Origin of the sequence: Blautia hydrogenotrophica DSM 10507 (assembly GCF_034356035.1) — a bacterium.
GTDB lineage: Bacteria > Bacillota > Clostridia > Lachnospirales > Lachnospiraceae > Blautia_A > Blautia_A hydrogenotrophica.
Genome location: NZ_CP136423.1, coordinates 115,343 through 173,013, shown reverse-complemented (window position 1 = coordinate 173,013; position 57,671 = coordinate 115,343). Strand labels below are relative to the sequence as shown.

At 47.2% G+C, this 57,671-nt stretch carries 59 protein-coding genes and 1 other annotated feature (2 of these 60 running past the window's edge); of the genes, 7 read left to right on the top strand and 52 right to left on the bottom strand.

Annotated elements, in window-relative coordinates:
* The 4 genes from rpoB to BLHYD_RS00840 all read right to left on the bottom strand — a co-directional run.
* Positions 1-2,733 carry the 5' portion of a DNA-directed RNA polymerase subunit beta gene (gene rpoB, locus BLHYD_RS00855; protein ID WP_005947825.1) on the bottom strand. Its footprint begins 1,122 nt before the window's first position, so the window shows 2,733 of its 3,855 coding nt (coding positions 1-2,733); the start codon lies at positions 2,731-2,733; the stop codon falls past the left edge of the window.
* A 444-nt stretch (positions 2,734-3,177) separates the two neighbouring features.
* Positions 3,178-3,552 carry a 50S ribosomal protein L7/L12 gene (gene rplL / locus BLHYD_RS00850; RefSeq protein WP_005947822.1) on the bottom strand — a complete coding sequence of 125 codons (375 nt, stop codon included), beginning with the start codon at positions 3,550-3,552 and terminating at the stop codon, positions 3,178-3,180.
* Between the two features lie 66 nt (positions 3,553-3,618).
* The gene (gene rplJ / locus BLHYD_RS00845) at positions 3,619-4,143 is read right to left on the bottom strand and encodes a 50S ribosomal protein L10 (RefSeq protein WP_005947820.1); all 525 of its coding nucleotides are present in this window, start codon (positions 4,141-4,143) and stop codon (positions 3,619-3,621) included.
* Positions 4,144-4,183: 40 nt separating this feature from the next.
* Positions 4,184-4,319: a sequence feature (ribosomal protein L10 leader region), on the bottom strand.
* Between the two features lie 353 nt (positions 4,320-4,672).
* The gene (locus tag BLHYD_RS00840) at positions 4,673-5,134 is read right to left on the bottom strand and encodes a hypothetical protein (protein WP_005947816.1); all 462 of its coding nucleotides are present in this window, start codon (positions 5,132-5,134) and stop codon (positions 4,673-4,675) included.
* A 320-nt stretch (positions 5,135-5,454) separates the two neighbouring features.
* Between BLHYD_RS00840 and BLHYD_RS00835 the strand changes: the two genes are divergently transcribed.
* A complete protein-coding gene (locus BLHYD_RS00835) occupies positions 5,455-5,730 on the top strand; it encodes a metal-sensing transcriptional repressor (protein ID WP_005947814.1) in 276 nt (91 codons plus the stop codon).
* 114 nt (positions 5,731-5,844) lie between these two features.
* On the opposite strand, the gene rplA is transcribed toward BLHYD_RS00835, so the two are convergent.
* The 20 genes from rplA to BLHYD_RS00735 form a co-directional block, all read right to left on the bottom strand.
* Positions 5,845-6,537 (bottom strand): 50S ribosomal protein L1, encoded by a 693-nt coding sequence (rplA, locus tag BLHYD_RS00830; protein ID WP_021845435.1) that lies wholly within the window; start codon positions 6,535-6,537, stop codon positions 5,845-5,847.
* 106 nt (positions 6,538-6,643) lie between these two features.
* Positions 6,644-7,069, bottom strand: coding sequence for a 50S ribosomal protein L11 (gene rplK / locus BLHYD_RS00825; protein WP_005947810.1), 426 nt, complete (start codon positions 7,067-7,069; stop codon positions 6,644-6,646).
* A gap of 57 nt (positions 7,070-7,126) precedes the next feature.
* Positions 7,127-7,645, bottom strand: a complete 519-nt coding sequence (nusG, locus tag BLHYD_RS00820) for a transcription termination/antitermination protein NusG (protein WP_005947809.1) — start codon at positions 7,643-7,645, stop codon at positions 7,127-7,129.
* Between the two features lie 17 nt (positions 7,646-7,662).
* Positions 7,663-7,869 (bottom strand): preprotein translocase subunit SecE, encoded by a 207-nt coding sequence (gene secE, locus BLHYD_RS00815; protein ID WP_005947806.1) that lies wholly within the window; start codon positions 7,867-7,869, stop codon positions 7,663-7,665.
* Positions 7,870-7,897: 28 nt separating this feature from the next.
* A complete protein-coding gene (gene rpmG / locus BLHYD_RS00810) occupies positions 7,898-8,047 on the bottom strand; it encodes a 50S ribosomal protein L33 (protein WP_040350536.1) in 150 nt (49 codons plus the stop codon).
* A 315-nt stretch (positions 8,048-8,362) separates the two neighbouring features.
* Entirely contained in the window at positions 8,363-10,426 is a 2,064-nt protein-coding gene (locus tag BLHYD_RS00805; RefSeq protein WP_040350472.1) for a hypothetical protein, read from the bottom strand.
* A 93-nt stretch (positions 10,427-10,519) separates the two neighbouring features.
* The gene (locus BLHYD_RS00800) at positions 10,520-11,026 is read right to left on the bottom strand and encodes a KdsC family phosphatase (protein ID WP_242648387.1); all 507 of its coding nucleotides are present in this window, start codon (positions 11,024-11,026) and stop codon (positions 10,520-10,522) included.
* Between the two features lie 2 nt (positions 11,027-11,028).
* Positions 11,029-12,615, bottom strand: a complete 1,587-nt coding sequence (locus BLHYD_RS00795) for an aldolase catalytic domain-containing protein (protein ID WP_005947789.1) — start codon at positions 12,613-12,615, stop codon at positions 11,029-11,031.
* A gap of 19 nt (positions 12,616-12,634) precedes the next feature.
* Positions 12,635-13,366, bottom strand: a complete 732-nt coding sequence (locus BLHYD_RS00790) for a 3-deoxy-manno-octulosonate cytidylyltransferase (RefSeq protein WP_005947788.1) — start codon at positions 13,364-13,366, stop codon at positions 12,635-12,637.
* Positions 13,363-14,634 carry a CDP-glycerol glycerophosphotransferase family protein gene (locus tag BLHYD_RS00785; protein ID WP_005947786.1) on the bottom strand — a complete coding sequence of 424 codons (1,272 nt, stop codon included), beginning with the start codon at positions 14,632-14,634 and terminating at the stop codon, positions 13,363-13,365. The genes BLHYD_RS00790 and BLHYD_RS00785 overlap by 4 nt, the downstream gene beginning before the upstream one ends.
* A 12-nt stretch (positions 14,635-14,646) precedes the next feature.
* Positions 14,647-15,381, bottom strand: coding sequence for an ABC transporter ATP-binding protein (locus BLHYD_RS00780; protein ID WP_005947784.1), 735 nt, complete (start codon positions 15,379-15,381; stop codon positions 14,647-14,649).
* Position 15,382: 1 nt separating this feature from the next.
* A complete protein-coding gene (locus BLHYD_RS00775; RefSeq protein ID WP_005947782.1) occupies positions 15,383-16,162 on the bottom strand; it encodes an ABC transporter permease in 780 nt (259 codons plus the stop codon).
* 11 nt (positions 16,163-16,173) lie between these two features.
* Complete coding sequence (gene tagD / locus BLHYD_RS00770; RefSeq protein WP_005947780.1) at positions 16,174-16,563, bottom strand: glycerol-3-phosphate cytidylyltransferase; 390 nt, start codon at positions 16,561-16,563, stop codon at positions 16,174-16,176.
* 45 nt (positions 16,564-16,608) lie between these two features.
* Entirely contained in the window at positions 16,609-17,442 is an 834-nt protein-coding gene (locus BLHYD_RS00765) for a 6-hydroxymethylpterin diphosphokinase MptE-like protein (protein ID WP_005947778.1), read from the bottom strand.
* Positions 17,439-18,638, bottom strand: coding sequence for a CDP-glycerol glycerophosphotransferase family protein (locus tag BLHYD_RS00760; RefSeq protein WP_005947776.1), 1,200 nt, complete (start codon positions 18,636-18,638; stop codon positions 17,439-17,441). Before BLHYD_RS00760 ends, BLHYD_RS00765 begins: the two co-directional genes overlap by 4 nt.
* 16 nt (positions 18,639-18,654) lie before the next feature.
* Positions 18,655-19,479, bottom strand: a complete 825-nt coding sequence (locus BLHYD_RS00755; protein ID WP_148391206.1) for a glycosyltransferase — start codon at positions 19,477-19,479, stop codon at positions 18,655-18,657.
* 13 nt (positions 19,480-19,492) lie between these two features.
* Entirely contained in the window at positions 19,493-20,845 is a 1,353-nt protein-coding gene (locus tag BLHYD_RS00750; protein WP_005947772.1) for a sugar transferase, read from the bottom strand.
* Between the two features lie 165 nt (positions 20,846-21,010).
* A complete protein-coding gene (gene sdaAA, locus BLHYD_RS00745; protein ID WP_040350471.1) occupies positions 21,011-21,880 on the bottom strand; it encodes an L-serine ammonia-lyase, iron-sulfur-dependent, subunit alpha in 870 nt (289 codons plus the stop codon).
* Between the two features lies 1 nt (position 21,881).
* Positions 21,882-22,550, bottom strand: coding sequence for an L-serine ammonia-lyase, iron-sulfur-dependent subunit beta (gene sdaAB / locus BLHYD_RS00740; protein ID WP_005947768.1), 669 nt, complete (start codon positions 22,548-22,550; stop codon positions 21,882-21,884).
* A 204-nt stretch (positions 22,551-22,754) separates the two neighbouring features.
* Positions 22,755-23,948 carry an SAM-dependent methyltransferase gene (locus BLHYD_RS00735; RefSeq protein WP_005947766.1) on the bottom strand — a complete coding sequence of 398 codons (1,194 nt, stop codon included), beginning with the start codon at positions 23,946-23,948 and terminating at the stop codon, positions 22,755-22,757.
* 322 nt (positions 23,949-24,270) lie between these two features.
* Between BLHYD_RS00735 and BLHYD_RS00730 the strand changes: the two genes are divergently transcribed.
* On the top strand, positions 24,271-24,789 hold the full coding sequence (locus BLHYD_RS00730; protein ID WP_005947760.1) for a nitroreductase family protein: 519 nt from the start codon (positions 24,271-24,273) through the stop codon (positions 24,787-24,789).
* 569 nt (positions 24,790-25,358) lie between these two features.
* Here the strand turns inward: BLHYD_RS00730 and BLHYD_RS00720 are convergent.
* The 26 genes from BLHYD_RS00720 to BLHYD_RS00595 all read right to left on the bottom strand — a co-directional run bounded on the left by BLHYD_RS00720 (position 25,359) and on the right by BLHYD_RS00595 (position 50,727).
* Positions 25,359-27,089 (bottom strand): amino acid ABC transporter ATP-binding/permease protein, encoded by a 1,731-nt coding sequence (locus tag BLHYD_RS00720; RefSeq protein WP_005947758.1) that lies wholly within the window; start codon positions 27,087-27,089, stop codon positions 25,359-25,361.
* A complete protein-coding gene (locus BLHYD_RS00715) occupies positions 27,086-28,879 on the bottom strand; it encodes an ABC transporter ATP-binding protein/permease (protein WP_005947756.1) in 1,794 nt (597 codons plus the stop codon). The genes BLHYD_RS00720 and BLHYD_RS00715 overlap by 4 nt, the downstream gene beginning before the upstream one ends.
* Positions 28,872-29,222 (bottom strand): nitrous oxide-stimulated promoter family protein, encoded by a 351-nt coding sequence (locus tag BLHYD_RS00710; RefSeq protein ID WP_005947754.1) that lies wholly within the window; start codon positions 29,220-29,222, stop codon positions 28,872-28,874. Before BLHYD_RS00710 ends, BLHYD_RS00715 begins: the two co-directional genes overlap by 8 nt.
* Positions 29,219-29,665 carry a YbaN family protein gene (locus BLHYD_RS00705; protein WP_005947752.1) on the bottom strand — a complete coding sequence of 149 codons (447 nt, stop codon included), beginning with the start codon at positions 29,663-29,665 and terminating at the stop codon, positions 29,219-29,221. The genes BLHYD_RS00710 and BLHYD_RS00705 overlap by 4 nt, the downstream gene beginning before the upstream one ends.
* A 9-nt stretch (positions 29,666-29,674) precedes the next feature.
* Entirely contained in the window at positions 29,675-30,433 is a 759-nt protein-coding gene (locus tag BLHYD_RS00700) for an ABC transporter ATP-binding protein (RefSeq protein WP_040350531.1), read from the bottom strand.
* 73 nt (positions 30,434-30,506) lie between these two features.
* Positions 30,507-31,487, bottom strand: a complete 981-nt coding sequence (locus BLHYD_RS00695) for a FecCD family ABC transporter permease (RefSeq protein WP_040350530.1) — start codon at positions 31,485-31,487, stop codon at positions 30,507-30,509.
* A gap of 103 nt (positions 31,488-31,590) precedes the next feature.
* A complete protein-coding gene (gene isdE / locus BLHYD_RS00690; protein WP_005947746.1) occupies positions 31,591-32,724 on the bottom strand; it encodes a heme ABC transporter substrate-binding protein IsdE in 1,134 nt (377 codons plus the stop codon).
* Entirely contained in the window at positions 32,714-33,760 is a 1,047-nt protein-coding gene (locus BLHYD_RS00685) for a heme-binding Shp domain-containing protein (protein WP_005947744.1), read from the bottom strand. Before BLHYD_RS00685 ends, isdE begins: the two co-directional genes overlap by 11 nt.
* Before the next feature lie 387 nt (positions 33,761-34,147).
* On the bottom strand, positions 34,148-34,984 hold the full coding sequence (locus tag BLHYD_RS00680; RefSeq protein WP_005947742.1) for a hypothetical protein: 837 nt from the start codon (positions 34,982-34,984) through the stop codon (positions 34,148-34,150).
* Positions 34,985-34,996: 12 nt separating this feature from the next.
* Positions 34,997-35,839, bottom strand: coding sequence for a metal-dependent transcriptional regulator (locus BLHYD_RS00675; protein ID WP_005947740.1), 843 nt, complete (start codon positions 35,837-35,839; stop codon positions 34,997-34,999).
* A 328-nt stretch (positions 35,840-36,167) separates the two neighbouring features.
* Positions 36,168-36,545, bottom strand: coding sequence for a RidA family protein (locus BLHYD_RS00670; RefSeq protein WP_005947739.1), 378 nt, complete (start codon positions 36,543-36,545; stop codon positions 36,168-36,170).
* Between the two features lie 69 nt (positions 36,546-36,614).
* Positions 36,615-37,952 (bottom strand): D-serine ammonia-lyase, encoded by a 1,338-nt coding sequence (locus BLHYD_RS00665; RefSeq protein WP_005947737.1) that lies wholly within the window; start codon positions 37,950-37,952, stop codon positions 36,615-36,617.
* Between the two features lie 27 nt (positions 37,953-37,979).
* Positions 37,980-38,669 (bottom strand): response regulator transcription factor, encoded by a 690-nt coding sequence (locus BLHYD_RS00660; protein ID WP_005947734.1) that lies wholly within the window; start codon positions 38,667-38,669, stop codon positions 37,980-37,982.
* Positions 38,647-40,167, bottom strand: a complete 1,521-nt coding sequence (locus BLHYD_RS00655) for a histidine kinase (RefSeq protein ID WP_005947732.1) — start codon at positions 40,165-40,167, stop codon at positions 38,647-38,649. The genes BLHYD_RS00660 and BLHYD_RS00655 overlap by 23 nt, the downstream gene beginning before the upstream one ends.
* A gap of 209 nt (positions 40,168-40,376) precedes the next feature.
* On the bottom strand, positions 40,377-41,654 hold the full coding sequence (locus tag BLHYD_RS00650) for a tyrosine-type recombinase/integrase (protein ID WP_031472578.1): 1,278 nt from the start codon (positions 41,652-41,654) through the stop codon (positions 40,377-40,379).
* A gap of 79 nt (positions 41,655-41,733) precedes the next feature.
* Positions 41,734-41,937: an excisionase gene (locus tag BLHYD_RS00645; protein ID WP_009296579.1), complete on the bottom strand. Its 204-nt coding sequence runs from the start codon at positions 41,935-41,937 to the stop codon at positions 41,734-41,736.
* A gap of 433 nt (positions 41,938-42,370) precedes the next feature.
* The gene (locus BLHYD_RS00640) at positions 42,371-42,613 is read right to left on the bottom strand and encodes a helix-turn-helix domain-containing protein (protein ID WP_004611627.1); all 243 of its coding nucleotides are present in this window, start codon (positions 42,611-42,613) and stop codon (positions 42,371-42,373) included.
* Positions 42,614-42,619: 6 nt separating this feature from the next.
* Positions 42,620-43,051, bottom strand: a complete 432-nt coding sequence (locus BLHYD_RS00635) for a sigma-70 family RNA polymerase sigma factor (protein WP_005947719.1) — start codon at positions 43,049-43,051, stop codon at positions 42,620-42,622.
* A 513-nt stretch (positions 43,052-43,564) separates the two neighbouring features.
* Positions 43,565-44,335 carry a response regulator gene (locus tag BLHYD_RS00630; RefSeq protein WP_005947715.1) on the bottom strand — a complete coding sequence of 257 codons (771 nt, stop codon included), beginning with the start codon at positions 44,333-44,335 and terminating at the stop codon, positions 43,565-43,567.
* Positions 44,336-44,522: 187 nt separating this feature from the next.
* Positions 44,523-46,901: an ABC transporter permease gene (locus tag BLHYD_RS00625; protein WP_260784451.1), complete on the bottom strand. Its 2,379-nt coding sequence runs from the start codon at positions 46,899-46,901 to the stop codon at positions 44,523-44,525.
* 14 nt (positions 46,902-46,915) lie between these two features.
* Positions 46,916-47,581 carry an ABC transporter ATP-binding protein gene (locus BLHYD_RS00620; RefSeq protein WP_005947328.1) on the bottom strand — a complete coding sequence of 222 codons (666 nt, stop codon included), beginning with the start codon at positions 47,579-47,581 and terminating at the stop codon, positions 46,916-46,918.
* 5 nt (positions 47,582-47,586) lie between these two features.
* The gene (locus BLHYD_RS00615; RefSeq protein WP_005947326.1) at positions 47,587-47,847 is read right to left on the bottom strand and encodes a hypothetical protein; all 261 of its coding nucleotides are present in this window, start codon (positions 47,845-47,847) and stop codon (positions 47,587-47,589) included.
* A 45-nt stretch (positions 47,848-47,892) separates the two neighbouring features.
* Positions 47,893-48,564 (bottom strand): VanZ family protein, encoded by a 672-nt coding sequence (locus BLHYD_RS00610; RefSeq protein WP_005947324.1) that lies wholly within the window; start codon positions 48,562-48,564, stop codon positions 47,893-47,895.
* Positions 48,565-48,581: 17 nt separating this feature from the next.
* Complete coding sequence (locus BLHYD_RS00605) at positions 48,582-48,839, bottom strand: hypothetical protein (protein ID WP_005947323.1); 258 nt, start codon at positions 48,837-48,839, stop codon at positions 48,582-48,584.
* A gap of 167 nt (positions 48,840-49,006) precedes the next feature.
* Positions 49,007-50,038, bottom strand: coding sequence for a sensor histidine kinase (locus BLHYD_RS00600; protein ID WP_005947321.1), 1,032 nt, complete (start codon positions 50,036-50,038; stop codon positions 49,007-49,009).
* A complete protein-coding gene (locus tag BLHYD_RS00595) occupies positions 50,035-50,727 on the bottom strand; it encodes a response regulator transcription factor (protein WP_005947319.1) in 693 nt (230 codons plus the stop codon). Before BLHYD_RS00595 ends, BLHYD_RS00600 begins: the two co-directional genes overlap by 4 nt.
* Before the next feature lie 220 nt (positions 50,728-50,947).
* Between BLHYD_RS00595 and BLHYD_RS00590 the strand changes: the two genes are divergently transcribed.
* The 5 genes from BLHYD_RS00590 (at position 50,948) to BLHYD_RS00570 (ending at position 54,928) form a co-directional block, all read left to right on the top strand.
* Positions 50,948-51,316 carry a helix-turn-helix domain-containing protein gene (locus BLHYD_RS00590; protein WP_004070797.1) on the top strand — a complete coding sequence of 123 codons (369 nt, stop codon included), beginning with the start codon at positions 50,948-50,950 and terminating at the stop codon, positions 51,314-51,316.
* Positions 51,317-51,544: 228 nt separating this feature from the next.
* Complete coding sequence (locus BLHYD_RS00585) at positions 51,545-51,874, top strand: plasmid mobilization protein (protein ID WP_002566656.1); 330 nt, start codon at positions 51,545-51,547, stop codon at positions 51,872-51,874.
* Positions 51,835-53,169 carry a relaxase/mobilization nuclease domain-containing protein gene (locus BLHYD_RS00580; protein ID WP_005947312.1) on the top strand — a complete coding sequence of 445 codons (1,335 nt, stop codon included), beginning with the start codon at positions 51,835-51,837 and terminating at the stop codon, positions 53,167-53,169. Before BLHYD_RS00585 ends, BLHYD_RS00580 begins: the two co-directional genes overlap by 40 nt.
* Complete coding sequence (locus BLHYD_RS00575; RefSeq protein ID WP_008689659.1) at positions 53,166-53,537, top strand: cysteine-rich VLP domain-containing protein; 372 nt, start codon at positions 53,166-53,168, stop codon at positions 53,535-53,537. Before BLHYD_RS00580 ends, BLHYD_RS00575 begins: the two co-directional genes overlap by 4 nt.
* Before the next feature lie 224 nt (positions 53,538-53,761).
* Complete coding sequence (locus BLHYD_RS00570) at positions 53,762-54,928, top strand: protein kinase family protein (RefSeq protein WP_260784450.1); 1,167 nt, start codon at positions 53,762-53,764, stop codon at positions 54,926-54,928.
* A gap of 48 nt (positions 54,929-54,976) precedes the next feature.
* On the opposite strand, the gene BLHYD_RS00565 is transcribed toward BLHYD_RS00570, so the two are convergent.
* Entirely contained in the window at positions 54,977-55,177 is a 201-nt protein-coding gene (locus BLHYD_RS00565) for a transposon-transfer assisting family protein (RefSeq protein ID WP_005947013.1), read from the bottom strand.
* Positions 55,178-55,180: 3 nt separating this feature from the next.
* Positions 55,181-57,671, bottom strand: the 3' portion of a protein-coding gene (locus BLHYD_RS00560) for an LPD25 domain-containing protein (RefSeq protein ID WP_005947011.1). Its footprint extends 2,174 nt past the window's final position; only the last 2,491 of its 4,665 coding nucleotides appear in the window; its start codon lies beyond the right edge, outside the window — the gene reads right to left on this strand; the stop codon is at positions 55,181-55,183.

Here is a 57,671-nt window from a genome sequence, read left to right as displayed (position 1 = left end):
TACTTTCGCGTCCACGACGATTCCATACTCGCCGTGAGGCACTTTCAGGGAAGTATCTCTGACTTCACGGGCTTTCTCGCCAAAGATTGCTCTCAGCAAACGTTCCTCCGCAGTCAGCTCCGTCTCACCTTTCGGTGTGACTTTTCCCACCAGAATATCACCTGCACGCACTTCCGCACCGATACGGATGATTCCTCTCTCATCCAGATCTTTCAGCGCATCGTCTCCCACACCGGGCACGTCCCTGGTGATCTCCTCCGGTCCCAGCTTCGTATCACGGGCCTCAGCCTCATATTCCTCAATGTGAACAGAAGTGTAGACATCATCCTGTACCAAACGCTCACTCAGCAGTACCGCATCCTCGTAGTTATAGCCTTCCCAGGTCATAAATCCGATCAGCGGATTCTTACCCAGCGCCAACTCACCATTCGAGGTAGATGGACCGTCAGCAATTACCTGTCCAGCCTCCACGTGCTCACCTTGTACCACAATGGGCCTCTGATTATAACAGTTACTCTGGTTACTTCTCATAAATTTGGTCAGATGGTAGTCATCTCTGGTACCATCATCATTCTTAATACTGATATCTGTTGATGTGGCACGCTGAACTACACCGGCTTTCTTAGCCAGCACACACACGCCAGAGTCCACAGCCGCCTTCGTCTCCATTCCAGTTCCAACTACTGGGGCTTCCGTCGTCAACAGAGGCACAGCCTGACGCTGCATGTTGGAACCCATCAAAGCTCGGTTCGCGTCGTCGTTCTGCAAGAATGGAATCAGTGCAGTCGCCACAGAGAATACCATCTTCGGAGATACGTCCATGTAATCAAACATTTGACGCTCGTACTCCTGGGTTTCTTCTCTATAACGACCGGATACATTCTTACGAATAAAATACCCATTCTCATCCAACGGCTCGTTGGCCTGAGCAACGTGGTAGTTATCCTCCTCGTCGGCTGTCATATATATAACTTCCTCAGTAACCCTCGGGTTCTTTGGATCGGATTTATCAATTTTACGATACGGCGCCTCCACAAAACCATACTGGTTGATTCTCGCATAGGACGCCAGTGAGTTGATCAGACCGATGTTCGGACCCTCAGGGGTCTCAATGGGACACATTCTTCCGTAATGAGAATAGTGCACATCTCGAACCTCAAATCCTGCACGATCTCTGGACAAACCGCCAGGGCCCAGGGCAGACAGACGTCTCTTGTGAGTCAACTCACCCAGAGGATTGTTCTGGTCCATGAACTGTGACAGCTGGGAAGAACCGAAAAATTCCTTCACTGCTGCTGTCACCGGTTTGATATTAATCAATGACTGGGGTGAGATTCCCTCGATATCCTGAGTGGTCATTCTCTCGCGGACCACTCTCTCCAATCTGGACAGACCGATGCGGTACTGATTCTGGAGCAGCTCTCCCACCGCACGGATACGACGATTGCCCAGATGGTCGATATCATCATCATTGCCCAAGCCGTATTCCAGGTGCATATTGTAGTTAATGGAAGCTAAAATGTCCTCTTTTGTGATATGCTTCGGAATCAAGTCGTGGATATCTCTGTGTACTGCAGCCTTGATCTCTTCCAGATTGTCATTTTCTTCCAGAATTTTTTCGAGAACTGGGTAGTATACTAATTCTGTAACCCCCATCTCTTTTGGATCTGCGTCCACATACTTCCGAATATCTACCATCATGCTGGACAAAACTTTTACTTTGCGTTCTTCTGTTTGAATCCATACATACGGAACCGCGGCATTCTGAATATCATCAGCTAACTCCTTGCTCACAACGGTGCCAGCTTCTGCCAGAATTTCACCAGTAGTTCCGTCCACCACATCTTCAGCTAACGCCTGTCCCGCAATGCGGTTGCGCAACATCAATTTTTTATTGAATTTATAACGTCCCACCTTCGCCAGATCGTATCTTCTGGGGTCAAAAAACATACTCATAATCAAGCTTTCCGCGCTCTCCACGGCCAGCGGCTCACCGGGACGAATTTTTTTGTATAACTCTAAGAGACCCTCCTGATAGCTCTCAGCAGTGTCTTTCGTGAAACTTGCCAGAATCTTTGGTTCTTCACCAAACAGCTCAATAATCTCAGCGTTGGTTCCATACCCTAAAGCTCTGATCAAAACAGTAATTGGGACTTTTCTCGTACGGTCTACACGTACATAAAACACGTCATTGGAATCCGTCTCATATTCCAGCCATGCACCTCTATTTGGGATTACCGTACAGGAATACAGCTTTTTACCAACCTTATCGTGGGAGATTGCATAATAAATACCAGGAGAACGTACCAACTGGCTGACAATGACACGCTCCGCACCGTTGATTACAAAGGTGCCCGTCTCGGTCATCAGCGGAAGATCTCCCATAAAGATCTCATGCTCGTTAATCTCGTCATTTTCCTTGTTGATTAGTCTTACCCGAACTTTCAAAGGCGCGGCGTAGGTCACGTCTCGCTCTTTACACTGTTCTATGGTATATTTCGCATCGTCAACGCACAAAGTAAAGTCAATAAATTCTAGGCTGAGTTTTCCGCCATAATCTGCAATCGGAGAGATGTCATCGAAGACTTCTTTCAACCCTTCATCGAGAAACCACTGGTAGGAATCCTTCTGGACTTCGATCAGATTGGGCATCTCCAGGACTTCTTTTTGCCGCTGGTAACTCATTCGCATACTTTTTCCAGTTGTTACAGAACGAATTCTGTTTTTTTCCATTGACGTTTCACCCCTGTTTTTTTATTTATTACCGCATATCCTACTTGGTTTGTAGGCATATCTTGCCATAATAGTGCATTTTTTACTATAGCATAACGATTCTCAGCGTGTCAACACTTTTTTTCTAAAGATTCTATAAAATTAATAGCCATAAAATCGAGAGGAAAGAACTTTCCTATAAGTGAACAAAATGGGCAAGCTCACTTCAACTTCCCTGCCCCTCAACCTTGAGGGGCGCGTCCCACTTTGTGCGCCGCCGCAACACCGACCGCCTTGCCGTGCACTACCTTATCGCGGCGTGCGCATCCATAGCGGAGCGTTTATGTTATAGGAAAGGGCTTTCACGCTTCAATGTGACAAGCTCTTCCCTATAACATAACAAAGCGCTGCAAGACGACTCTCCGTCGTCCGCAACGCTTTTGTACACTTAAATATACCGTCTGATTATTTAAGAGTAACTTTCGCACCCTCAGCTTCCAGTTTCGTTTTAATATCTTCAGCCTCAGCTTTAGAAGCAGCCTCTTTCAGAACCTTAGGAGCTCCGTCAACAACAGCTTTTGCTTCTTTCAGACCTAAACCAGTTACTTCACGAACTACTTTGATAACTTTAACTTTGTTTGGTCCAACTTCCGTCAGCTCTACATCAAACTCATCTTTCTCTTCTGCTGCCTCAGCTGCTCCGCCTGCTGCTGCTACAACAACACCTGCTGCTGCGGATACACCAAACTCTTCTTCACATGCTTTTACTAAATCATTCAGCTCTAATACGGTTAATTCTTTGATCGCTTCGATAAATTCAGCGGTAGTTAATTTTGCCATTACTATTTACCTCCATTAATTTTTTAGGGTTATTTTCAATTTATCTCGAGAATAATCCAGTTCTGATTATTCTGCTGCTGGAGCTTCCTCTGCCGCCGGAGCAGCGTCTCCACCTTTTTCTGCAATCTGGCTAATAACACGTGCAAAGTTTGCAATCGGTGACTGAATACTTCCCAGCAATTTGCCAAGCAATTCTTCTCTAGATGGAATGTTGGACAGAGCCTCGATTCCAGCTTTGTCGTTGTAGTTTCCTTCCACTACACCTGCAACCAATTCCAATTTCGGGAACTGTTTTGCATATTTAGCCAAAATTCTCGCCGGCGCTGTAGCATCGTCCGCAGATACTGCAAGAGCATTTGTTCCTTCCAGATGCTCGCACAGTGGTTCACAAGCAGTACCTTTGAATGCAAAATTCATCATTGTATTCTTGTATACTTTGTAGTGAACACCAGCTTCTCTCAGCTCCTTACGCAGAAGAGTATCCTGTGCAACTGTAAGTCCGCTGTAGTTTACCAGAACGATACCCTGAGCATCTTTAATACAGTTAGAAATCTCTTCAATGATCGGCTGTTTCAGTTCTACTTTTGCCATGAAATGGTACACCTCCTTATAGATTTTGTATACCGCCGTTCAATCCAAAAGAAAATGCCTTGCTGCACAGACAGCAAGGCATACAAATCTTCTTCAAGAATGTACTTTCCTCGGTAGGCGTTTTGAACCTTATGCCTTACGGCACCTACTGTCTTCGGCAGTTTCCTGTGTGAATATACCATATCTATATTCAATTGTCAAGACTCTTTTTCAATGTGTCTAATCTCCAGCTATGACTGACGCGCTCTACCTGTTGACGCCCTCTTTTCACACACCTACTCCTTGAGTCTTCTAAAAACCTTTTCTGAATCCTGTCTACACCGGAATACTTTCCACAACTTAACCCAGGACCAACCCTAGATGAAACAGACGCTCCGTGTCATCCGCCTCTCAGCTGCGTACCTTGGCACATGAGATCCGGTATAGTAGCTCCCGTGTACCATGGTATGCAGTTTTGACCTGCTAAGAGACAACTCCTGTCTTCTTACACAATAATATCAATATAAACTAAAATTACCCATCTCTATTTTTAGGCCACAGCCTTCCTCGGCCTGTGGAATATTTTCCTCATCTTTCCGGGAATTACCCCTGCTCCCCGCCTGAACTTTACAATCAATTTCCTATTTTTCAAAGAGGAAAATGCGGCTTTTAACTTCCTGCCCAGTCTTTTCCTCCTGCTTTCTTTCACCGTTTTTTGGTCTACATTTATGTTCTCTGTCCTGTTCTCGTTTTCCTTTGATGAAGCAGCTTCCTCGACGGAAGATGCTGTTCCGTTTCTGGATATGGAAACAATCTTGTCCGTTTCTTTGCCATCTGTTTTGTGATCTGTATTTTCCGCCATGGTCTCTGTGAACACTTCTGTGACATTCTGATACGGCCTAATCACCAGCCTTTGTCTTGCTGCCTCTGCTGACGTACCGGGCACAAAAATTCCCACCAACAATGAAATGAGTACTAAAAACTTCTGTTTGATCTTTTCTCTCTTTTTCATAACCAATCCTCCATAACAGCAACGAGAGCTTGTCCCGCTTTTCCAGTTACCATATTCGCAAAGAACGATCTACCTCTTCCTCATCGTTTCCCCTCTTTTCTCAGACACAGTCAACGAGTTACATTTTTCCGGAAAACGTTTTGCAATCGCAATCACAAACGTGTACAGTGTAAATATATTGCCTGCTGTTCAGAAATTATTCCTGTTTTTTTCCGTGTTCTTTGAAACTATTTTTCTACTCCCCTTCAGGTATTCTTGACAAGACCTAAAGCTTCTATATAATAGAACATAGATATAGGTTCGAAAGGCTGGTATATAATATGAAACAATGTATGGATTCTGATAACCTGCATCGGCGGCTGAAAAAAATTATCGGCCAGGTTCAAGCTATAGATCGAATGGTAGATGAAGATATCCCCTGTGAAGATATCTTATCCCAGATAAATGCAGCAAAATCCGCACTGCATAAAGTAGGACAAGTTGTACTAGAAGGACATATTAAGCACTGTGTCCGTGACGGCATTGAACACGGTGACGCTGACCAGACAATTGAGAGCTTCACAAAAGCAGTGGAGCGTTTTGCTAACATGAAGTAAATATTTTGACATTCCAAATTGTTATAGAAAAGGCATCTCACGCTGATGCGTGAAATGCCTCTCCTAATAATATAAGACACCTGCCAAACAGCAGGTGTCTTATATTATTCTCTATTAAGCTAATTTCAAAGGATTGATCTTCACACCAGGTCCCATAGTAGGAGCGATTGTCACGCTCTTTAAGTACTGACCTTTCAGTGTGCTTGGTTTTGCCTTTAAAACTGCTTCCATCAGGGTCTGGAAGTTGTCGGCCAACTGCTCCTCAGTGAAAGAAGCCTTGCCGATTGGCACATGGATAATGTTGGTTTTGTCAAGACGATACTCAATTTTACCAGCTTTGATCTCTTTTACAGCTTTTGCAACATCCATAGTAACGGTTCCTGCTTTTGGGTTTGGCATTAAGCCTTTCGGTCCAAGGACACGTCCCAGACGTCCTACAGTACCCATCATATCAGGAGTAGCTACAACTACGTCAAAGTCCAGCCATCCTTCATTCTGAATCTTCGGAATCAGTTCCTGTCCGCCCACGAACTCTGCACCTGCTGCCAGAGCTTCATCCGCTTTCGCGTCCTTGGCAAATACTAAAACACGAACCTGTTTTCCGGTTCCGTGAGGCAGTACCACTGCTCCACGAATCTGTTGATCGGCGTGACGTCCGTCACAGCCTGTACGAATGTGAACCTCAACGGTCTCATCGAATTTTGCAACTGCTGTCTTCTTAACCAGGCTGATAGCCTCTGCGGTATCGTAAAGTGTGCTGCGGTCCACTGCTTTCGCAGCTTCTACGTATTTTTTTCCTCGTTTCATTTTCATTAACCTCCTGTGGTAATAGCGGGAATCTCCCTCCCACTCGTTTGATTTCTGCGTGTCTTCGTTTCTCTCTCACAAAGTCCTGCAAGATTCTCGTCTGCAATTACTCGGTTACTGTGATACCCATACTTCTCGCAGTACCAGCAATCATGCTCATAGCAGCTTCCACAGATCCTGCATTTAAGTCTTTCATCTTCAGCTCTGCAATTTCCTGAACCTGAGCCTTGGTCACGCTTGCAACCTTAGTCTTGTTCGGAACACCGGAACCAGATTTGATATTAGCAGCTTTCTTCAGCAGAACTGCTGCCGGCGGAGTCTTTGTGATGAAGCTGAAGCTTCTGTCCGCATATACTGTGATTACTACAGGGATAATCAGGTCTCCCTGGTCTGCGGTTCTCGCATTAAACTCTTTCGTAAACTGTACAATGTTTACACCGTGCTGACCAAGAGCTGGTCCGACAGGTGGTGCTGGTGTTGCTTTCCCAGCCGGAATCTGTAATTTAATATATCCTGTTACTTTCTTTGCCATATCAGGCACCTCCTATGTGGTATTGGCGGGGGTGTATCCCTCCCACTTTGTGTTACCTTAGTTACTTTTTTTAATTTCCAAGAAACTGATTTCCACCGGTGTTTCACGACCGAACAGCTCAACATTGATTGTCGCAACTTGTTTCTGGATGTTCAGGCTCTGAATAATGCCCACTGTGTCTTTCCAGGCTCCTCCTGTAACCACCACCTCGTCGCCTTCTTCGAAGTCCACGACGATGCTCGGCTCTTGGATGCCCAGAGGACGCATTTCCTCTTCCGTCAAAGGTACCGGCTTCGATCCCGGTCCGACGAATCCAGTGACACCACGAGTGTTTCTAACTACATACCAGGTGTCATCATTCATCACCATATTCAGCAGCACATAGCCCGGAAACAACTTTTTCTGCACAGATTTCTGAGTACCGTTTCTCATCTCTACGACATCTTCCATGGGAACCCGCACTTCCAAAATCTGGTCTTCCAGATGTCTGTTCTCGATTGTCTTTTCAATGTTCGCCTTTACCTTATTCTCATACCCGGAATAGGTATGGACAACATACCATTTTGCTTCTGACATACGATCACCTCATCCTCTTAGACTACTAAATTAATTCCATGCAGAATTGCACTGTCAAATACGCTGATAATTACGCCCAGTATCACAGTGATCACAACCACTGCAACAGTCTGTTTTACAAGGGTATTCTTATCGGTCCAGATAATCTTATTGAACTCTGCCCGAAGACCCTCGAACCAGCTTCCTTTTTTCTGCTTGCCAGTTGTTTTTTCCTTGTCTGCCATTATTTTCCTCGCATTTCCAATGACGGGTTTATTTAGTTTCCTTGTGTACTGTATGTCTCTTGCAGAATCTACAATACTTCTTGGTCTCCATTCTCTCCGGATGGTTCTTTTTCTCTTTGGTCATATTGTAGTTACGCTGTTTGCACTCCGTACATGCCAATGTGATCTTTACTCGCACAACTTCCACCTCCACTGTAATATTTACACAGTCCATGTATGCCTTTTCTCATCCTGATTTATGATTTTAGGCATAAAAAAAAGACCTACTTCCATGTCGCCTGTTCACTATATCACAGGCGGCATGAAAAGTCAAGTCTTTTCCCCTATATATGCGGCTTTCGCGTAACAGTTCAGCCTGTCACTATTCCGCGAGGCGTCACGCTGCATTTGCAGCGGGATCCCGAGGACAGCAGGTGCCAGACTGCGATTCTCGCAGTCTGTGTGCATACATTTGTGACAGTGAAGCCGAAAGGCTGAACTGTTACGCTTTCGCCTAGCTCTTCTGTCCTCTCTCCGTGTCAGACACCTGTTCCAACTCACCAGCCTTCTCTTTCTCCAGCTCCCGTATTTTCTCAGCACTCTCTTCCTCCGCTGGTTCCTCGGCAGCCTCTTTTCTCTCTGACTCCTGTTCTACATCCGCATTCTCTTCTTCTGACGGCTCCGTCTGAGCTCCAGTATTTATATTTTCCTCACTGGTAACCTCGCCATCCGCCGACTCAATCTCCTGGGTCAGTTCTTTGGAGAGAGTTTCCAGCTCTCCTAAGACCTCCTGAAGTTCTTCCTGAGATAGTGTATCGGCCAGTTTCTCCGGTTCGGCACTTCCCTCCTGGACCGGAAAATCCTTCTTCTGCGCTTCTCTCTGCCTGGAAACTCTTCTTCTCTTCAACCAGCGCAGAAAACGGATATAGGCAAAGATCAAGATCACCAGAAGAATCACTCCGATTCCTCCAAGAACGTACGGAAGATATTTCCAACGGTATTCCACACGAATGCTGTGACTCTCCTGTACATTGGAAAACGTATAGCTTTCCTTCTGCTCATTCGTCAAATCCGTCACTTCTTTTCCATCAATATACAGATGGGCGAATTCGTAATTCTCATTCGGCTGATACCTCACAGTGTAATCGTCATCCCGGTATACACTCTTGGATTCCACCTGCATCTGACCGCCCAGCACCTCGGCCTTCATCTCAAAGACAGGTTTCTCTTTAAAGTAAGCATAAAGCTTTGGCGGCCCCTGACACTTCTCAAAGGTGTATTTTTTTGCCCCGTCTTCTAACTCCACGATTTCTCCGTCAACCATTAGCCAGTCCAGCTCGTAGTGTTCGTAAGGCTTAATCCATACACTCACGTCCTTTCCCCGTCTCACATAAGGTTCAGCCGCTTTCACTCTGCCTCCCTGAGCTTTTGCGACCACTGGAAATTTCGGTATCTCAGTGTAAACGATATCAATCTCATGGTCGTCCTGAAGGTTCGAGAACGTATACTCTGTGGGATACTCTAAGATATTCTGCTTCTCGCCGTCCACGTAAATCTTTCTCAGTTCATAGTTTTCATTCGGCTCATAGCCCACTGTGAAATCTGTTCCCTGGTCCAGCACCTGCTGACTGTCGGTGACAGTACCGTTCGCCACATCGGTCCTCACACTGAACGCGGCGGCCACCTGTGTCGTGTAGAAGACGACTCGGTTAGGGTCCTTTTGCATACTTCCGATCAGCAGCTTGCCCGGCGCTATCTCACAGATCGACTCCGGCTCCACATAGGTTTCTTCCCCTTCCAACCACAAGCCATAGGTGCCGACCAGACGCTGCTCTGTTAAAGAGTACACCTGAAGCGTATCATCCTCAGCAGTTCTCTTCATGAAAGGGATACTAATGATATAGTCTCCTGAGATACAGAAGTCCTGAAACGTATTGCCCGCCGAGGAGTCCACCCCCGCGAACTCATCCAAGACATTGAAATCCCGGTCCGTGATTACAAACTTAAAAGAAGTCTGAGTGACTCCAATCAGAAAGACAAACTGGTCATTTTTCTCCCAGTAGTCCACCGCCGAGACCCTTCCCTTCTCCGCGATCTTGACTTTTTCAATGTATCCTAGAGTTTCACTGTCCACGATGAAAATACAACCTGTATTTTCTTTGTTCAGGGCCTTTCCGCCTGCTATCAAAATCCGTTTATCCACTGGGTCGTAGGTCATCCCATTACAGTGCTCATAGTCCATCTGTGTCACATGCTTTGCGTAACTGAACTGCTGAACAGGATTTCCATTTTCATCGTAATCGTTCTTATAAAACGCAACCAGGGTATCCGGGTCGGAATTGGTATTGGAAGCATTTTCCACTCCGATTATGTAATTTTCCGTGTCACAGATCGCCTGTAGCCATCCTCCATCAGCAAACGGAGTACTCTCCCCTGCATAAGTCCAGTTGGAATCCAAAAATACGTCTGCTTCTTTAATCCCTGCATTTACAGTAGCTGTCTCAAATATACTTATGATCAATATCAACAGTGACAGAAGCGCCGTCACGCCCCTGCGCAATTTTTGTAATTTTTCCATAGACTCCCCTATTGATTCATACTCTGGCGCGGTTTTGGCCACTCCCTTCCCGTCCGCGCCCCTTTCACTCTTCAGTTACATCCCCTCAAACGATTATTCACCAAAAGCTCTCTCTATGGCGGTTTCCCACTGTCCTCTGGATTTCAGCAAAAGCTCCACGAACTCACGTACCACGCCTTCTCCTCCTCGCGCGTTCAGCACGTAGTCACATTGAGCTTTTATCTCTTTTGCGGCGTCCTGAGGACAAACGGCAGTTCCTGCAAGGCGCATCGCATACAAATCATTCAAATCATCTCCGATGTAGGCCAGCTGGTCCGCCTCTAATCCATTTTCTTCCATGTAACTCTTCAAAAAAGAAATCTTATTTCCCACATTCTGGTAAACATGGCGAATCTTCAACTCTTCCGCCCTCTGCAGCACGCAATTGCTCTCTCTGCCTGTGAGTATCATAAATTCCAGTCCCATCGCATGTGCCAGCACAATGCCGCATCCATCCTTGATACTGAATTTCTTTGTCTCAATACGGCGATTGTCAATATAGACCCCGCCATCTGTCATAGTACCATCTACATCCAAAATAATCAACTTTATCTCTTTCATGCTCATTCTTCTTTCTCATACTTAGACGGCGTCAGAAACTCTAAGTTCATCTGACTCCTGATCGGAGACAGAAGAGTGCGAATGAGCTGATTCGTATGGGCAGCTCCCTTGCGTCTCTCCTGATAGTCCAGGATACTGCTGACATAATCCGTCGGTTTTTCCTCATACCCATCGAACCCAGCCAGGTGAACCCTCTCAATCCCAATCTGCTTCAGCAGGCGCAAAAGCATAACGGTACAGTTGTCAAACACTCCGTTCTCATCATAAGTTAAATCGTGGTAATTGAACACCCCGGCCGCCTCCTTTGCCCCTTCCTTGAGATTGGAGGTCACCAGGATTTCTTCTTCCATCGGCCCGTTCACATATTCTTCATAGCGCTTGACATTGCTGAAGAACAAATAATCCGCCCGGTAAAGCTCACTCTTAAAATTCGCGGTGATCACAACCGGAGACTTCTCCTCAATATAAGCCTGAATTCTCGCCTCTTCCCTCTCCAAAGAACCTCCTGGAGCCAGAATCAGGATCTCCCGGCCTTTCAGCTTCTGAGAAAATGCGGCTCTCGCCTGAGCATCATCCACTGCACAATCCTGATAGTGATAATAGAGTTCTTCCACATAGGCCTCGTCAAAGGCCGTCTTTTTACAGTCTTCAATGGACGCCAAAATATGATTGATGTCCTTTGCTTTCAGCTTGCCCTTGTTCAGCAGAAATTCCGCGTAGTTTCTGTGCAGATTATATTTTGCGGACAAAGAGTAGGCCGTACTGTATCCCCACGGCTCCAACCTCTTGATCGGCACAATGTAGTCGTCGATGGCATCCAAAATCGGATCAATGTTATAAGTCTTCGCGTAATTATTGTTGAGATAGTCCAAAATCAGCTCGATGCACAAATTCCCCGGCACTCTCCCCATTCCCAGCAGAGAACCATCGATCACACAGTTTCGGCTGTAACTCTTAATATTCAAAAATTCCTGGGCAAGAGAATAGGACAGAGATAGATTCTCATGCAGATGCAAACCGATGGTGATATCCTTGCTCAGATTGTTCTCACACAGCGAGTACAGCCGAATCAGATCGTTTCTCTTCATGGAGCCAAAGGTATCTACGATAGAAAATACCGTGGGATGAATCTCATTGACTTTTCTGAGAATTTCTAGCAGCTCCCCATCAGAATACCCCATAATATTGATGGGATTACAAGCCACCTCATATCCCTTTTCCATGACCTTGCGACAGTACTCGAGACCTTCTTCCACATCATAGTCATGAAAAGTCACGCGGATACGCTGAATCGGCCCTCCGTCATAGTCTTCTAGCTGGCTGATGTCGTATTTGTTGTGCAGGGACATCAAGGTAAATCTTGTGTTTTTACAGTCCTTCGGGAGTATGTGATAGGCATCCTTCACATGCCTGAACACCGTTCGGTCCGGCTGATAGTCTTCATTTCTCAAAAAACCCAGTTCCACATAGTCCACGTTCGAGGCAATCAGCTGGCGGACTGTCTGACAGATCATCTTATAACCGAACTCCCAGTCGTTGAGATAGCCTCCGTCACGCAGCGTACAGTCTAAAGTCTGAATTCCTGGCATCTTGGTTCCCTCCTTTTTCTCACAATGTATTTTCCATAATCCTTCGCACCCTCTCCAAGTCTTTTTCCGTATCCACAGACAGCGTGCGGCAGTGTTCCACTTCTATAAACTGCAATTTCTTTCCGTAGTCGATAAAACGCAGCGTGTCGATTCCCTCTATTTTTTCAAACCGCCCTGGAACGGAATCCCGGTAAAAATCCAGCATTTTTTTATTATATCCCAAAATTCCCACATGCTTATAGTACTCAAATTCAATACTCTTAAACGGATAAGGGATCGGTGTTCTGGACATATACAGTGCCTTGAAGCTTTCGTCGAACACTACTTTAATGTTGGCAGGGTCCATGACCTCTGAAGGACTATGCATCCTCGTGATAATATTGGTCCCAAACGCTTCTTTTAACTCCACACTCTCCGGCACCGCAGCGTCCACCAATGAAGGATCCAGCAGTGGTTCATCCCCGTTGAGCTGAACGTAAAAATCTGCCTTCACTGTCTCGGAGACTTCTTGGAGCCGATTCGCACCAGTAGGATGCGATGGGCTAGTCATAACCACGGGAATCCTGTACTCCCGGCACATTCCTTCTATCCGCTCATCGTCTGTGGCCACATAGACCGCGTCCAGCCTTTTCGCCTGCCTGACTCGTTCATAGACCCAGACCAACATCGGCTTTCCACAGATCTCTTTCAACGGTTTGCCCGGCAACCTGGTAGACCCATATCTGGCCGGGATAACTCCAACTACTCTCATTGATTCCCATCCTTTCCTCTAAGCAGAAGGTCCAGCGTCCTTTGGGTAGCGTCGCCGTCTTCATAGGTATTAAACTTCTTTTGAAATCTCTGGTACTTTTCATCGTATACGAAGGTTTCGCGCAGCTTCAAAATAGCCTGGGCTAGCTCCTGCGTAGTCTTTACAATAGGCCCCGGCAGCTCCTCCACATCAAAGTAAAATCCTCTGAGTTTTTCCCGGTACTCTTCCAAATCATACATATAGAAAATCATCGGCCTTCCCAGGTTCCCGTAATCGAACATCGTGCTGGAATAGTCCGTAATCAGCATATCGCTAATGATGTACAGTTCATTGACATCCTCCACGCCTGTCACGTCGATCACCCGGCCCTCCCACTCCTGTTTCCAGTCATAAGTGCTAATATGATGGTGAGCCCGGTACAGCAGCACATAATCGTTTCCCAAAATCCGAAACAGCTCATTTAGATCTATCTCCATATGGCTGGCAAACCCACCCTGGCTCTGATATTGGTTCTCCCGCCAGGTAGGAGTGTACAGGAGTGTCTTCTTATTCTCCGGAATTTCCAGCCTCTCCTTGATCTGCCTCAGATCATCCAGACTGTAATGATACAGATAGTCGTTTCTAGGATAACCCGTAGGAACCACGGCAGCCTCATTTCCACTTTTTTTCAACCCAAAAGCCGACGTGATCACCTCGTCATAAAACACAGAAGGAGACAACAGATAATCCACCTTCGCCCCCTTCTTCTCAAATGCCGCAATGGTCTCCTGACGACTTCTGCGACAGTCGCTCTCATATATAATATCACAGCCCACTCTTTTCAGTGGAGTTCCATGCCAGGTCTCCACATAAATTTGGTTCTTACTCGGTTCCATGTACTCAGGGACCGACATGTTATATATCCAAATCTTAGCTTTTGCAAAGGCCATCTCATATTCTTTGGAGTTTCTCTGGACCAACCGGGTCCTGGGGTTCTCCAAGAGCTGGCGATGAGCCTGCGTATCTTGAAAAGACCAGATAAAATGATAGTCGTCATAACGTTTATCCCTCAGCATTCCCTCATAGATCGCCTTGGGACTGCAATTGTAAGATTTTCCCCAGAAGGACTCAAACACAACCAGCTTTTCATCCACCGGATTTTCTCTCTGAAGAGTGGCAAACTGTTTTCTCTTCACATCTTCTCTGGATCGCCTGTAGAACCTAAGCAGACCAGGACATTTTGTAGAAAACCCTTTCAGTTTTTCTCTCGCCCAGGAATTTCCAGACATTTTGTCTCTCCTTTACTTTGCCATAAATTCTTCATAGGCATCCAACACTTTACCCGTCTCACCAATCATCTTAATCTCACCTTCGTGCAGCCACATCAAACTAGTACACAGCTTTTTCAGTGTCTCGGAACTGTGAGAAACAATGATAACCGTCCGGTCTTTGTTGGAAATCAACTGTTTCATCTTATTGTAACTCTTTTTCTTAAACTTCACGTCACCCACGCTGAGCACTTCGTCAATCAGCATGATGTCGGATTCCAACACTGCTGTAATGGAAAATGCTAGCTTGGAATACATTCCGCTGGAATACGTGCGGACCGGCATATCAATAAAACGCCCCAACTCTGCAAATTTAATGATCTCGTCCATCTTAGCCCGAACCTGCTCTTCTGAAAATCCCAGCAGCATCCCCGACAGGACAATATTCTCCCGGCCAGTCAAAGCTTTTTGAAACCCTACTCCGATGGACAACAGGGAGACGGAATGTCCGTGAAGATCAATCTCCCCGGAATCCGGTGAAAAAATACCGGCGATTGCCCGCAGCATTGTGGATTTTCCACTGCCATTCTTGCCGACAATTCCCATAATTTCCCCTTCAGGAACTGAGAAACTCACGCCTTTTACCGCCTCAAAGACCTCCACCTCGGATTTTTTTAATTTTAACAGACTTCTTTTAATCGAGAAAGACTTTAAGCACCGGTAACTGATCTTTAAGTCTTTCACGTCAATCGCATTTTTTGTCTCCATACTAAATCACCTTTACATAGCTGTTTTCGTATTTATAGACCAATTTTACCGATATCACCGAGAGTATCAAACCAATCACTCCCCAGATAATCAGCATTTTCCGTCCCGGAAGCTGAGAGTACAGCATACAACGGCGTAGAGAATCCATAATAAACGCCATCGGATTACATTTCAGCAAAATTGTCTGATACGGCTCCGGCACCGTCTGTCCAATGGAATAAAAGATACCGGACATGTAGAAAATCAGACGCAGCACCACCGTCATCACATTTTGCAGATCGTCCACAAATACACCAAAGTGCAGCATAATATTGCTGATTCCAAAGGTAAGCAGCACCAATACCAGCATCAACGGAAAAAAGTACAAAATTTTCCAGGTGACAGGCACCTGGTAAATGACCATCATAATGATAACCAGGCCAAAAGAAATCACCATCTTAAAACCATTCACCAGCATTTTCTGCACTACCAGCAGAAATTTGGGAATGTACACCTTCGTCACAATCTGACGATTGTTTTTCACTACCTTCACGCTTCCCAGAACGCATTTGTTGAAGAAATTCCAACAAGTTAAACCTATAAACACAAACACCGGAAAATATTCCACAGATTTCTTGAACACAATCAACGCAATAAATGTATAGACCAGCATGAACAGCAGTGGGTCCAAAATCCACCAAAGCCAGTTCAGGTAAGAGCTGGCAACCTCTGATTTCAGTTGAGATTTTGCCGCGTACTGCGTATACTTCCAATATTTCTGCAAATCATTCTTAAATCTCATCCTTGGTCTCCTTATTTTTTCAGATCTTTCTTTATCTGTGTCGTGGAGATCTCCGGTGTCCTCGGCAGATAGACCACATCGCAGTACTCCTTCAGGAAGTCGAATTTTCCTTCCCAGTCATTCCCCATCACAAAGGTGTCGATATGATATTCCTGGACATCGCTGGCTTTCTGCTCCCAGGATTCCTCCGGGATTACCAGGTCCACATAGCGGATTGCCTCCAACAGACGCTTGCGTTCCTCATAGGAAAAATAACATTTCTTCTGCTTCTGATTCCAGTTAAATTCGTCTGTGGACAGAGCCACTACTAGGTAATCTCCCAGAGCCTTCGCTCTCTGAAGCAGGTTCACATGACCATAGTGAAGTAAATCAAAAGTTCCGTATGTGATTACTTTTTTCATCAATATTCTCCTCATTTCTCATATTCTTCACACATTATACTCATCTTAACATATCCCCTCTAAGTTTTCCAGGGTGACTCTTGGGAATACTTCCAGATCGCCGCCTCTTGTGGCATTATAGATCTTCACACCGCAGGACTGCGTAAACTTATGCACCACCTCATAGGCTTCAATTGAGCGGCGATAATTGTGAAGTCCCATCTCTTCCGGCGTGAGCTGCTTCTTTTTCAAATCTCTCTTAATCCTCTGGTCTTCCGCCTTCTTTGTGTCTTCTTTCATGTAGTCCTTGATAAAATGGCCGTTGGCCGTGTAAGTATTCGTACAGTCCACACCCAGCAGATAAATCTCAGAAAATCCCATATAGACTGCCAGCTCCATCATAAACAGCATGACGCTCGCTTTCAGCCAGCAGTAAGACAACATTTTCCCTCGGATTTTGTAAGTCTCATAGTCATAAATATCATTCACATAGATGATATTTTTGGATTTTCCCGTCATTCTCTGATAGGTAGACCGGGGTGTGAAAATCGGTACGTCGACATATCTGACCATCTCCTGGCTCTGATGCTTCGCGTAGACACGGTCCGTCATGCAGTAGTAGGTCGGTCTCCATACAGTTTTGTCGTAGAGCTTGTAGAGCATGTTACATCCTATGGCATACTCATCCTTTATCATATCCAGGTCCTCGGCCCTCAGACTCGGCCCCGTTCCAATCAAAAAACATCTCTCGCCTTTGTGAAGATTCTGATAGCCAGCCAGACGCCGAAAATTTTCATTGAGAAACATTCCATGTCCGTAGAAAAAGCCCGTCGTCCCATACCAGATCTGTTTTCCCGCATTATAGACAGGCTTCACAGCCTTTCTCATTTTTTCATTCATGAATGATCTACCTCCAAATGAATCAACTCCAGGAGACGCGCACAGTTATTTCCATCCTGATAATAGTTCACCTGGTCACAGATTTTTTTACGCTCTTCTTTGAAATTGTCCTCTTCGTTTACCACCTTTCTGAAAAAATCCAACAGCTCTTCCTTGCAATAGATTTTCTCTCCCGGCATGTAATCCAGCGGATTCGGTACTACGAAGCCCCGGTGTCCCTCATAGGATTCCAAGTCCTCGAGCACAAACCCTATCGGACGGTCTAACAGCAGGTAATCAAAGTAAACCGAGGAATAGTCCGTAATCAGGGCGTCTGCCTCTTTCACCAATGAGTACAGAGGGACCTGACGTCTTCTCATATCTTCATTGGTCAAAAAACAGATGCGCCGATACTGCCGTATCTTTGGATTCAGTCTGCTCAAATCCTGGGCCGGATGCATTTTCAAAATCAAAAGACAATTCTGGCGCTCCAAGAAACGGTTTAGCTCCCCTAGCTCCTCCACATCCGCAAACAGCGGCAGGCCGCCGATTTCCTCACAGGACTCCTCCGTATCCTGGATATATCCGTCTCTGGATTTTCGATAAGTTGGCATCCACAGAAAAATCTTCTCATACTCCGCAGAATCAATTCCCAATTGCTTCAACCCTTCTTCCGTCTGAAAGAGATAGTCATTCCTCGGATGGCCGCACAACAGCACTTGGTCCTGCCTGCACCCAAAAGCTTGGACAAAAACCGGCTGAAACATCGGAGCCGCAGCTGTGATGTAAGTAAAAAAATCATATCGGTAATTTCCCAGTTTATCCAGCATTCCATTGATCTTTTTCAGTGGCGTTCCATGCCAATAGTTTACAGAAATCTGCTTCTTCGTAGGCATAATCGCCAGCATTTCTCCATGACAGAAGAGATAGCGCGAGCGAAAAAGCTGCCACAAGCAGCCCTTCACCGAGATCATAAAAACATTTTCCTCTTCTAACTGTCTATACTGGTCCGGATGGTCCACCACGCAATAAATTCGGTACTTTTTCTGATAACCTCGCTTCTTTAAATAGGTAAAAAGAGCTTCGCTGTTATCATCCAGTCCGGATTTACAAAAAAAGCAGATACGCCTGGAATCTTTTGGAATCAACTTGCTGAGAACGGATAGAAGTTGTCCTCCTCCAAAGTATAGTTTTCGCTTCCATTTTCCCTTGACCATCTTATCATCTTCCTTTCTAAGACCGAAGAACCTTCCTGTAAAATCTCTGTCTGGCCCAATTGGGCAATATGCAGATCACAGCTTGTCCCAGTCCCGCCACGAAAAAGTCTCCCATGGTAGAAATCCCCATTTTCTTCAACTTCCAGCGAAATCTGAGTGCCTTTTTCGCATAGGAAAAACCACCACGGCGGGCATACATTCTGTTTCCAGCTCTCATATAGAGCAGCGGCTCTTGAATGTTATAGCCTCTGTATCCCAGCTTCAGCATTCTCGCCCAGAGATCATAGTCCTCAAACAAAGGCATGTGCTGATATCCGCCGGCTTTTTCTACCGCTTCTTTTCGATACATCATCAGCGGGTGGTTAAATGGATTTCTCCGCCGGGCCTGATGCCTGATTTCCTCATGTCTCTCCGGACATTTTCTCACGGCTACAATATTCGTGACCTCCCCGTCAAATTCATAAACAGTGCCTCCCACAAGAGCATAATCACCATCCTCCATGCAGGCCAACTGTTTTTCACAGCGTTTTGGCATACTGATATCGTCACTGTCCATCCTGGCAATCAGAGAATATTTGCAATACTTCATTCCCTCATTCAGAGCCGGCCCCAGCCCTCCGTTTTTCTCCAACGGCACGATTTGAAACAGCTGCGGCCTCTCTGCCCGGAATTTTTCCAGAACTTCTGTCAGCTCCGGGGACAGCGGTCCGTCGCAGACAATTACAAAATCCGCCGGCGGCGCTGTCTGGTCCAGCATACTCTGAATACTGGCTTTCAGATATTCTGGTTTTTCTTTATCATATACCGACATCAGGGCAGAATACCGTTCTGTCTCCGTCACGATTCTTCCTCCTCTATTTCAATGCATTTTTCTGGTCGTCATCCACTCCCTCAGACACTTCCTTCTGAAAGAATATTTTTACAGTCATAAATAAAAGCTTGATATCCAACAGCAATGAATAGTTTTCTATATAGAACAAATCCAGTTTCAGCTTATCATAGGGCGTCGTGTTATATTTTCCGTAGACCTGTGCATAGCCAGTAAGACCCGCCTTCACTTTCAATCTATAGTAAAACTCAGGTATCTCCCTTTGATACTCATGCATAATCACCTTACGCTCCGGACGCGGTCCCACCAGCGACATCTCTCCTAAAAAGACATTAAACAACTGGGGCAGCTCATCCAAATGCAGGTTTCTGAGGACTTTTCCCACAGGTGTAATTCTCGAATCATGTTTCGACGCCAGTCTGGCTCCATTCTTCTCCGAATCCACGCACATGCTTCGGAATTTATAAATCATAAAAGTCTTTCCCATGAAAGTCAAGCGCTCCTGCCTGTAGAACACCGGACCTCCGTCATAGACCTTTACACACAGCGCGATCAGCAGCATAAGAGGAGAGAAGACCACAATGGCCACGGAAGAAATCACCAAATCCATAGCTCTTTTGATGAATCTTTGCTCCGCCGATAGCCCCATATTCCTGGACATCAGCAGAGGGGTGTCAAACAGGTGAATACGGTCTGTACCATTTAAAATCACATCTGAAATCTTCGGAGTCACATAACAGCGTATCGAGTGGGCAAAACAATATTTCAAATATCTATTGCGAATCTGAGAAGGCAAATCCCAGATAATCACTCCCTCGTAATCCCTCATCATCCGGTAGATTTTTCGCTCGCCCTCGTTGACATGAACTTTCCCGCTGACATTGTACTTATCCTTTCTGGAATTCATCTTCTGTATCAGCTCATCCGGTTTTCGGTCTCCGTAGATGACCAGCAGCTTTCTCGCACGGTATAATCGCGAATAGACATACTGGGATCCAAAAGCCCACACCACAATGATTACAAATTCCACCAAAGTACCCAGCAGCAGCGGCGTTGGAGACAAAAACCATCGGTTAATCAGCGTAATCTGAAAGTACACCACAATATTCGTACAAATCGTGGCCAGAGTCAGCGAATAGACTACGTCAATTCTTTTCAGATATCCTACACGCAGCCCACCGTAAAGCTTTGAAAACATTACGTCGATCAGAGCATACAAGCCTACCAACACCCAGTTTCCACGTCTCCAAAAAGGTTTATAGATCAGTTCTCTGTAATAGTTATACCAAAGGTAAGCAAAAACCAACGCCTGGGCAATGATCACCAAGCTCGCCAGCAAGAAGATTACCGTTCTTTTATAATATTCCCTTTTACTCATTCGACTTCCCTCGAAAAAATTTTTCCCTCATGACACTGCGGTCTCTACCACGGTTCATGCACATAAAATCCCAGTATCATCTTACACATTATAACTTAAAGCCCTTTGATCGTCCAGACGATTTTATAAAACATGACCGAATCCTGCCATTTCTAACAATTTTTTTCAAATTCTACAGGATATTTTCACAGATTTTCCACGGGGCGTAGCAGCCAACCCGCCCTTTCCAGTCTCTTTCAGACTGGAATCCATAGCGTCTCCCACCTCTTTCATCGCGTCCACCACCTGATCCGGCGGAATCTGACTCACAATTCCCGCCAGGGACATGTCTGCCGCTGCCAGAGCATTCACTGCCCCTGCCACATTTCGTTTCACACAAGGAACTTCCACCAGTCCTGCCACCGGATCACATACCAGACCCAACAGGTTTTTTAAGGCCATAGCCGCCGCATGAGTAATCTGGACACCATCACCGCCACGCAGCTGTACCAGCGCTCCTGCCGCCATAGCACTGGCTGTTCCAATCTCTGCCTGGCACCCACCGGACGCTCCGGCAATATAAGCTCTCGCTGCGATCACCTGACCGATTCCTGCTGCCGTATACAGTGCACGTACAATCTCTTCCTCCGGGAGCTCTTCCTTCTTCCAGAGAGGTATCAGCACCGCCGGCAACACTCCGCAGGCACCCGCTGTCGGGGCTGCGACAATTCTTCGCATACACGCATTGGATTCTCCCATACACAGAGCCTGGGCGATCACTTCTCCCATAAAATATCCGCTCAGAGGTTCTCGGTCCTGTGCATATCGGAACATCCTGCCGCCATCTCCTCCCACAAGGCCACTGTTGGACCTCCTTTCGCTGTCATAGTTTTCCGAGGACTCCACCATAACCCTCCACATTCTTCTCATTTTCTCAAAAGCTTCGTCTGGCGGCACACCGCGTTCATTTTGATCGTCTCTAGCTACAGCCTCCCAGAACTCCCAGTTCTCCTTCTCACACAGCTTTAATATCTCCTGAAATGATTGAAACGCCATCTTATCTCCCCTCCTGTGCATTAATATAAGTAACCTTCAGAACTCCCTCCAAATGTTCCAGCCATCGAACTGCTTCCTCTGGTATCGGTTGGTCAGTCTCTATCACCATGACAGCCCTGCCTCCTCTGCGGTCCCTGTACAGTGACATATTGGCTATGTTTACAGATTTATGGGCCAACATAGAAGTCACCTCACAGACATGCCCCGGTTGGTCCAGATTATGAACGATCAGAGTCGGCATCTCACAGCTACAGTTTACATCAATTCCATCCAGCTTATTGACCATAATTCTACCGCCGCCCAGAGAGCTGGCCTGCACAGACAGTTCCCGCCCGTTCTCTCCCCTCACAGACAGCACCACACTGTTCGGGTGGGCATCCTTCAAGTCCGTCTGCCCAAACACAAATTCCAGCCCTTCCTTTCTGGCCAGCTCAAAGCTGTCCGGAATTCTCATATCATCCGGCTGCATTCCCAGAAGTCCTGCCACCAGCGCCCGATCTGTTCCATGTCCTTCTCCTGTCGCAGCAAAAGAACCGTACAGCAAAATTTCCGCACTCACAGGCTTCTGTGACAAAAGTCTGCGAGTAATCAGTCCAATTCTCACCGCTCCGGCAGTGTGCGAGCTGGACGGCCCTACCATCACAGGCCCTAAAATGTCAAAGATATTCATAGCATGTCTCCTCTGTCTCTTATCTATGTGTTAGTTTTTGCAAAAACTGCTGCCTTCATTCTAAAATAAAAACGTTGATTTGTTAAGAAGGCGAACGAATCTTTCGCCCGCTGACATTGAATTTCTTCTGAAAGTGGGGCAAGCTCTTTCCTATTACATAAAAAGGACCGGGGACAGCTTTTCATCGCTGCCCTCGGTCTTTTTTTATACAACTCTCAGCATGGGAAGGTCATTATTTACTCCCTTGGAGATTAAAATCTGGTGCAAATCAATGATCCCATTGCGAAAGGTCGCTGCGCAGGACGCCAAGTACAATTCCCACATTCTAGCAAAGTCTTCTCCCTTATCCGCTGCCACCTTGTCTTTACATTTCCTAAAGTTTTCTCTCCAACAGAGCAATGTTTTGTTATAGTGCCTCCTAAGGCTCTCCACATCCAAAGTATAAAAATTATAATCCGGCAGGATATTGATAATTTCCCGGAGACTCGGTATCGTACCGCCTGGAAAAATATATTTTCTAATCCAGGCATCCCCCGGGTTCTCCCTAAGAGCACTGATATAATGAAGCAAAAACAATCCCCCCGGGGTCAAGACAGCATCCACATTCCTCATAAACCGTTCATAATTGCCTCTCTCGACATGTTCTATCATTCCCACACTGACTACTCGGTCAAATTCCATTCCTGATTTTTCCAGCTCTCTATAGTCCAGGAGTCGTACCTCCAAAAGGTCTGTCATTCCTTCTCTTACGATATCTTCCTGAAATTTTTTCTTCTGCTCCTCACTTAAAGTAATTCCTACTCCATGGACACCATACTTTTTAGCCGCTCTCTTCAGGAGAAAGCCCCAACCACATCCAATATCTAGCAGTCTCATTCCTTTTTCCAAATGAAGCTTCTCTAAAATGTGGTCTACTTTATTGATCTGAGCCTGATACAGTGTGTCTTCCTCTGTCTTAAAATATCCACAGGAATAGCTCAGCGTCTCGTCCAGCCAAAGCTCATAAAAATCATTTCCAATATCATAGTGGGAGCGCACTTCTCTTCTTTGATTTTTCTTGCTCATGGAAGTCTTGATGATACTTTTTAGCGCATTTTTATCTGTGGTAAACTTATCCATCTTACCCATAAACAAATCCAACACCTCATACAAATCCCGGTCTACCTCCAGGTCTCCCCTCATATAGGCTTCCCCTAGAGTCAGGGAGGTACTGGTCATCAACTCTTTTTTACTCGGCATCTTTTTGATTGTCACAGTAAACCTAGGAACTCCCTCGCCTAGCCTGCTAATTCCTTCACTTGTCTCAATTTCAAACGGCACTGGAATAATATTTTCTAAATAGTTCTCGATAAATTGGTTCAAGTTTCCACTCCTTTCATAAAACAAAGCCGATTTCATAAAATGAAATCCAATAACTTTTTCGCTTCATCGTGATAAACTATTCTCCTTACAAAAAACGGACAAGATTCCCTTAATCAAGGCTTGCCCGTTTCTCTTTCGTATTTTATATCTGCTGAATTCATATGGTATGATATAATTTTGCATTATACACTGCTCTCAGATTTTGTCAACTCCCCCTATTCTTCATTATAAAAAACCTTCCTTCCGTTTTCAATGGTTGCCATTGCCAGAAAATTATTTTATTATTTTGATATCCCCTAATATGGGAACTAGAGAACACACAAAAACACTTTTTATATCAAATATCAGGAGGTAAATTATGACTTTTTTAAATTTGGCAAAGAAAAGATATTCCGTAAGACACTACACCTCTCAAAAGGTAGAAATCGAAAAGCTAGAACAGATTCTGGCTGCCGCTCAGGCGGCGCCTACCGCCTGCAATAAACAGCCCGTTCACATGCTGATTATACAGGAAGAAAATGGCCTTCAAAAACTGTCGAAAGCCGCTAATATCTTTTGCGCACCCCTGGCTATTCTCATCTGCGCGGACAGTTCCAAAGCGTGGACTCGCCCTCATGACGGCAAAAAAACTACAGATATTGATGCCTCTATTCTGACCGATCACATGATGCTCGAGGCCGCCGATCTAGGTCTGGGTTCCGTATGGATTTGTAATTTTAAGCCTGACGTGGTCCGTGAAGAATTTTGCCTGCCGGACAATCTAGAGCCCATAAATCTGCTGGCCATTGGTTACACAGACGAAACTCCACAAAGTCCGGACAGACACGCCAAAATGAGGAAGCCTATCTCAGAAATGATCTCCTACGAGACTATGTAGGCATTTTTTTACAGTTTTATCCAAAAATATTCCCACCAGTAAAGGGGTTGCCTAACTCAGCTAAAGCCAGCCCCTTTTGCTTTTTGAAGAATTTCACAAAACCATAAGCAATAAGTTTTAGATGTGGATAAGTTGATTAGACATACACAATTCTGAAAAGTATTTTCCCAACAATAATCACTTTATCATACGAGATATTTTTCATCACTTTGTCATAGTCAATCGGCGGGGCAAAATACATTTTGTTTCCACTCTAAAATACTGTTTCATACTATCAAACCTTTCATGAATAGAAACTCTCATTTCGTCCATATAAAATAATTTCATTTTGAAATATGGCAGTTCTGCCATTATTATTCCCTTTCATATTCATATACGGGCATTACTTTTGTCCTTTACTCCGGAAATACTTCGTTTTATAATGAAAAAATTCTAAATGTCTCGATACAGTCCTGGAGACTATTCTGGGACGGGACTTGGAAGGAGCCGTCTACCGGGCTTATCGCGCCAAACCTTCATGGTACCTGTTTTTGCTTCCAAACCGTTCTGTAATCTTTTCCCTTTCCGATTTACGAAAGGCGTCCATGGTCCATCGTATAGACGATATCTGCTAGATTCATTGTGGATTTTCTATGAGAGACCAGAACTACCGTCTTCTCATCCCAGGATTCCTTTAGAGATTTCAAAATCATTCCCTCATTTAGGGAATCCAGATTACTGGTAGGTTCATCCAGTAGCATCAGCGGCGCATCGTGAAGAAAAGCCCTGGCAATTCCGATTCTCTGCCGCTCCCCGCCTGAGAGCGTATCTCCCAGCTCCCCTACCTGCGTATCGTAGCCCTTTGGGAGGGTCATGATAAAATCATGAATGGAAGCCTTTTTTGCAGCTTCCATGATCTCATCTCTATCAGCTCCCGGTTTTCCCACCGCTATATTATTGGCAATGGAATCGTGAAACAGATAAGTTTCCTGCGTCACGTATGACTCCAAATCTCTCAGATTCGAGGTATTCACTCTACGGACATCTTCCCCGGAGATTTGCATCTGTCCCTGTTGCACGTCCCAGAAACGCATCAGCAGCTTCAGCAGCGTAGACTTCCCGGAGCCGCTGACTCCGTGAATACCAATGATTCTCCCCTTGGGAATCTGGATGGAATAGTCCTTCAAAATCTGCTCCTCCTCGTAAGAGAAATCCACCTGGCAAGCTGCCGCCCCCGCAAAGCCAATCTCTTCCTGCCCGGTCACTTCCTCCACCTGCGGAATCTCTTCCAGAAGAGAGAGCACCCTCTCCCCGCTGGCAAGAGTCTGATTTAGATTGTTGGAGAGGCTCGACAGAGCTACCACCGGTCCGAAAGACCCCATCATGGCAATGGTCGCAATCAAGAAATTCTCAAAGCTGACACTACTTCCCAGATAAGAATAGAGCATCAAAAACAGCATCCCAAAGGAAAACAGCAAAATTGCCAGGTTCGTCACCGACTTCTGGGACGCTTCCAGACGGTTCAGATCTTTCTGCATTTTGCCAAGCTCTCTGGAACGTTTCTCCATCTGGCTCATACGGTTTTGTCCGTCTCCATACTGAATCGTCTCATCTAGCCCCCTCAGAGAACCCAGGATAAAGCTGTTCAGATCACCGAAGGAGGTTCGAAATTCCATTCCCTTTGCAGCGCCCTTTCTTCCGTTCACCAGAGGTATCGCCACGCCGACCGTCACATAGCCTGCCAGTGCCAGCAGACCCGCTCCCAGCGAATGCACGCCGATGAAGATCACCATCACAAGGGATGTCAAAAACGCGATGGCAATGGGAGAGATCGTGTGCGCATAGAAGACCTCCAGCAGTTCAATATCTGAGGTGATAATTGATATCAGATTTCCCTTGTCTCTTCCTTCCAGCTTCGCGGGACAGAGCTTTCGAAGCACCGCAAAGGTCTTGTGGCGAATGATCGCCAGCAGCTTAAACGCAATAAAATGGTTACAGTACTGCTCTCCATAGTGAAGAACGCCTCTTAACACAGCCAGCACCACCAGCACCACAGCTAGACTGACCAGGCTTAAAGAGGCCAAAAAGCCTGCGTTTTCCGGAGTCGTGTTAACTCCCAATACCGATAGAATTCCGTGAATCATCCCATATCCTGCCAGAATCGTGAGGAAAATCGCGCAGAGATAGCCGATCACTCCCAGCAAAATCGCCGCACACATGACCGGCAGCAGGGGACGGACCAGCCCAATCAATTGACCCATGATCTGAATTCCGGTTCTTCTGTGTCCCACCACTCCTGTATTTTTTTCGGCTTTGCTCATACCGTCACCTCCCCTGTTCCTGTCTCAAATTTCAAAGCAGCCGCCCCCTGTGTTCCTCTGGATGCCTTCTGGCTGTACATCTCTAATTCTCTCTGATACTGATACAGCTCACGGTATGGGCCGCCCTGGGCCATCAGCTCATGGTGAGTGCCATGCTGTGCCACCATCCCGTCCTTCAGCATATAGATACAGTCAGAGCCTTCCACATTGGCAAGACGGTGGGATATCAAGATAACCGTCTTTGTCTCGGCCAGACGGTGAATGACCTCCATAATCATTTCCTCGCTCTCCATGTCGATGTTCGAGGTAGCCTCATCAAAGATATAGATTGGACTGTCATGGAGCAGCGCTCTTGCTAGAGCCAGCCTCTGGCACTGTCCACCAGAGAAGTTGCTGCCTTTCTCTAACAACTGTGTATCCAGCCCTTCCTGGGCATTTAAAAATCCTGAAAGATTCACCTTTTCAAGAACCTGGTTCATCTCCCCGTCAGAGGCATCAGGTTTTCCCATCTTTAGGTTCTCCTTAACGGTCCCCTTGAACAGATAACTGTTATGGCTGACCAGGGTAATTTTCTCCATTAGACTTTTCTCTGAAATTTCTGAGAGTTCCTGTCCATTGATTCGAATACTGCCCTGGTAATTTTGATTTCTTCCCATCAAAATTCCGGCAATGGTACTCTTGCCACACCCGGAGGTTCCTACCAAAGAGGTAAAGCTACCCGCTGGAAATTCCAGGGACACTCCTTTTAGAATCTGTCTGTCTTCTTCATAAGAAAAACGCACCTCCCTGGCCTGGATAGACAAAGGTCCGCCGACAAGGACCCCTGTCTTCTCCTTCGGCTCCGGAAGATCCAGGAGTGCAAAGATTTTATCGCTGGCCGCCATCCCGTTCATCGCGATGTGGAAAAATGACCCCAAAAGCCGAAGAGGAATGAAAAACTCTGACGCCAGCAGAATAATCATCAGCGCGCCTGCGATTCCCAAATTTCCCGCCGCAAACTCCCGCAGAGTCACAATCATACCCACTGCTGCTCCGCCGTAGGCAATGATGTCCATCATACTGGTGGAGTTCAGCTGCATCGTCAACACCTTCATCGTAATCTGCCGAAATCTCTGGGATTCCTCATCCATTTCTCCTGCCTTCTGTTCGTCGGCCTGATAGATTTTCAAGGTGGTCAGCCCCTGTAGGTTCTCCAGGAAGCTGTCACCCAACTCCGTATAAATGCCCCAGTATTTATTCAGCAACCTCTTAGCGAATTTCTGCACCGCCACGATAGATAGGGGAATCAGCGGTACGCAAATCAGTAGCACGAGGCTGGCCTTCCAGTCTACAAAGAACAGAAGGATGAACAACGTAACAGGAGCAAGAAGGCTGTAGAAAAGCTGCGGGAGATATCTGCCGAAATAAGTCTCCAACTGTTCTACGCCTTCCGCTGACATCTGAACCACCTCCGAGGTAGATACTTTTTCCTGATAGGAAGCACCCAGACGCAGCAGCTTACCATATACCTTTTCCCTTAGAATACGTTTCACATCCACACTCGCTTCATAAGAAGCATAGGAGGCCTGGCGGTCACAGAAAAAACGAAGTGCCATTGCCCCTAAAATGGAAATTCCGTACACCAGAACTGTATTTTTCACTAACTCTCCCAGGAAGGCTTTCTCTACCAAGACAGCCAGACAGTACACGCTCAAGACCTGACAAAGCAGAGAAAGCCACTGCCAAAGCACCTGATACGCAATATATTTTTTCGCATGAGATAACAATCTCACCAAACGTCCTTTAATCATTACTATCCCTCATCCTTCTTTTTTCCTTTACGCTGCATATCAGATGCCACACGGCAAGTATGGGATGATACAACAGCATTCTCGGCCCTGAAAAACGCATGACTGTAAGAATTCGCTCCCTCATAACAGGTTTGTAACAGTGTACCCTACAATTGGAGCAAAAGGTTTTATTCTCCATAAACGGACATTTCTCGCTGCGGGCCATGGCATAATCCAACAGTTCCTGACAGTCAGAACACAGTTCTCCTTCGTGCCGAGACTGGTGGTTCTTCCAACAATAGAGAGTAATCATTTTCCTGACCACTATCTGTTCTTTCTGCCGCTTTTTCTTAATGTCACTCATTGATCTACCGCTTCCTTCACCGCGGAAGAAGTCATTTCCCTATGATCTTTTCTCTCTTCCTCGCCGTCCTTAACGGTCTTCACCCTCAGGAAGAAATACAGGACATGGCACACCCAGACTATGGCCAGGCACACGCTTCCCACAGGCACCTTGCTCATGAGAACAAAGCCAATCACCATAATAACCGTAACTGTGCCCACGATAGAAAATTTCGTCCGAAGGGTCATTGCTTTTTGCTTCACGAAACTCTCCAGATGCTTCTTGTACAGGTTCGTCCCTAAGAACCAATCGTGAAGACGTTTGGAGCTCCTCGCGAAGCAGAATACGGTCACCATATAGAAAGGCACCGTCGGAAGAATCGGCAATATTACGCCGATCGTTCCCAATCCCAGGCACAGCAGTCCCAGAATCATCCAAAAAATCCTAAACGGGTTATTTTTCATAATATTCTCCTACACTGTCAATACAAATGTTTTTCCTTCCACCTGTGTTACGTCTAATTCTATTCCATACAGCTGCTTGATGCTCTCCCGGCTGATGACATCCTGAGGATTTCCCTGCACTGCCACCAATCCGTCTTTCAGACCGATTACTTTGTCCGAAAAATAAATCGCCTGATTGATATCATGGAGTACCATGATGATGGTAATTCCGAACTCCTGATTCAGTTTTTTCACCAATTCCAAAATTTCGATCTGATAACGGATATCCAGATATGTAGTAGGTTCGTCCAAAAACAAAATCTTTGTGTTCTGGGCCAGAGCCATGGCAATCCACACCCTCTGGCGCTGACCACCGGAGAGCCGTGAAGCCTCCCGGTTTCGGTATTTCTCAATGTTTGTCACTTCCATCGCCCACTGTATCAATCTCTCATCCTCATCACTTCTGCCCTGCATCATTTTCATATGAGGGGTTCGACCAAAGGAGACCATCCGCTCCACCGTAATATCATCACTGGAAGTATTATATTGGTGTACAATCGAGACCTTGCGGGCAAAATCCTTCAATACCAGATTTTGAATGTTCTTCCCACGGAGAAAAATCTTTCCTTTTCTGGGGTACAAATTTTTCGTCATCAGTGAGAACAGCGTGGATTTGCCACTGCCGTTGGCTCCCATTATCGTCGTGATCTGTCCGTCCTGAATCTGAAAAGACACGTCCTTCAGAATCTTGTTTTTACCATAGGAAAACGACAAGTTCTTCACTTCCATTGCAGGCTTGTCCGCCTTTGCTGTCTTGGCAGTCTCTGCCGCCACAGCCTTTATATCCTCAAGTATTTTATTCTCAGCTTGCATATTTTTTCGACCTCCTCAGCAGAATGATAAAGAATGGGCCACCTACCACACTCATGATAATGGATGCGGACACTTCGTACGGCGACGCAATCGTCCTTCCGATGGTATCTGCCAGCAGAAAAGTAAACGCTCCGAACAGCATGGAAAACGGAATCAAAGCCTTGTGATCGCTTCCGACCAAGATTCTTCCAATATGCGGCACAATCAAGCCGAGGAAACTGATCGTTCCCGCCACTGCCGTGGAGATACTAGCCAAAAGCACAGCCACCAGGGAAATCGTGATTCTCATGGTATTGACGTTGACTCCCAGGCTCCTCGCCGTCTTATCCTCTAAGGAGAGCAGATTACATTTTCCTGAGAAGATGACCGCCAAAATTAATCCAATGACGACATAAGGAACCAGCGTCTTTACATCGTCCCAGATCTTCATTGTGATATTGCCGTTTACGATAGACGCCACCCCTGACATGTTTCCTCCACTCATAGAGTTCATCGCACTAGACAGACCAGTAAACATAGAGTTCACAGCGACACCGACCAAAATGATTCTCAGAGGACTTAGCCCACCCTTCCAGGACAGACTGTAGACCAGAAAGAACGCCAATACGCCTCCCAAGAATGCAAACAGAGGGGTAAAGAAAAACAAGGTCGGTGCAAACGCTATAATCAATACAGCCGCAAAGCTGGCTCCGCTGGAAATACCGATGATTCCAGGGTCTGCCAACGGATTCTTCAACACCGCCTGGAACAACACACCAGAGACCGCAATCGCTGCTCCCGCCAGCATAGAAATAATAATACGCGGAAATCTCAGGTCATAGATCGTCGCCACATCTTCGTTATATTTTACAAAAAGCCCACCCAGCAAATCGCCAAAGCTGACCTTCAGACTTCCGATATTCACCGCCGCAAAGAACAAAATCACCAGCAAAACCGTCATGACCGCAAAAGACATCACTGCTCTGGCCATTTTCTTCTTTTTTCGACTCTTGTCCTGGCCTTCTGAGTTCACTGTTTCCTCCGTTATCAGGGCTTCCGCTTCTTTTTCTTTTGTCTCCATTTTGCCCTCCTTCCTATTTAGTAGTCTCTTTCAGAGTCTCTTCGTCCGTCTTCTCCGTAGCTTCAGAATCCTTGGCCGCCCTCGTCGCTTTTTCACTGTTCTTCTTTGCCTTTTTCTGGTCTTCCTTACTCTCCGGGTAGAGCATCGGTTGAAGCACTTCTAACGCCTCCGGATAACGGAAGGTGGCGCTCATTCCAAACAGCTCATAGGTCAGATCATAGACCCTATCCTCTTTTACCGCGTCAAAGTGCTTCCAGATATCATTGGTCTCAAAATCCTCTTTAAACATCTCCACCACCTGGTCAGGAAGCGCATGGGCCGCGCGAAGAATTACATCCGGCTCTTTCGTCTTCATATCCTCTGTGTTCACCGTCAGGAACTCTTGTCCAGTGCCGGCATAGACATTCTCTCCACCTGCCAGCTCAACCAGGCTTCCCACATAGGAATTCTCCGTTGCAATGATATAGGACCCCGGAAGCCCCATGAGCACTAACACCTTCGGCTTTTCTTTGCCCGCATTGTTATCCCTATACTCGTCATAAAACTCTGTGAATTCATCTACCATCTTCTGGGCCTCTTCTTTTCTGTCAAAAATCTCGCCCAGTTCTTGAATAGACCGATACATACCTGGCACACTTCTCAGATTCAAAAAAGCCCAGTCCGTATCAATCGCCTCATATTTCGGCTGCTGGTCCGCCTGAAGGCTGGCAGGACTTAAAATCCAGTCTGGATTTAGAGAGGCAACAATCTCCATATCAGGAGCCATTGCCGTTCCCACCTGAGGAAGATCCTGGTATTCCTTTGGCAAATCAGAGATCGTGGCTTTACAAATTCCCACCAAATCCAGATTCAATCTATCACAGATATCCGCCGTCGCCGCAGAAGTAGCGACAATCCGTGGTTCCTCATCCATCGCAGCTACTTTTTTCTTGGCAGCCTCCACTGCCGCCTTCTCCTGCGGGTCGTCGATCTCCAACAGAGTGGTCGTACTCTCATGGTCAGCTTCTGAGCCTTCAGCCTCTGTAATAGTCTCATTAGAGTCTCCCCGATTCTGGTCCACACAGCCTGTCAAGCTAGAAGCTGCCAAAGCCATAGCTAAAAGAGCCAGTATCAGCCACAGTCTTCTCTGCACATTTTTATTCATCATCGTCATCACCACCGCCCCATCGTCTCCAGTTTTTTCGGAACAAGTAAACAATTCCCGCAGCCGCTCCCATCAAAATTAAACCTGAGACCGTAATCGCGATAATCAAAGTCACTGCCTGGTTTCCCCCACTGTTCCCCTCTGCCTCCATGGTTCCTGAACCTTCCTCAGCCGTAGACAGGCTTAACCCCTGGGATTTATTCAGGGTACTGTCTGTCGAAGGCTCTTCGGCCGACGGAATCGCTGGGGTATCAATACTGCTCTGTAGCTTTGTCGTCTTTTTATCCTTATCCTCTCCCCCTGCATCAACCGCTTGACTCTGTACCGGCGTTGCCGTAGGAGCGGGAGTCGGTGTGGACGTCGTCTCCTGAGCTGCCTGTACCTGAAGGTTCGAAGCACCGGAGTATTCTGAACCTGAATTGTCCACAGTATCTGTACCTGAATTGTCCACCGAAGCTATATTTGCAGCGTCATCACTTCCTGCTGTCGAAGTCACCATCGTCGCGTTCATATCCGTGTTGTTACCCTCGGAAAAATTGCTGGGATAACAATAGAAAATTACGTCTCTTCCCATCAGGTCCACATACATGCTGCCTCTGACTACGCAGTTCTCGCTGGGAACCTGAATACAGATGTCCGCCGTATTGCCGTTGGAATCGCTTCCGTTTCCTGTGATTCCCATCGCAGGCGTCGACCAGCCTGAATCTCCTACATTCTGTACCCAAAAGCTATGACCAGAGGTTAAATCCATCAGACTCATCCGAATCGTCAGATAGTATTCCCCGCTGTCTGTGACTTCCAGGATACCCGTGGTATACACAGCTCCCTCAACCATACCCTGACCAGTGGCATAGGACGCCTCCCCACCGGAGTCTTCAATCTCGCCTGTTACCGGGTGTGCATAGCAGGGAGTGACCGAACAAGTATATACTGTTCCTGACGCTGCCTTCACCGGAGTGACAGGAATGACTATCCCCAGTAAAAGGGCAAGGACCATGCTCAACAATCCCGCAAATAGTTCCTTTTTCGTTGCCTTCATTTTATTGTCCCTTCCTTTATTAAATTTAGAACGCCTATCTATTAGTCTAAACTAACACTGATTTCAAAAAAATATGTGTCTATCTTTGACACCATTTTCATACTTTTAAGTTAATCAAGACTATTTCTCACATTCTATGTATCATAGTTAAAAAAACATGTCAACAGCAGATTTTTGCTTCGTGCTTTGAGAGCACAGTCTTTTCTTCTCACTTTTCTTTTGATTACAACTTTTCTCTATATGTGCTTAAATCTTAAAAATTTTTAAATTTTTTTGCATTATAAAAGCCTTTAAGCTGGGCTTCTCTGACTCATCAGCCTAAAGATATTCCCACCCGCCATCCTGTTCTCTTTTCAGTAAGGATTTTCCAAACTCCCCTTCCCAGTTCTACAGCCAGAAAACCAGCAAAGCCGTGCTCTCCGGCATATGCGTTCTTCCCACATTACAGGTAGTAGTCACTGGAATCATCCCCTTTACTTCTCCTCCCTGTCTTCTGTGGAATCTACATGCCTCCAACGGTATTCTCAGCTTTCCATCTCTGATCTGTGCCAGATGAAGCATTCCATTCTGTTCGTATTTCAGCGATTCCAAATGTCCTGTCATCTTTTCTCCGTTCACACGGGATTTCGCGGTCATCTCACAGATGGACAACTCCAACCAGCTTACTCTCTTATTATGCCTCAAAACCGCTGGTTTTTTAAATCCTCTGTTTGCCATAGAGATACTGCATCCATGCTGCTGATTCATCTGATAAATCATAAAATAGACTTCCCACATCCCATGTCCCAGAACTTCAGCCAAAAAATTTTTAGAAAGGATTTCTTTCTTTTCTACAGAATAGATGCTTCGTATCTTCTGATTATTTCGAATCATGGAAGACAGCGTATAATAGTCTATATTCTCTACCATGTCTTTGACATTTAACAGAATTTCTCTGTCTGCAACTCCAATATTATGCAGATAGACTTTCAGATTTTCAATCAGTTTTATATATCCTTTTATGTAAGCCTTTCCCAGTCCTGTGAACTCATAATCAGAATTCAGATAGCCATTTTCGCTGCAAGCCTTCAAATAGCGGCTCACAGACCCGTGATTCACACCACAGATCTCTGCGATCATCGCAACTCTTCCTCTTTTTTTCCCCATCTTCTCCAATTCAATCAGATATTGAATCTGCATCATTGTCGGGTGGTTTCTTCTCTTAAAGCTTTCTCCCTTTTTCATGCGTAAATCCCTTTACCATATATGGACATTTAATTCCCGGCATTTTGTGTCAGACGGCAGTTCTTCTTCCTCTGCCGTAAATGCGATAATTCCATCTCCCTCTGTGATGGGAACTACTGTGCTCAGTGTGAAACTAAAAATGTCCGATGGAATCCGAAATCCCAGCTCTGTCCTCTGCGCTTTTATCCATCTGTCCTCATCTTTATACCACAATTTCTTTGAATAGTTTCCTGTTATCGGCTGAAGATAAAAATAACTGGTGTCTTTTTTTATCTGCATACATATCTTCTCCGAGAATTCATAAAATTCCTCGGATAAAACTCTCGGATATCTTTGCTCTGTCAGGTAAATTCCCATGCGAAAAATATAATTTCCTTCCTCATACATAGTATCTAAATTCAAATTTTTTGCTACACGGTCATACGTATTCCCATACTTCAAAAACTCACAAACTCCCTGAATCACACCACCACTAACCACATGCTCCATACGACACGCGTCCTCCTGAGCCTGCTCCTCATCTAATCCACAGACCATTTGCAAAAACTGTGTCAGGTATTGATGTCTGGTCAAGCATTCTGCTCCCTGTGTCTTTCCAAAATCAGTAAGTTCTAAGACTTTACTCTTCCCTGGTTCTTTTAAATACCCATGTTTCACCATCTGTTTCACAAGATAATTTATCTCGTGCTTAGTAATATTCAAATGTATACAAATCTCCGACATCGTAATCTGCTTTCCTCTATTCCACCACAGATACAGAGTTTCTAAAAGATCTTCCTCTTTTTCGGCATTGGTAGACGGTATATTTTCTCCGATTTTCCCGCTGAAGCCATCAAGCTTATTTCCCTTTTCCATCTCAGTGCCCCTTTCATATTCGCCCAATAAAAGTTAGTTATTTCTAACTATCTTTGAAGCTATTATAAAAATCCTCCTCACCTTTTGTCAATCCTTTTTTAGCCACCAATTCACAATGTGACTGTTCTCTGTCTGGTAAACGTCTTCTCATGTGAACACGGCAGCCGCTTGCCGGGCTAATCACAGAGCAAAGTAGCATCGAGCGTTTGTGTAATAAGAAAAAGCAGCTTTCAAGATCACCCCAGGATCTTAAAGCTGCCTCTTTGCTTCTTATCTATCTTTCAAAGGTCTAGTGGGATTCAATTCCAGGCCTTCTACTCGCTGTTTGTTATTTTATAGCTACAAATTCAATCTCCACCAAACCATCTTTGGGGAGCTTTGCCACTTCCACACAGGACCGAGCAGGTTTTGCATCTCCAAAATATTCTGCATAAATCTCATTTACAACAGCAAAGTCACGAATATCCGCCAGAAATACGGTGGTCTTTACAACATCCTCTTTTGCGAATCCTGCCTCGTCCAAAACTGCCTGTATATTTGCCAGAGACTGCTTTGTCTGTGCCTGCACCCCTTCTGCCAATACTCCTGTCTCAGGCACTAAGCCCAGTTGACCGGATGCATACAGCATATTTCCTTTCTGAATTGCCTGCACATAAGGTCCTACCGCTGCAGGTGCTTTGTCCGTGTTGATAATTTTTTTCTCCATAGTAACCTCCTATCATTTTCCAATTCCCTCAACCTTGAGGGGCATTTCTCGTTTTACACGCCGCCAGTACTACACTAAGTACGTGTTCTTGTACTCCTCACGAATTTTTTCCGGCACCAGGCTGCCTCCGGTAGCCCACACGATATGGGAAGCCTGGTCCATCTTGTCAGATAGTCCATTCTCTTTCACATATCTTTTCAGCTCCTCACTCTTATTCAGCTTAACTGGCCCCTGAAAAGCAGCGCAAGCGCTGGGTTCGAGAAAGATATCCTCCGTCTCCAAAAGATCTCTCATATAATCATACAGCTTTCCATCCTGTATTGTCAATTCTCCACTGAGCATCGTCTTCATAACGCCGCCCACAAAACCAGACGGTCTTCCCACTGCCAAGCCGTCCGCATGGGTCAGGCCAGTCAGCCCAATATCCTGAACGGAAATTCTGCTGTTCAGTCCTGTAGCCATTCCCACCAGCATACAAGGTGCCTGGGTCGGCTCCACAAAAAAGCAGTGTACCGCATCCTGAAACACCTGCTTCAAACCAAAGGTCACGCCTCCCGGCGCTCCACCCACACCACAAGGGATGTACACAAACATAGGGTGCTCTGCGTCCACAGCGACGTTCCGTTCCTTCAGCTGGCTCACCAGACGTTTCGCTGCCACTGCATAGCCCAAAAATAAATTTCTGGAATTCTCATCATCCACAAAATAACTCTTCGGATTCTGATCAGAGAGTTCTCTGCCGTGTTTTACCGCTTCACTATAATCCGATTCATATTCCATAACCGTCACTCCATGGCTGCGCAGCAGATCTTTTTTCCATTGTTTCGCGTCCGCTGACATATGGACAATCGCCTTATAACCCACTGCTGCGCTCATGATACCGATACTCATACCCAGATTTCCGGTGGACCCCACCTGCACCGTGTAGTCCTGAAAGAATTTTCTGCATTCTTCATCTGCCAGCTTCTCATAGCTGTCCCCTTCGCTCAGAAGACCGTGTTCTAATGCCAAATCCTCCGTGTGTTTCAGAACCTCATAAATGCCGCCTCTGGCCTTTACAGAACCGGCAATCGCGAGATGACTGTCCTGTTTTAACAGGAGCCTTCCCTCTAACTCACTTCCATATTTCTCGTTGATGTGGCCCTGCATGTTCGGAATCGGAGTCAGAACGGATTCTATGATTCCTCCTCTGTCTCTCGTCTCTGGAAAACACCTCATGATAAATGGAGCAAAGCGCTTCAATCTCAATTCCGCATCCTCCACATCGGCCATAGCCAACTCTGAGTCTTTGGCGCTCTTAACAAACGCTTTCTTGTCTGGGTTCACCCAGACGACTTCTTTTTCCACCTGTATATCTTTTATAATCGGAATCTCTTCCGCAATTTTCCTGCCGTCTATCTTTTCCATGCTTCATTCCCTTTCTCTCATACTGTTCTAAGCCTGCCTCTTCTTTCTGACATAAGACGCCGGTGGTTCTCCTACATACAGCTTAAAATATTTATAGAAGTTATTCAGATTCTGATATCCCACCGCCTCAGCTGCCTCTTTGACAGACATCTGTCCGTCCTCTAGAATTTGTACGCTTTTCTCAATTCTCACTTTATGCACATAGGAAACAATCGTCATCCCCGTATGTTTCTTAAAAACTCTCGCAATATGGCTCTCAGAACAGAAGGTAATGCCTGCCAGAGTCTCCAACTCTATTTTTTCAGCGTAGTGTTCATAGATATATTCAAGAATCGTATTCACGATCTCGTTGCCGGTGAATTTCCAGCCCACCGCACGGGCAATCGCCTGTCTTAACTGTCCAAATTCTATGGGTTTTGATATGATATCGCTGGCTCCCAGTCTGAGAGCTTTCTGTGCATACTCAAAAGAATCATAGGCGGTGATGATAATCACCTTGCTGTCTTCCATCTTCTGGATAATCTCAAACCCGTTCATATAGGGCATGTGGATGTCCATGAAAACCAAATCCGGTTTTTCTCTCTTTATCAGGCTCCAGGCATCTCTCCCGTTCTCCGCCGTCCCAATGATCTCGATGGGAAGCTTCTGTGCATCCAGAAAGTGACGAATAATATTTAAAGCCGCCTTCTCGTCATCACATATCACTGCCCGAATCATACAATCTCCTTTCCGTGCTCACCACTCGAAATGGTATTTGTATCCGAAAACAGGTATCCCCATTTTTCTCAGAGCCGATCCTAAACTCACAATTTTCCCCAAACACAGCCTGCAATTTATAATAAATCATAGACAGTCCATGGGAAGTGCTACTTTGAATTCCTTGGTTTATCACATAACAGGACTGAGAAGTCAATTTATTTCCCGAATTGATAATCTTGATCTCTACCATATCTTTCTTCCTGTTAGAGACAATTTTTATTTTTTTTCGAACTGTCTCTGAAAATCCATGTACGAACGCGTTCTCCACAATCGGCTGAAGAAAATTAAACGGAACCCTTGCCTGTAGTGTCTTCCGGTCAATTTTATAGATCACTTCCAGATCGTCCTCGTACCTCAGCTTCTGAAGCTGTAGATATGCCTGCACATATTCCACTTCTTTTCCCAAAGGAACCGTGGAATTCTGAGTCCGCAGCGTGTAATGGAACATCTTCGACAAGTCCACAATGGACTGATACAGCGGCATCAATCCACCGTCCAGCGCCATGGACGCCATACTGTTTAAGGTATTAAATAAAAAATGATTGCTGATTTTTAAGTCTGTCATGGCGTACTGCGTATCCTGAAGATTCTTCACCAGGATTCTCTGGGACTCCTCATGAGAGGCAATACACAACTCCTTTTCCATGAGCTCCCTGCGAAATTGTTCGAATTCGCAAAAGTTCTTAATCGCTTTCACAATTCTCTGTAAAAGAGATTTGATTCCCGCAACCACACTTTCTGGGACATCATAAACATTCTCAATCTTTCCCTTTCCGCTCCCAGAATGCCGGATATAGCCACTCTGGATATAGCCTAGGAAAACACCCCGAAAACAGATCGGATAGTGATAGACTTCCATCCCATTTTTACAGTAGTAAACGTGTTCTTGTTCCCATTCCTTCGGTGAAACCTGCCTCATACAAGAACAGATACCCGCATTGTTGGATGGCTGACAGCATTCCACACAAAATTCTGGAAAATACTGGCTTTGGAGAATCAGATTCCCAAGAGAATCAAAAATCGCATAGCCATAGTGAAGAGTCTCCAGAAACTGGGTTCGAATCGCCTCTGCCGCTATATAGATTAAATCCGGTGCAATTGGCTTTTTGTCAGCTTCTTCTCTCTCTGGAAATTCCTGGTTAACCTCCTCAATGACGGGATTCGAGACTAGCAAATGCTGAAAGGGGACATTTCCAGTGTTATAAATCCTATGCTCTACTCCAGCCTTCCAATGATAAAACTCTCCGACTCTGAGATGGCTCTCTTCACCATCCAGAACCGAAATTGCCTGTCCCTGCACAACATAGATCACCTGCTCGTCATAATGAATATGCTTTGGTTGGCAGCTCCCCGCATAGAGACTCACAAGCCCCACCTGTAGCCCTTGTATTGATAAGATTTCTTTGTTTTCTGTCAACCAGAGAACTTCTCCCCAGTCTGTCTTCTGCCGAACCATCTGACGCCTCCTCTGATTTCTTATTCTTCCTTCTAATCATTTAATAGATTTCTAATTATCTCTTTAGATGTTCTTATATGCCGGTATAGCCCGTCATTCCGGGCTTTTCCGGCACTTTTCATATCGGAAGAACCTCACAAATCTTTTTATTACCCCTCATGTTTTCGCTCTCAAAAGTAGTAAAAGCAGTAGTAAATTCTGCGTACTACTTATGCCGCCTTGGTTTCCTCGGCGCTTTCCGCCGTAGCCTCCGGCTTGGCCTCTGCGGTGGTTTTTGCCTTGGCTTGCAGCCGTTCCATTTCCTCCTGTGCGGAATGGAAAGTAGCGTGGGCGTAATAGTTCAGCGTCATTACAATGTTGGCGTGTCCCATGATGTACTGCAACGCCTTGGGGTTCATGCCCGCGTTTGCCATTCTGGTACAGAATGTATGTCGCATGGTGTGCGGCGTCATCACATCGGGCAGCGGCTCCTTGTGGCACTTGTTGTACTTCTTGGCAAGGCACTTGAACATGGCGTCATAGTTGACGGCGGTTTTGGGCAGGCCGTCCCGGTTCAGGAACAGGAAATCCTTATAACCGTCAACCTCAATGCCCTTGCCGTCCCTGCGCTTCTTCAACACGCGCTCAAACGCTTCATAGGCGGCTGCGCTCATGGGCACTTGACGGAATCCGCTTTCTGTTTTTGGCGCTTCGATATAGTAGCCATCCTCGGTGCTTCTCAAAAGCTGGTGGTCTACATTTACAAAGCGTTTTTCAAAATTCAGGTCAGCGGGCGTCAGGCCGCAGAGTTCGGAAATACGAAGCCCGGTTTCCAGCAGGATCACCACCTCGTCATAATACTTGGCATAGACGGAATCGTTCTGCATGAAGTCCAAAAGCTCGTTTTCCTGTGTAGGGGTAAGCGGCACCTTTGGTACGGTATCGTCGTTGATAACCTCATTGATCTGGAAGTCAAAGGGATTCTTGCGGAGGCAGTCGTCCTGTACTGCCATATAAAAGATGGCCTTTAAGGAACGCTTGCTGTTGCAGATGGTGTTGTAGGCAACGCCCTTTTCCTGCATACGCAAGGCCCATTCTTTCGCGTCGGACAGCTTCACGCTGTCAATGCTGGCCGCGCCCAGCTTATCTTCGGACAGAAGTTTCATCAACTGCTGGCGGCTCTTTTGGGTTCCTTTCCGCACATTCCCGCGCTGCCGGGTGTACTTTTCATAAAGCTGGCACACGGTCATTTTCTTGCCGATGGTGTCTATCCCGTCGTCAAGGTCTTTCTGTATCTGCTTGATCTTCTCGCGCAGGGAAAGACAGGGCCGCTTTCCGGCAGGTACTTTGTCGGTAGGTACTAACTTCCATGAGTAAACAAACTGGGTTTCTCCAAAGGTGTCAATGTATTTGTAAGCGTATCTTCCATCTGATCGCTGGCTCTCTCCAGACTTCAAAAGGCGGCCTTTGTTGTCCCGTCTTTTTTCATCTCGTTCTTTTCTTGGCATTTCGTCATGCTCCTTTCCATGACGGAAAGAGCCTTGACACGCTTATAACCTATTATAACACGCGCAAGGCCCTTTTTCACTATATTGTGTCAAGGGAATCAATGATTTTTTCAAACTGCTTCCGCTTGATCTGGATGCGGTTGCCGTTTAAGATCACCCAGCCAGCGGTGGGGTTTTCCTCGGCAAGCCGACGCAGTTTGTTTTCCCCGATCCGAAAATATTTGGACGCTTCCTCAATGGTGAGCGTGTATTTTTCCCAAATAGGCACATCGTTATTACTCATAACATGGCCCCCTTTCTTTTCAAAACAAAGGTTGTTTGTTGTGAAAGTGGGCAGAAAATAACGGACGGCTGCTGGCACAGCTCCACGGGAATCTCACCCCCGCGTGGTTCTCACGCGGCCCTGCTCGTTGCCTGCGACGCTTCAAACGCTCGGACTACGACGGCAAGGGCGTATCATTGTCCTGTCTGCGCGTCGTCGCCCGCAGGCTGCCACACCTGCTTTACGGCCCGGTAAAATCGCTCCGCTTACCCCAATGAGGGAAAGCCTCTTGGCGCACCTGCCGCCCGGCTCGGCACAGACAGAATGTATCCGTCTGCCCTATGACGCGCCGCCATTATCCTGCGGGCGTATTTGTCAAGGAGCAAAGGGGCCGCCGGGAAACAGGCAGGCGGGGAAAGGGAAAGCCGCCTGTCTATGGCCGGGGCCTTAACCGTCAGTCGCCAATGGGACTAACGATGGAATGGATCAGCTTGATTTGCAATCGGCGCTTCATATACTCGTCAATGCAGATATGAGGCTGGCCGCTGCCGTCATAGAGCGTCCGGGTACACAGCTTATTGATGTAGCCGTCATAATGCTGCAAGACACGCTCCACGGCTTCGGCGTTACCGGCGCAGGCCGCGTCGATCACAAAATCAGGTAGAGGGCTTTTGCCCTTGTAACTGGATTGCTTCATCCGCGTTTAACCTCCCTCCGGCATGAACGCCATCAATTTTATACGCAAGTCTTTCAGGGTGCTTGTCCTGTGGCGCTGTACTGCGCTGCGGGACATTCCCATCAGGCGGCCAATTTCTTCGTCAGTCAAATCCAGAACAAAGCGGAGAATCAAAATACTCTGCTCGTCTTTTGGCAGGCTGGCAAACGCTTCGGCCACAAGCTCGTTGTCGATATGTAGGTCATAGCCATGCGAACTGAATATAAAGCTGTCGCAGGAATACCGATCTACGGTCGAGAGCTTGTCCCAATCAGCCGGGGAAAGAGCGTCCAGCGACACTTCACGGTCGCGGCGGCACTTCATTTCCCGCAGATAATCTATCGCCTCATGGTACAGAACCAGCTTGCAGTAGCGGTCAAACTGGCCCCATTCACCGTATTTGCGGGGGATCGCTTCCATCTTCTCACCCCCTTTCTATGGGGGATGTGGTGGTTCTCTCCCTTTCCGCCAATAGAGCGAATGGAATCTCTCTGGCTGCCCGCTAAACGCCTCCTTTTTTCACTTTTTTGAAATTTCTTTTTGCACCGGATAGCAGACCGCAGGAAATAACAAAATTCGCCCGGCAGGTCAAAGACCCACAGGGCGAAACAAAAAGCAATATGTTCTTTTCTTACATGGTATAGTACATACTCGCAGCCGCTTGTCCCCGCTGCCGGGGGACGGCTTTTTTTGACAGGCTAACCCCTGTCAGAATTTGTCGAAGCGGTTTTCGTTGCATAGCGGCTCCCTCCTAAAGCCGCCATGCCAGAACACGGTGCAGGGGTCGTCGAAGCAAAAAGAAACGGCGGCCTTGATCTACTCAAAACCGCCGTATCGTCAGTGATACAGGAAAGCGCACGAAATCCTCTGCCCGTCAGCGGTTTTTTTCTTTTCCCCGCTGTGGAGGCAGATGTTTGAATATGTAGGCTCGTTTCATTCCACAAAGAACAAAACCCGCCGGATCAGCTCCGGGATATTGACCGGGGCGGTGATATAGTCATTCACGCCCTCATGCCGGTATTCATATTCCGTGGCAAGGTCGTTGTTCTCGGTGAGGATAAAGAACGGCAGAAGCCGGACAGGGGGATTCTTCATTTGGAACATCCCCGCCACCCGCCGCAGTGTATGAAACAGCTCCATTGCTGTGCCGTCCGTCAGTTCCACATCACACAAGATCAGGTCTATTTCCTTATCCTCAAAAATCCGGCGCTTGGCTTCCCCAATCGAGGGAACCAGAATCAGGTCAAAGCCCTTTTGCAGCATAGCAGCCCGCAGCACTCCGGCGTTGGTATCTTCCGCATGGACAAAGAGCAGCTTGTGAAAAGTCGGGGCCTTTTCGCCGGATAACTGCCGGTAAGCGTATTCCACCAGCTTATCTTGCAGCAGCAGCCCTTTCATTTTGTCCATGCACAGCGTTGCGCCCCGGCGCATAGCCTCCTGTTCGTAGTCGTCCTTGTCATGGCAGGACGCCAGAATAAAAGGCAGCTCCTTGTCTGCGGCCCGTACCTCGTCCAGAAAGTCCATGCCGGAACCGTCCGGCAGGTCGAGATCACAGCAGACTACCAGCGGCATTTCCTCTTGGATGGCCGCCCGCGCTTCTTTCAGCGTGCAAGCCGTTTTCACCGAGTATCCCCGGTGCTGTAAGTATTTTTGCAGACACCATGTATAGGTGTCGCTGTCGTCGATCAGCAGTATCTTTTTCATGTGTCCTCACCCCCAATATTGATTTACCATAAGCATAAACTACAAATGTTACACAAATGTCCGAGGTGCCTTCGATTTCGACAGAAAAACAGGCTGAATTGTTACAACGCTCGGACATTTCAAAAATTTTTTTGAGAAATGGCGAAAAAGGCGGGGCAGCATACGCCGCCCCGCCGATCCCATACGGTTATTCCATTACCCGCATTTGTTCGATCAGGGATTGTTTTTTCTGTCTACGGATTGTCCATACAGACAAGATCAGCTCCATTCCGAACAACACCAGAATGAACAGCCCCATTTCCAAAACCGGGAATTTGTAAGGCACTACATTTCCGGCAAAAGCACCTACACTCATTTTTCTGCAAGCAAAGATGGAAGCCGGAAGCCCAACGATCAGCGTCGCCAATGTTGCAAAGAGCGCATAGCACAGCCCCTCACAGATGTTCATTTTACATAGCTGTTTTTGTGTTAGGCCGATAGAACGCAGAATACTGTTTTCCTGCTTTCGGGCTATCTGGTTAGAGAGTGTCGTATTGATAAGGTTGATAACGCCAAAGAGAAATACCAACCATGAAAGTATCTCCATACTGCCAAACGCAAAAGAATTTGTCATTTCTTCATATTCAATCACTGTATTGATTTCATCTAAGGCAATATTACTATGGCTGGCAACAATATTTTTCAATTCAGCTCCCACATAGTCCGTTTTTTTAGGGTCATTTACAATGCTCCATGAATAGTCAAAAGAGGTGATTTCCGGGTGCAGTTCGTGGAACAACGCTTCTGGTGCAAAAAGAGTTGCCCCATCTAAGTGCATCCTGCCATGTCCTGAATATACCTTTGCAGGAGCGTATAACCCCGATATGGTAACAGAAACGGATGGCTGTTCTTCTCCCAAAGAAATCTCAACCGTTGAACCAACACCCATATCCTCATTCTGCTTTAGCACATTATAGTCAATTACAATACTACGGGAATCTGTTGGCATGGTTCCCTCTGTCAAAGCCGCTTCAACTGCCACATAATTCTGGTCGGTCAGCATATCGCACATACCACCAGCTTGATGAATCTTTGTTTTATAAGTTGCATGGAGAGATTGCCTGCTTGGAATTATATCTGTAACGCCATCAATAGATAAGATTTCCTGCTTCAATTCCTCATTCAATGGATTTCCCGCTGCCATAACCTTTTCTTCTGTCATTTCAGAATCCAAATAAATTTTATAGTCGCCGTCCGGGAAAAACTGTCTTGCAAGTGCCTCTGGTGAGCGCAGCAAAACAATGGAGGATACCACAAGCAGGATAATTCCGCCCAAACTCAATGAGGCTACAATAGCAACGGTCTTTTTTCGGTCACGCTTAAAATTTGCAATTCCCATTGAAACAGGATTGAGCTTGATATTCTTTTTCCGGCTGCGGATGTCCTTTTGCGCCGGGGTAAAACGGACGGCTTCAATCGGGGAAATCCCTGCCGCAATTTTTACCGGCTTACGGATGGAAACAGATACCATGATCCAACTGCTTATGAGTGTCAAAATAACCGTTGCCACATAGGAAACAGCGTTAAAACCCTTAGAAAACAGGAGAAAACCGCCGCATACACCCAGCACTGTACCAATCAAAATCCCGATACTGCCGAGTTTACGCCCCTCCCGCTTTACAATCCGCTTGATTTGCTTTGGCGTTGCACCAATCGTCCGAAGCTGCCCGTAGCTCTTGATTTTGTCATTGATGGAGATACGGAAGATACTCTGGATCACAATATAGCCGCCGATCAGAACAATGGCAATCACGCTAGCCATCAGTGCAAAATCAAAGGATTTAGAAGCATAGGCAAAATACTTACTGTTCATTTTGGGCATAGGAAGCTGATATTCCTCCGCAATCTCCCTACAATAAGAGGTCATCAGTTCTTCGTCCAACTGGTCGCTGTTTTTGAAATGGGCATAGGCACGATACCCAGCCGGGTCAAACCCAGCCCATTCTGTCAGGGCGGCTTTGGAAAGAATGATAGCGCAGGTATTCGCTTCTTTCTCATTTGCGCTGTCCATAATGCCGGTAACAACATAATTACCATGAAAGCTCTCGGTATCTAAGGTCACAGTGTCCCCAATTTTGGCATTGTTTCCATAGGTGGAAAGAAAGTATTCGCTTACGACAACTTCATTTGCTTTTTCAGGAACCCTCCCCTCTAACAACTCCATCTGCGCCTTGGTAATCTCCATCATTTGCGCGTCGCAATACACATAAGACGCATGATAGCCCTGTTCCGAAAGTTCCTCACCCAGCATATAGTAGCCGCCTACGCGCTCAAACTCCGGCAGTCCTTTCAGGGTTTCAATGTCGTTTTCCTCCACGCCCAGCCAGACCGCCTCATAAGTATCGACAACCTGATTGCGTTGCATTTGTGTCAGGGAAGTAGACACAATTCCCGTAAAGCAGATTAGAAACGCCGCCAGTGCAACGGCAATCACCACCATCAGATTCCGGCGCTTCTCGCTTTGCAAACTTTTCTTTGCCAGCTTCTTTGTAATGGCGCTGGTATCATTCTCAAAAGGCCATGTCATAGCCTGCCACCTCCTTACTCCACAATCTTGCCGTCCTCAATGCGGACAATCCGATCTGCAAGGCGGGCAATGTCGTTGTTGTGGGTAATCATCACAACAGTTTGCCGGAACTCTGCACTGGTGCGCTTGATAAGCCCCAGCACCTCGGCGCTGGTCTTGCTATCAAGGTTGCCGGTTGGCTCGTCGGCCAGAACAATAGCCGGTTTGGTAATCAAGGCGCGGGCGATAGCCACACGCTGCTGCTGGCCGCCGGAAAGATTGTTTGGCATATTTTTCAGTTTATCTTCCAGCCCCAGCAAGTGAACAATCTCGTCCAAAAACTTCTGATCCACCGTGTCCCCGTCCAGCTCCACCGGCAGGACGATGTTCTCATACACATTCAAGATGGGAACAAGGTTATAGTTCTGGAAGATAAAGCCGATGTTGCGGCGGCGAAAGATGGTAAGCTGCTCGTCGTTCTTCTTTGCCAGTTCTTCGCCTCGGACAATCACGGTTCCGCTGGTGGGAGTGTCCAGCCCGCCCATCATGTGAAGCAGGGTGGACTTGCCGCTGCCGGAGGTTCCCACAACAGCCACAAACTCGCCGTCATTTACGGAGAAGTTCACGCCGTCAAGGGCGCGGGTGATATTCGGCTCTGTGCCGTAATACTTTTTCAGGTCGATAGTCTGTAAAATGCTCATAAAATTCAATCCTTTCTTTGTTTGTTGTAAATGCGGAACGCTGCTGCGCCGGTGGCCGCCAACTGTACCAGAATCAGCACAGCGAACAGGCCGAAGCTCTCATAGTAGAACAGTTCATCCCAAAACAGGAGAACATCACAGAGAGCAGTCAAGGCAACCACCCAGCGGATGTGCCGGGCCAGCCATTGCCGGAATACCAGCACAAGGGCAACGGGCGGGACGATCAGCAGCGCCAGATTCAAAATCAAGGTCGGGGTCAGTTCCATTGCGTCGCCTCCCTTATTTGTTCACTTTAGTTGATATGGTTCATTTCAACTAAAAAACCCCAATATGCTAGTAACCGCTATAATAATGATAGGTACATATACCGTACAATCTCTTTTTATAGGTGTTGTCTCTGAATAAGCTTCAAGCCCTTCTCTTTTGCTAAGTATCCATTTTGAACATAGATACCCTATAAATGTCCCCATCACATTTGTTAGTAAATCATTTATATCGGTTGCTCTATACAGTGTGAATAGCTGGGCAATTTCAATAAATAGCGAAAGACCAATACCAATTAAAAGAGTATTTTTCATCTTTTTATAACTTTTGCTTATAAAAGGACACAAAAATCCCAGCGGGATAAAAAGAAAAATATTTAGGACAAAACTCAAACTAAATCCATCACTCAAAGGAATTAAATTTAATTTTGGATTAAAGAATGTTTCTCCCAAACGAGATAATCTTATATATTCTTTCAAGGTTGGAATGCCTACGATATGTCCCAACATTACACACAAGTAATAGTACATTACCAATGATAAAAAAATCATCTTTCCCTTATGAACACTACCTTCCTTTTTGCATATTAACATCAAGGGTACAGCAATTAAAACTATTCCAAATATGAAAATAGGATCAATCAGCAATAAATCCGCAATAGACTCAAATAAGCCTAATTGCGTAGCTGAAACCGTTTGATTGTTTGTAATACCTTCCATAATTATACTCCTTCCTCCTATAAATAGATATTGTGATAAATGCGGAACGCTATTGCGCCGGTGGCCGCCAACTGTACCAGAGTCAGCACAGCGAACAGGCCGAAGCTCTCATAGTAGAACAATTCATCCCAAAACAGGAGAACATCACAGAGGGCAGTCAAGGCAACCGTCCAGCGGATGTGCCGGGCCAGCCATTGCCGGAACACCAGCACAAGGGCAACGGGCGGGACGATCAGCAGCGCCAGATTCAAAATCAAGGTCGGGGTCAGTTCCATTGCGTTGCCTCCTCACTTTTGTTGATAAGGCTATTGTAAAACCCAAATGTCCGCGAAATGTTACAGCGGCCAAAAAATTTCATTGAAAATCAGGGTGAAATGTTACAACGCTCGGACATTTCAAAAAAATTTACGGCGGGCAGCCGGAAATGGCCGTCCGCCGCGTTCTATTTAGTCGGCAGCATAATGGAAAATTCCGAACCCTTGCCCGGCTCCGAAACCACTTTGATATAGCCGCCCTGCCTCGTTACGATCTCGCGGGCCAAATACAGGCCAATGCCTACGCCCTGCTGTTCGTGTACTTCTTCCTCACGATAAAAGCGCCGGAAGATGGCGGCCTGATTGCTTTCTGAAATGCCCTTGCCGGTGTCGGTCACTTTGATCTCCACATACATTTCCCACAGCACCACCGACACAGCGATTTTCCCGCCTGCCGGGGTGTACTTCACCGCATTATCCAGCAGGTTAAAGAGGGCTTCGGATGTCCACTTGCTGTCATGGGAAACGACCAAATCCTCCGGGCAGTCCACGGACACGGCAATTTCCTTTTTCTCCGCTGCATACACAATCCCACTCATGGCCTGCGCCACGGTATCAAATAGGAGGCCCAGCTTCTTATCCAACTGGATCACGCCCGTTTCCAACCGGGAGGTTTTCACAAGAGCCTGAAAGAGAAAGTCCAGCTTATCCGTCTGGCTGCGGATTCCCCGGATAAAGTCGGTGCGCTCCGCCTCGGTCATGGGCTTTTCCAGCAGGGTGTCCGTCGCCATTTTCAGATTGCTTACCGGCGTTTTCACCTGATGGGAAATATCCGATACAAGGGTCTGTAACTCCTGCCGTTCCTCGTCTACCCGGCGGCGGTTCTCCTGCATGATCTGGTAAAGCCTTGCCAGCCGGTGTCCGATTCTGGCAAGCTGGGTTTCGCTGTCCTCCGGGCGCTGGGGCGCTTCATTCCCGGCGATCATGTGGTCTAAGGTCTGGCATAAGTTAGCGGTAAACTGTGACAACCGTTTTCCAAACGCCTGCGTCAGTACAAAAATTCCCACAAGGGCGCACAGCAGCAGCGCCCCGCCTGTCAGCAGCACCGCCATCTGTTTCGTCACAAGAAACAGGGCTATGGTGATCCCGGACATGGAGAGGACAAGCCCCATTGCCACCCGGCCAAACAGCCGCTTTACCGATAGGTTTTGAAACTTCATTTTGCCTCGCCTCCCGTCCATTGATAGCCCATGCCGTAAACGGTCTTGATGTAGGGTGCGCCGCCGTCGGATTCGATCTTGCTGCGAATCCGGCTGATGGAGGTTGTCAGGGTGTGTTCGTCTACAAACCTCTCGTCTATATCCCACAGCTTTTCCAAAAGCTGCCCACGGGTCAGCACTTGCCGGGGATTTTTACGAAATAGGTTCAGCATTTTGTACTCCATCGGGGATAGGGTCAGGGGCTTGCCGTTTAAGGAAGCCGTCTGCTCCGAGAAGTCCAGAAACAGCCGCCCGTCGTCGTAAATGTCCTTAGCCGGTTTGTGGTGTTCCAGCATGGCGAACATTGCTTTGATTTTCCGCTGCAAGGCCCCGATCACAAAGGGCTTTGTGATGTAGTCCACCGCGCCCACTTCATAGCCCCGTATCTGGTCGCTCTCTTGATCGTTGGCGGTCAGGAATATTACGATGGTGTCCGGGTGCTGGGGCTTTATCAGCTTGCACAGCTCAAAACCGTTCCCGTCCGGCAGGTTGATGTCCAGCAGCACTAAATCAAATTCCCGCTGGCGGATAGCTTCGGCTGCGGTTCTGGCATTTAGGGCAGAAGTCACGCCGTAGCCGTCTGCGGTCAGGTTATAGTCTAACATCTTATTCAAAAAACTGTCGTCCTCGACAATTAAAATCTGCTTCATATCCTCACTTCCTTTGCTTTTTGCAGATAGTATAACAGGCAAATGTCCGCGAAATGTTACAGCGGACGGATTTTTTCAAAAAAGTGCTTTTTCTTTATTATAGGATAGCCTGCTTTTCCGTACAAGGCACAAAATATGAATTATAAAATTTAATCTTACTGCATATAGCAACATTCCATTGAGAAAATATGAAATATACAATGTAGATGGGTGGTGCTATATGGCAAATATCAAAGATTGTCCCGGCTTTGAAACTTTCGGCGCAGATGTAAAAGAGGCGCGGAAAGTCAAGCAGTTATCGCGTAAGACGCTGGCGGAACAGGTCAATATCGACTGGCGCTATCTTGCCAACATCGAAAATGACGGCACGATTCCCAGCCTGCCGGTTATCATACAGCTTATCAAAATCTGCGGGCTTCCCGTGGAACGGTATTTTAACCCGGAGATCATGCGGGAGGAAAGCGCACAGCGGCAGCGGGTCAGCCACAAGCTGAAACTCTGCCCGGAAGAATTTCTGCCGATCATCGAGGGCGCGATTGACGGGGCCATTCAAATTCAACAGAAGAATGACGAAACGGAGGGTGCATGATAACCCTCTGTTTTGTTTTTGGGAGGACGCAAGCTGCGCCCTCTCTTTTTTTGTGCGGTTTTCGGAAAAACCGGGATTTTGCGGGTATTTCCTTGGGGGCAGAACGCTTTTTAGGGGAAGAAGAACAAAGACAGCAAGCATAGGGAGTGTAGCCACACTCCCGGCAAACGGCTTCCCGTTTGTATCTTGGGGAAGTCCCCAAAACCCTGAATGAATGGAGGTGCGAAAGTGGCAAACCGAAAACGGAAGTTTGTGCTGCGCGTCCCGGTGACGCCGGAGGAACGGGCGCTGATCCAACAGAAGATGGCCCAGCTTGGCACAAAGAACTTTTCTGCCTACGCCCGGAAAATGCTGATCGACGGCTATATCGTCCATATCGACACTGGCCCTGTCCGGGCGCAGACCGCAGAGCTGCAAAAGATCGGCGTCAACATCAACCAGATTGCAAGGCGTATCAACAGTACCGGGACTGTGTACGCGCAGGACTTGGAGGACATCAAGGGGGCGCTGGCACAGATATGGCAGTTACAAAGATCCATCCTATCAAGTCAACGCTGAAAAAGGCGCTGGACTACATCGAGAACCCGGACAAGACCGATGAAAAGCTGTTCGTTTCTTCCTATGGCTGTTCCTATGAAACGGCGGATATTGAATTTCAAATGCTGTTAGATCAGGCGTACCAAAAGGGCAACAATCTGGCCCACCACCTGATACAAGCCTTTGAACCGGGGGAAACCACGGCGGAACAGGCCCATGAGATCGGGCGGCAGCTTGCCGATGAAGTGCTGCAAGGCAAATACCCCTATGTGATTACCACCCACATCGACAAGGGCCATCTGCATAACCACATCATTTTCTGCGCCGTGGATATGGCGAACCAGCGCAAGTACATTTCCAACCGCCAGAGCTATGCCTTTATCCGGCGCACCAGCGACCGGCTGTGCAAGGAACACGGCCTGTCTGTGGTAAAGCCCGGCAAGGACAAAGGCAAGACCTACGCCGAGTGGGACGCACAGAAAAAGGGTAAGAGCTGGAAAGCAAAACTGAAAATCGCCATCGACGCGGCCATCCCGCAGGCCAAAGACTTTGATAGTTTTCTGCGGCTCATGGAGGCGCAGGGCTATGAAGTCAAACAGGGCAAGTTTATTTCATTCCGCGCCCCCGGACAGGAACGCTTCACCCGCTGCAAGACCTTGGGGGAGGATTACACCGAGGAACGGATCACCCAGCGGATCAAGGGCATTGCCATCGACCGGGGGCCGCGCAGAAGAAGCACCAGGGAAATCTCCCTGCGGATCGCCTTGGAGGACAGTATCAAGGCCCAGCAGTCGGTGGGCTATGCGCGATGGGCGAAGCTGCACAACTTGAAGCAGGCCGCCAATTCCTTAAACTTCATTACAGAACACCAGATCGACAGCTACGAGGGCTTGGAAAGTAGGCTGGCCGAGATCAGCGCGGCAAACGACGCGGCGGCCTCCGCCCTGAAAGACGCAGAACGCCGCCTTGGGGATATGGTGCTGCTGATAAAAAACCTCTCCACCTACAAGCAGCTCCGGCCTGTGGCGCTGGAACTGCGAAACGCCAAAGACATGGCCGCGTTCCGGCGGCAGCATGAAAGCCAACTGATCTTGTATGAGGCGGCAGCAAAGGCGCTCAAAGAGGCCGGGGTCACAAAGCTCCCCAACCTGTACGCCCTCAAAACCGAGTATAAAAAGCTGGACGCAGAACGGGAACGGCTGTCCGCACAGTATAGCGAAGCGAAACAGAAATTGAAAGAATACGGCATTGTCAAACAGAATGTAGACAGCATTTTGCGGACAGCGCCGGAAAAGGAGCATACGCAGGAACGATGAACATACCGAGAATGAGTTACCCCCAATACCGCAAGGCCCGCAGGCTCACCCATGAGTGCTGCAACTACTGTAACGGAAACTGCCTCCTGCTGGACGATGGGGAGGAATGTGTCTGTGTGCAGAGTATTTCCTATTCGCTGCTGTGCCGGTGGTTCAAGGTGGCCGTCCTGCCGCTGGACGCGGCCCTGTGCGCCGAGATCACCAAAGGCCGGGACGAGATCAAACGCTGCGCCGTCTGCGGGGCTGCGTTTACGCCCAACTCCAACCGGGCCAAATACTGCCCGGATTGTGCGGTGCAGGTACGCCGGAAGAAAGAGGCAGAGCGCCAACGAAAAAGATACCTCCTGTCTACGCATTTAGGGCGGTAAAAGTCCACGGAAATCAAGGGTTTTTCCGCATGGTCGGCAGGCAGGTGGATAAAGTTATCCTGTTCCCCTCAAAACGGGGTTCTAAATGCGGGAAAATGGACAAAAAAGAGGCGCCGGACGCAGAGGCTTTGATAGCCTCCGCGCCCGGCGTTTTTGGATAATTGCCGATTATGTAATAGCATGATATAATACAGTAAAATAAAGCGGGAAACGGTGGAACTTATATGAATATTGAAAACTATATTGAATCACAGTACAGAGAGTTATTATCATGTAGTCAAATAAATGCGGAATACTCCGATTTATATAAATCCTTTAGAAATCAAAAACTGCGGGAAATTCTTATGACCCTACATCATGATCTGGTTGGGCTTTTTAGAACAATGAATGAAAGACTACCAACCGGGGAACATGAAGCGCACTTTTGGGCAGAACCGAGTAGAGATTTAATTAAGAGAATTGAAATGATATTCGGCTTAGTAAGTTCACTAAAGGAAACTCCTTTAGCCTTTCAAATAGACCCATACTATTTAGATTTACTCACACGCTGTCGAGATTTTCTTAGTTCAAGCGGTGGAAGTTCATTGCCGCCCAATATGGCAAAGGTCGAATTATATTATACGCTTCCTATTTTTCTACCTCTTAGTAGCATAACCATTTCACATAAGCAACAAGATTTTACATTTGATTTGAAACTGATCGGAAACGGTTCTTATGCTAATGTTTATAAATATAAGGATACTTTTTATAATCGACCTTTTATTTTGAAGCGCGCAAAAAAGGAACTTACAGATAAAGAAATTGCCCGTTTCAAAAGAGAATTTGATGTAATGAATGATCTATCTTCTCCATACATACTTGAAGTTTACTGCTACAATCCCGATAAAAATGAGTATATTATGGAATATATGGATTATACACTGGACGGATATATCGCTGCTCATAACTCCACCTTAACAATTATACAGCGAAAAGGAATCGCCCAACAAATATTACGCGCTTTTGATTATCTTCATTCAAAAGGACATCTACATCGTGATATAAGCCCTAAAAATATTTTGATAAAAGAGTACGACGATACCCTTGTGGTTAAACTTTCGGATTTTGGACTTGTAAAAATTCCTGATAGTACGCTAACAACAGTTAATACGGAGTTCAAGGGCTATTTTAATGATCCTGCACTGGTTGTCGAGGGGTTTAACACTTATGGCATAGTTCACGAAACTTATGCTCTCACCAGAGTTATTTATTTTGTAATGACAGGTAAAACTAATACAGAAAAAATTACGAATCAGAATTTACGATCTTTTGTTGAGAAAGGATTGAACCCGGATAAAGCCAAAAGATTTCAAAATATTCGCGATATGATTTCAGCGTTTAAGACCATATAAAAATGCCGGACGCAGAGGCTTTGATAGCCTCCGCGCCCGGCGTTTTGCTTATTCGTCTGTGAAGTGGAACCGCTGCGCCGCAAAGTCGGCGTCACTCATGGCGGCCAGCTTATCGGCGGTCTGGCAGGCCAGCGCCGCCATTTCCTTGTCCATGTCCGGCAAAACTGCCCGGAGATTTGCCGCCGTCCTGCGGTGGTCGGCGTTGTGGTACAGACAGATCAGGTTTTCTTCTTCCACGGTGAAATACATTCCTCATACCTCCATTTCTTTTGATTTTTCCCGCGCCGGGGGCCTCTTTTTCTGTTCCTCCTTGGCGGCGGCAAGCTGCGCCCGGATGGACGGTTTCTTTTGTTTCTGCGTCGTCCTGCGGGTCTGCTTGGGCTTTTTGGCCTCCGCCTTGGCTGCCTCGGCCACATCCAAAAGGGAAATCTGTTCCCCAGCTTTTGCCCTTGCTTCCAGTTCCTCCATAGACGGGGCGTTGTTCATCATGCCGTCGATCATGTTGTAATTCTGCTCGGTGGACATTTCTGCCGTCTTGATATGGCTTTCCTGCTGGGCGGGGATGGCAAAGGCCCTTGTGCCGTTTGCCATAATAAGATACTTGCCGTCCTCCGACTGGTGGTGGAATCCATACCCGGCGGCCTCCATCTGTTCCCGGCTCCTGTCGGTCAGATAGAAACGGCCTCTCGGCGTCTGGATTTGTTCGCCGGTCATGCACTCGTCTGGCGTGAGCTGCTTTTCCGGCTGGGCGAAAAACTCCGGCACCTGCCGGTAGTCGGCTCCCTCGTCCACATAGTAGGCAGTCTGTTTCCCATCCTGCCGGAACACCACAATATCCCCCGTAGAAAGGGAATGTCCCTTGTAATCGGCGGGATGTTCTATGTTGAAGCGGCGGTAAATCTCGTCCAGTGTGGTGTCCTTGTCCAGCGGCGCGGTGTAGACAAGCTGGTAATTCTTCCTGTCCACCGAAAGCCCGTCCGCCTGCAAGTCCTCATAGGAACGGTAGCGGAAGTCGCGCCCCTCCGGGCCGGGCGGCACTTGGTAGATGGAAAAGTTGGGCTGCGCCGGTGCTTCATAATCAGAGGCAACATATTCCTCCACCGTCAGCCCGGCAGCGGCGGCCTCCTGTTCCAGCTCTGCCTCGATCTGTTTTTTGTATGCCTGCAAGCTCTGGTCGAAGTCGGCAAGCTGCGGCGGCTCCGGCAAGTGGTACTGGCCCTGATTGAGAAGCGGGCGGCACTCCTTTACATAGTCCAAAACCGCGTTGAAATAAGCGGTCTGTTCCGGCGTCAGGGTTTCCCCGGATCGCAGGGGACGCCGGGCCTCCTGCTCCATAGCGGCCAGATTGCAATGCAGCTCCATATACGGGACAAACTCATGCAGCAGCATATCCCGCTGGGCCTTGTCCGCCTCCCATGCCTCCGGCCCCTCATGGTGCAGCACATGGTTTTTCCAGCTTTCATCCTGTGCGTAGTATTCGTGATAGCCCCGGATATGCTGGATCAGGGAACCGTCCCCGTCGCCAAAGTCCTGCCGTCCCTCGTAGCTGTCCGGCTGGCCCTGCATGGTAAAATCAATGCGGAACTTGGTCTTGTCGTACCAATGGCCCGTATAGCCCGGCTGCTCCTGTTCATGGCGTCTGGCACTGTCCAGCTCCTTGAAAACGGCCTCGGCTTCATGCAGCGGCATTTGCTGGCCGTCTTTCAGATGGGGGCTTTCACTCCAAAGGATCGTGACAACCGGCTCCGCTGCCGGATTCTGCGCGATCTGCCGCTGGGCGTTGGCAATGGCAATCTCACTTTCGATCTCGCTTTTCACAAAGGAATCCATCTGGCCCTTTTGCAGCTCATAGCCCTGTTCACACAGGCGGTTGATAAGCCCGATCACCTTGTCGTTATCGCCCACGGCCTCGGCATAGGCCACGATCAACTGCCGTTCCTCGCTGCCCAAACGCGGGGCGTTTTTCTCTGCCAGCTCGATCAGGGCGGCGGCCCGGTCAGCCGGGGACGCCTCCGGCATGAACGGTTTCCCATTCAAAAGGCCGTCGATCCCGTTCCATGCCTGCGGCTGGGGAATGGCGTTGGCCTGTTCGGTTGCTTCCAGAAAATCATCCAGCCTGTCGCCGGTCAGGGGTTCCATCGTCCCAGCCGGTAGCTCATGGATGGCAAGGATTTCTTTTCCGGCTTCCGCAAGGGACAGGCCGGGATTATCAAGCTGGCCTCCGTCCAGTTCCTTGTAGTCGGGGCCGTACAGCGTGTAGTCATAGCCGGTTTCCGATGTCTGGATATACAGGTAATCGCCGCTTTCCAGACGGTAGGCGGCCTCCTGCGGGGCTTTGGCCTGTTCCAGCGTTCCATCCCCGGCAATGGTAAAGCCCTGCGCCTGCGCCGCCTCCTTGGTTCCCTGCGACACTTCGCCGGTGGATTTCAAATCCGCGTCAATGAGGGTTTGCAGCATGGCTTTTACGCTGTCGGTCATTTCCTGCTGTTGCTCCGGGGGCAGCTTAGAAAATACACTGTCCGGGTCTGACTGCTCGGCGGCCTGTTCCAGCGGCGCGGCCTGCGGCTGCTCCTGCTGGGCCTGCCGTTCTTTCTGAAGCTGGGCAAGATGGCCGTCAATGGTGGTAATCAGTTCATGGGCGGTGGCCCGGATGGTTTCAAGGGAGGCTTTCAGCTCTTTCAAGTCCTTGCCGGAACTCCAACCGGCCACATAGCCAAAGGAATAGTCGGAGGTGTCCAGCCCG

Coding starts and splice junctions, on each gene's coding strand:
- rplL (WP_005947822.1), bottom strand. CDS start 3,552: ATGGCAAAATTAACTACCGCTGAATTTATCGAAGCGATCAAAGAATTA.
- rplJ (WP_005947820.1), bottom strand. CDS start 4,143: ATGGCAAAAGTAGAACTGAAACAGCCGATCATTGAAGAGATTTCTAAC.
- BLHYD_RS00840 (WP_005947816.1), bottom strand. CDS start 5,134: ATGAAAAAGAGAGAAAAGATCAAACAGAAGTTTTTAGTACTCATTTCA.
- BLHYD_RS00835 (WP_005947814.1), top strand. CDS start 5,455: ATGAAACAATGTATGGATTCTGATAACCTGCATCGGCGGCTGAAAAAA.
- rplA (WP_021845435.1), bottom strand. CDS start 6,537: ATGAAACGAGGAAAAAAATACGTAGAAGCTGCGAAAGCAGTGGACCGC.
- rplK (WP_005947810.1), bottom strand. CDS start 7,069: ATGGCAAAGAAAGTAACAGGATATATTAAATTACAGATTCCGGCTGGG.
- nusG (WP_005947809.1), bottom strand. CDS start 7,645: ATGTCAGAAGCAAAATGGTATGTTGTCCATACCTATTCCGGGTATGAG.
- secE (WP_005947806.1), bottom strand. CDS start 7,869: ATGGCAGACAAGGAAAAAACAACTGGCAAGCAGAAAAAAGGAAGCTGG.
- BLHYD_RS00805 (WP_040350472.1), bottom strand. CDS start 10,426: ATGGAAAAATTACAAAAATTGCGCAGGGGCGTGACGGCGCTTCTGTCA.
- BLHYD_RS00800 (WP_242648387.1), bottom strand. CDS start 11,026: ATGAAAGAGATAAAGTTGATTATTTTGGATGTAGATGGTACTATGACA.
- BLHYD_RS00795 (WP_005947789.1), bottom strand. CDS start 12,615: ATGCCAGGAATTCAGACTTTAGACTGTACGCTGCGTGACGGAGGCTAT.
- BLHYD_RS00790 (WP_005947788.1), bottom strand. CDS start 13,366: ATGAGAGTAGTTGGAGTTATCCCGGCCAGATATGGGTCTACCAGGTTG.
- BLHYD_RS00785 (WP_005947786.1), bottom strand. CDS start 14,634: ATGTCTGGAAATTCCTGGGCGAGAGAAAAACTGAAAGGGTTTTCTACA.
- BLHYD_RS00780 (WP_005947784.1), bottom strand. CDS start 15,381: ATGGAGACAAAAAATGCGATTGACGTGAAAGACTTAAAGATCAGTTAC.
- BLHYD_RS00775 (WP_005947782.1), bottom strand. CDS start 16,162: ATGAGATTTAAGAATGATTTGCAGAAATATTGGAAGTATACGCAGTAC.
- tagD (WP_005947780.1), bottom strand. CDS start 16,563: ATGAAAAAAGTAATCACATACGGAACTTTTGATTTACTTCACTATGGT.
- BLHYD_RS00765 (WP_005947778.1), bottom strand. CDS start 17,442: ATGAATGAAAAAATGAGAAAGGCTGTGAAGCCTGTCTATAATGCGGGA.
- BLHYD_RS00760 (WP_005947776.1), bottom strand. CDS start 18,638: ATGGTCAAGGGAAAATGGAAGCGAAAACTATACTTTGGAGGAGGACAA.
- BLHYD_RS00750 (WP_005947772.1), bottom strand. CDS start 20,845: ATGAGTAAAAGGGAATATTATAAAAGAACGGTAATCTTCTTGCTGGCG.
- sdaAA (WP_040350471.1), bottom strand. CDS start 21,880: ATGGCGTTTCAATCATTTCAGGAGATATTAAAGCTGTGTGAGAAGGAG.
- sdaAB (WP_005947768.1), bottom strand. CDS start 22,550: ATGAATATCTTTGACATTTTAGGGCCTGTGATGGTAGGGCCGTCCAGC.
- BLHYD_RS00735 (WP_005947766.1), bottom strand. CDS start 23,948: ATGAAATCGGCTTTGTTTTATGAAAGGAGTGGAAACTTGAACCAATTT.
- BLHYD_RS00730 (WP_005947760.1), top strand. CDS start 24,271: ATGACTTTTTTAAATTTGGCAAAGAAAAGATATTCCGTAAGACACTAC.
- BLHYD_RS00720 (WP_005947758.1), bottom strand. CDS start 27,089: ATGAGCAAAGCCGAAAAAAATACAGGAGTGGTGGGACACAGAAGAACC.
- BLHYD_RS00715 (WP_005947756.1), bottom strand. CDS start 28,879: ATGATTAAAGGACGTTTGGTGAGATTGTTATCTCATGCGAAAAAATAT.
- BLHYD_RS00710 (WP_005947754.1), bottom strand. CDS start 29,222: ATGAGTGACATTAAGAAAAAGCGGCAGAAAGAACAGATAGTGGTCAGG.
- BLHYD_RS00705 (WP_005947752.1), bottom strand. CDS start 29,665: ATGAAAAATAACCCGTTTAGGATTTTTTGGATGATTCTGGGACTGCTG.
- BLHYD_RS00700 (WP_040350531.1), bottom strand. CDS start 30,433: ATGGAAGTGAAGAACTTGTCGTTTTCCTATGGTAAAAACAAGATTCTG.
- BLHYD_RS00695 (WP_040350530.1), bottom strand. CDS start 31,487: ATGGCCAGAGCAGTGATGTCTTTTGCGGTCATGACGGTTTTGCTGGTG.
- isdE (WP_005947746.1), bottom strand. CDS start 32,724: ATGATGAATAAAAATGTGCAGAGAAGACTGTGGCTGATACTGGCTCTT.
- BLHYD_RS00685 (WP_005947744.1), bottom strand. CDS start 33,760: ATGAAGGCAACGAAAAAGGAACTATTTGCGGGATTGTTGAGCATGGTC.
- BLHYD_RS00680 (WP_005947742.1), bottom strand. CDS start 34,984: ATGAAAAAGGGAGAAAGCTTTAAGAGAAGAAACCACCCGACAATGATG.
- BLHYD_RS00675 (WP_005947740.1), bottom strand. CDS start 35,839: ATGGAAAAGGGAAATAAGCTTGATGGCTTCAGCGGGAAAATCGGAGAA.
- BLHYD_RS00670 (WP_005947739.1), bottom strand. CDS start 36,545: ATGGAGAAAAAAATTATCAACACGGACAAAGCACCTGCAGCGGTAGGA.
- BLHYD_RS00665 (WP_005947737.1), bottom strand. CDS start 37,952: ATGGAAAAGATAGACGGCAGGAAAATTGCGGAAGAGATTCCGATTATA.
- BLHYD_RS00660 (WP_005947734.1), bottom strand. CDS start 38,669: ATGATTCGGGCAGTGATATGTGATGACGAGAAGGCGGCTTTAAATATT.
- BLHYD_RS00655 (WP_005947732.1), bottom strand. CDS start 40,167: ATGGTTCGGCAGAAGACAGACTGGGGAGAAGTTCTCTGGTTGACAGAA.
- BLHYD_RS00650 (WP_031472578.1), bottom strand. CDS start 41,654: ATGCCAAGAAAAGAACGAGATGAAAAAAGACGGGACAACAAAGGCCGC.
- BLHYD_RS00645 (WP_009296579.1), bottom strand. CDS start 41,937: ATGAGTAATAACGATGTGCCTATTTGGGAAAAATACACGCTCACCATT.
- BLHYD_RS00640 (WP_004611627.1), bottom strand. CDS start 42,613: ATGAAGCAATCCAGTTACAAGGGCAAAAGCCCTCTACCTGATTTTGTG.
- BLHYD_RS00635 (WP_005947719.1), bottom strand. CDS start 43,051: ATGGAAGCGATCCCCCGCAAATACGGTGAATGGGGCCAGTTTGACCGC.
- BLHYD_RS00630 (WP_005947715.1), bottom strand. CDS start 44,335: ATGAAAAAGATACTGCTGATCGACGACAGCGACACCTATACATGGTGT.
- BLHYD_RS00625 (WP_260784451.1), bottom strand. CDS start 46,901: ATGACATGGCCTTTTGAGAATGATACCAGCGCCATTACAAAGAAGCTG.
- BLHYD_RS00620 (WP_005947328.1), bottom strand. CDS start 47,581: ATGAGCATTTTACAGACTATCGACCTGAAAAAGTATTACGGCACAGAG.
- BLHYD_RS00615 (WP_005947326.1), bottom strand. CDS start 47,847: ATGGAACTGACCCCGACCTTGATTTTGAATCTGGCGCTGCTGATCGTC.
- BLHYD_RS00610 (WP_005947324.1), bottom strand. CDS start 48,564: ATGGAAGGTATTACAAACAATCAAACGGTTTCAGCTACGCAATTAGGC.
- BLHYD_RS00605 (WP_005947323.1), bottom strand. CDS start 48,839: ATGGAACTGACCCCGACCTTGATTTTGAATCTGGCGCTGCTGATCGTC.
- BLHYD_RS00600 (WP_005947321.1), bottom strand. CDS start 50,038: ATGAAGTTTCAAAACCTATCGGTAAAGCGGCTGTTTGGCCGGGTGGCA.
- BLHYD_RS00595 (WP_005947319.1), bottom strand. CDS start 50,727: ATGAAGCAGATTTTAATTGTCGAGGACGACAGTTTTTTGAATAAGATG.
- BLHYD_RS00590 (WP_004070797.1), top strand. CDS start 50,948: ATGGCAAATATCAAAGATTGTCCCGGCTTTGAAACTTTCGGCGCAGAT.
- BLHYD_RS00580 (WP_005947312.1), top strand. CDS start 51,835: ATGGCAGTTACAAAGATCCATCCTATCAAGTCAACGCTGAAAAAGGCG.
- BLHYD_RS00575 (WP_008689659.1), top strand. CDS start 53,166: ATGAACATACCGAGAATGAGTTACCCCCAATACCGCAAGGCCCGCAGG.
- BLHYD_RS00570 (WP_260784450.1), top strand. CDS start 53,762: ATGAATATTGAAAACTATATTGAATCACAGTACAGAGAGTTATTATCA.
- BLHYD_RS00565 (WP_005947013.1), bottom strand. CDS start 55,177: ATGTATTTCACCGTGGAAGAAGAAAACCTGATCTGTCTGTACCACAAC.